This window comes from Pseudomonas sp. GB2N2, assembly GCF_054897705.1.
Genome location: NZ_CM142701.1, coordinates 4,242,607 through 4,297,346, shown reverse-complemented (window position 1 = coordinate 4,297,346; position 54,740 = coordinate 4,242,607). Strand labels below are relative to the sequence as shown.

The 54,740-nt window shown below is 59.2% G+C and carries 55 protein-coding genes, 2 tRNA genes and 1 pseudogene (1 of these 58 running past the window's edge); 24 read left to right on the top strand and 34 right to left on the bottom strand.

Translation table 11 applies throughout. From position 1 onward, the window contains the following. Positions 1 to 564: the 5' portion of a formate dehydrogenase accessory sulfurtransferase FdhD gene (gene fdhD, locus ACYZT4_RS19790; protein ID WP_461982479.1), read on the bottom strand. It extends 276 nt beyond the left edge of the window; only the first 564 of its 840 coding nucleotides appear in the window; the start codon lies at positions 562 to 564; its stop codon lies beyond the left edge, outside the window. Between the two features lie 94 nt (positions 565 to 658). After that, on the bottom strand, positions 659 to 1,546 hold the full coding sequence (locus ACYZT4_RS19785; RefSeq protein ID WP_461982477.1) for a LysR family transcriptional regulator: 888 nt from the start codon (positions 1,544 to 1,546) through the stop codon (positions 659 to 661). A 138-nt stretch (positions 1,547 to 1,684) separates the two neighbouring features. Between ACYZT4_RS19785 and lysM the strand changes: the two genes are divergently transcribed. Next, positions 1,685 to 2,134: a peptidoglycan-binding protein LysM gene (gene lysM / locus ACYZT4_RS19780; protein WP_150712480.1), complete on the top strand. Its 450-nt coding sequence runs from the start codon at positions 1,685 to 1,687 to the stop codon at positions 2,132 to 2,134. Between the two features lie 43 nt (positions 2,135 to 2,177). Here the strand turns inward: lysM and yrfG are convergent, their stop codons facing one another. After that, positions 2,178 to 2,840, bottom strand: coding sequence for a GMP/IMP nucleotidase (gene yrfG / locus ACYZT4_RS19775; RefSeq protein WP_461982475.1), 663 nt, complete (start codon positions 2,838 to 2,840; stop codon positions 2,178 to 2,180). A gap of 90 nt (positions 2,841 to 2,930) precedes the next feature. Here yrfG and nudE point away from each other — a divergent pair, with 90 nt between their 5' ends. Both nudE and cysQ read left to right on the top strand, forming a co-directional pair. Next, on the top strand, positions 2,931 to 3,497 hold the full coding sequence (gene nudE / locus ACYZT4_RS19770; protein ID WP_461982473.1) for an ADP compounds hydrolase NudE: 567 nt from the start codon (positions 2,931 to 2,933) through the stop codon (positions 3,495 to 3,497). Then, positions 3,494 to 4,339 (top strand): 3'(2'),5'-bisphosphate nucleotidase CysQ, encoded by an 846-nt coding sequence (gene cysQ / locus ACYZT4_RS19765; protein ID WP_461982471.1) that lies wholly within the window; start codon positions 3,494 to 3,496, stop codon positions 4,337 to 4,339. The genes nudE and cysQ overlap by 4 nt, the downstream gene beginning before the upstream one ends. Here cysQ and ACYZT4_RS19760 read toward each other — a convergent pair. From ACYZT4_RS19760 to rfbB, 7 genes are read right to left on the bottom strand one after another with little or no spacing between them, the layout of a single operon-like run. After that, the gene (locus ACYZT4_RS19760) at positions 4,330 to 4,785 is read right to left on the bottom strand and encodes a thioesterase domain-containing protein (RefSeq protein WP_461982469.1); all 456 of its coding nucleotides are present in this window, start codon (positions 4,783 to 4,785) and stop codon (positions 4,330 to 4,332) included. The genes cysQ and ACYZT4_RS19760 overlap by 10 nt on opposite strands. 40 nt (positions 4,786 to 4,825) lie before the next feature. Continuing rightward, the gene (locus tag ACYZT4_RS19755; protein WP_461982467.1) at positions 4,826 to 6,211 is read right to left on the bottom strand and encodes a sigma-54-dependent transcriptional regulator; all 1,386 of its coding nucleotides are present in this window, start codon (positions 6,209 to 6,211) and stop codon (positions 4,826 to 4,828) included. Continuing rightward, on the bottom strand, positions 6,208 to 8,016 hold the full coding sequence (locus tag ACYZT4_RS19750) for a sensor histidine kinase (RefSeq protein ID WP_461982465.1): 1,809 nt from the start codon (positions 8,014 to 8,016) through the stop codon (positions 6,208 to 6,210). The genes ACYZT4_RS19755 and ACYZT4_RS19750 overlap by 4 nt, the downstream gene beginning before the upstream one ends. 36 nt (positions 8,017 to 8,052) lie before the next feature. Then, complete coding sequence (gene rfbD, locus ACYZT4_RS19745; protein WP_461982463.1) at positions 8,053 to 8,919, bottom strand: dTDP-4-dehydrorhamnose reductase; 867 nt, start codon at positions 8,917 to 8,919, stop codon at positions 8,053 to 8,055. Beyond that, the gene (gene rfbC / locus ACYZT4_RS19740; RefSeq protein ID WP_461982461.1) at positions 8,916 to 9,461 is read right to left on the bottom strand and encodes a dTDP-4-dehydrorhamnose 3,5-epimerase; all 546 of its coding nucleotides are present in this window, start codon (positions 9,459 to 9,461) and stop codon (positions 8,916 to 8,918) included. Before rfbC ends, rfbD begins: the two co-directional genes overlap by 4 nt. Beyond that, a complete protein-coding gene (rfbA, locus tag ACYZT4_RS19735; protein WP_461982459.1) occupies positions 9,458 to 10,333 on the bottom strand; it encodes a glucose-1-phosphate thymidylyltransferase RfbA in 876 nt (291 codons plus the stop codon). Before rfbA ends, rfbC begins: the two co-directional genes overlap by 4 nt. Then, positions 10,330 to 11,412 carry a dTDP-glucose 4,6-dehydratase gene (gene rfbB / locus ACYZT4_RS19730; protein ID WP_461982457.1) on the bottom strand — a complete coding sequence of 361 codons (1,083 nt, stop codon included), beginning with the start codon at positions 11,410 to 11,412 and terminating at the stop codon, positions 10,330 to 10,332. The genes rfbA and rfbB overlap by 4 nt, the downstream gene beginning before the upstream one ends. Before the next feature lie 177 nt (positions 11,413 to 11,589). On the opposite strand from rfbB, the gene ACYZT4_RS19725 reads away from it, so the two are divergent. From ACYZT4_RS19725 to ACYZT4_RS19690, 8 genes and pseudogenes are all read left to right on the top strand, one after another. Next, entirely contained in the window at positions 11,590 to 14,502 is a 2,913-nt protein-coding gene (locus ACYZT4_RS19725) for an aminotransferase (RefSeq protein ID WP_461982455.1), read from the top strand. 300 nt (positions 14,503 to 14,802) lie between these two features. After that, positions 14,803 to 15,681, top strand: coding sequence for an N-carbamoylputrescine amidase (aguB, locus tag ACYZT4_RS19720; RefSeq protein ID WP_461982453.1), 879 nt, complete (start codon positions 14,803 to 14,805; stop codon positions 15,679 to 15,681). Positions 15,682 to 15,686: 5 nt separating this feature from the next. Further along, positions 15,687 to 16,793 (top strand): agmatine deiminase, encoded by a 1,107-nt coding sequence (aguA, locus tag ACYZT4_RS19715; protein WP_461982451.1) that lies wholly within the window; start codon positions 15,687 to 15,689, stop codon positions 16,791 to 16,793. Between the two features lie 245 nt (positions 16,794 to 17,038). Continuing rightward, entirely contained in the window at positions 17,039 to 17,251 is a 213-nt protein-coding gene (locus tag ACYZT4_RS19710; protein ID WP_461982449.1) for a hypothetical protein, read from the top strand. Positions 17,252 to 17,579: 328 nt separating this feature from the next. After that, the gene (locus ACYZT4_RS19705; RefSeq protein WP_461982447.1) at positions 17,580 to 18,866 is read left to right on the top strand and encodes an OprD family porin; all 1,287 of its coding nucleotides are present in this window, start codon (positions 17,580 to 17,582) and stop codon (positions 18,864 to 18,866) included. 447 nt (positions 18,867 to 19,313) lie between these two features. Beyond that, a complete protein-coding gene (locus ACYZT4_RS19700; protein WP_461982445.1) occupies positions 19,314 to 19,535 on the top strand; it encodes a tautomerase family protein in 222 nt (73 codons plus the stop codon). After that, positions 19,532 to 20,187, top strand: a pseudogene (locus tag ACYZT4_RS19695) (DsbA family oxidoreductase). Before ACYZT4_RS19700 ends, ACYZT4_RS19695 begins: the two are co-directional and overlap by 4 nt. A 43-nt stretch (positions 20,188 to 20,230) precedes the next feature. Beyond that, positions 20,231 to 20,941, top strand: a complete 711-nt coding sequence (locus ACYZT4_RS19690) for an SDR family NAD(P)-dependent oxidoreductase (RefSeq protein WP_461982443.1) — start codon at positions 20,231 to 20,233, stop codon at positions 20,939 to 20,941. A gap of 65 nt (positions 20,942 to 21,006) precedes the next feature. Here the strand turns inward: ACYZT4_RS19690 and ACYZT4_RS19685 are convergent. From ACYZT4_RS19685 to ACYZT4_RS19655, 7 genes are all read right to left on the bottom strand, one after another. Next, positions 21,007 to 21,082 (bottom strand) — tRNA-Thr (locus ACYZT4_RS19685). Positions 21,083 to 21,201: 119 nt separating this feature from the next. Then, on the bottom strand, positions 21,202 to 22,443 hold the full coding sequence (locus ACYZT4_RS19680; RefSeq protein WP_461982441.1) for a nucleoside deaminase: 1,242 nt from the start codon (positions 22,441 to 22,443) through the stop codon (positions 21,202 to 21,204). Between the two features lie 299 nt (positions 22,444 to 22,742). Continuing rightward, positions 22,743 to 23,972: a methyltransferase gene (locus ACYZT4_RS19675; RefSeq protein WP_461982439.1), complete on the bottom strand. Its 1,230-nt coding sequence runs from the start codon at positions 23,970 to 23,972 to the stop codon at positions 22,743 to 22,745. Then, positions 23,953 to 24,642: an ABC transporter permease gene (locus tag ACYZT4_RS19670; RefSeq protein ID WP_461982437.1), complete on the bottom strand. Its 690-nt coding sequence runs from the start codon at positions 24,640 to 24,642 to the stop codon at positions 23,953 to 23,955. The genes ACYZT4_RS19675 and ACYZT4_RS19670 overlap by 20 nt, the downstream gene beginning before the upstream one ends. Then, positions 24,639 to 25,334 (bottom strand): ABC transporter permease, encoded by a 696-nt coding sequence (locus tag ACYZT4_RS19665; protein ID WP_017336014.1) that lies wholly within the window; start codon positions 25,332 to 25,334, stop codon positions 24,639 to 24,641. The genes ACYZT4_RS19670 and ACYZT4_RS19665 overlap by 4 nt, the downstream gene beginning before the upstream one ends. A gap of 78 nt (positions 25,335 to 25,412) precedes the next feature. After that, positions 25,413 to 26,159, bottom strand: a complete 747-nt coding sequence (locus ACYZT4_RS19660; protein WP_461982435.1) for an ABC transporter substrate-binding protein — start codon at positions 26,157 to 26,159, stop codon at positions 25,413 to 25,415. A gap of 13 nt (positions 26,160 to 26,172) precedes the next feature. Then, positions 26,173 to 26,946 carry an ABC transporter ATP-binding protein gene (locus tag ACYZT4_RS19655; protein WP_427634466.1) on the bottom strand — a complete coding sequence of 258 codons (774 nt, stop codon included), beginning with the start codon at positions 26,944 to 26,946 and terminating at the stop codon, positions 26,173 to 26,175. A 585-nt stretch (positions 26,947 to 27,531) separates the two neighbouring features. Between ACYZT4_RS19655 and gabP the strand changes: the two genes are divergently transcribed. Next, positions 27,532 to 28,923, top strand: coding sequence for a GABA permease (gene gabP / locus ACYZT4_RS19650; RefSeq protein WP_461982433.1), 1,392 nt, complete (start codon positions 27,532 to 27,534; stop codon positions 28,921 to 28,923). Between the two features lie 81 nt (positions 28,924 to 29,004). Here the strand turns inward: gabP and ACYZT4_RS19645 are convergent, their stop codons facing one another. The 4 genes from ACYZT4_RS19645 to ACYZT4_RS19630 all read right to left on the bottom strand — a co-directional run bounded on the left by ACYZT4_RS19645 (position 29,005) and on the right by ACYZT4_RS19630 (position 31,997). Continuing rightward, positions 29,005 to 29,457 carry a hypothetical protein gene (locus ACYZT4_RS19645; RefSeq protein WP_461982431.1) on the bottom strand — a complete coding sequence of 151 codons (453 nt, stop codon included), beginning with the start codon at positions 29,455 to 29,457 and terminating at the stop codon, positions 29,005 to 29,007. Positions 29,458 to 29,463: 6 nt separating this feature from the next. Continuing rightward, positions 29,464 to 29,880 (bottom strand): hypothetical protein, encoded by a 417-nt coding sequence (locus ACYZT4_RS19640; RefSeq protein ID WP_461982429.1) that lies wholly within the window; start codon positions 29,878 to 29,880, stop codon positions 29,464 to 29,466. Between the two features lie 20 nt (positions 29,881 to 29,900). Further along, a complete protein-coding gene (locus tag ACYZT4_RS19635) occupies positions 29,901 to 30,869 on the bottom strand; it encodes an alpha/beta hydrolase family protein (RefSeq protein ID WP_461982427.1) in 969 nt (322 codons plus the stop codon). Between the two features lie 69 nt (positions 30,870 to 30,938). After that, a complete protein-coding gene (locus ACYZT4_RS19630) occupies positions 30,939 to 31,997 on the bottom strand; it encodes a PDDEXK nuclease domain-containing protein (RefSeq protein ID WP_461988745.1) in 1,059 nt (352 codons plus the stop codon). 261 nt (positions 31,998 to 32,258) lie between these two features. On the opposite strand from ACYZT4_RS19630, the gene ACYZT4_RS19625 reads away from it, so the two are divergent. Next, positions 32,259 to 32,708: a carboxypeptidase regulatory-like domain-containing protein gene (locus ACYZT4_RS19625; protein ID WP_461982425.1), complete on the top strand. Its 450-nt coding sequence runs from the start codon at positions 32,259 to 32,261 to the stop codon at positions 32,706 to 32,708. A gap of 29 nt (positions 32,709 to 32,737) precedes the next feature. Here the strand turns inward: ACYZT4_RS19625 and ACYZT4_RS19620 are convergent, their stop codons facing one another. The 7 genes from ACYZT4_RS19620 to ACYZT4_RS19590 all read right to left on the bottom strand — a co-directional run bounded on the left by ACYZT4_RS19620 (position 32,738) and on the right by ACYZT4_RS19590 (position 39,190). Next, positions 32,738 to 33,529, bottom strand: coding sequence for a TSUP family transporter (locus tag ACYZT4_RS19620; RefSeq protein WP_461982423.1), 792 nt, complete (start codon positions 33,527 to 33,529; stop codon positions 32,738 to 32,740). A 69-nt stretch (positions 33,530 to 33,598) separates the two neighbouring features. Next, positions 33,599 to 34,678 carry a hypothetical protein gene (locus tag ACYZT4_RS19615; protein WP_461982421.1) on the bottom strand — a complete coding sequence of 360 codons (1,080 nt, stop codon included), beginning with the start codon at positions 34,676 to 34,678 and terminating at the stop codon, positions 33,599 to 33,601. A gap of 295 nt (positions 34,679 to 34,973) precedes the next feature. Further along, a tRNA-Phe gene (locus ACYZT4_RS19610) sits at positions 34,974 to 35,049 on the bottom strand. 103 nt (positions 35,050 to 35,152) lie between these two features. After that, positions 35,153 to 35,425: an oxidative damage protection protein gene (locus ACYZT4_RS19605; RefSeq protein ID WP_010464608.1), complete on the bottom strand. Its 273-nt coding sequence runs from the start codon at positions 35,423 to 35,425 to the stop codon at positions 35,153 to 35,155. After that, positions 35,422 to 36,489 carry an A/G-specific adenine glycosylase gene (gene mutY, locus ACYZT4_RS19600; protein WP_461982419.1) on the bottom strand — a complete coding sequence of 356 codons (1,068 nt, stop codon included), beginning with the start codon at positions 36,487 to 36,489 and terminating at the stop codon, positions 35,422 to 35,424. The genes ACYZT4_RS19605 and mutY overlap by 4 nt, the downstream gene beginning before the upstream one ends. Next, positions 36,486 to 38,711, bottom strand: a complete 2,226-nt coding sequence (locus tag ACYZT4_RS19595) for an AsmA family protein (RefSeq protein ID WP_461982417.1) — start codon at positions 38,709 to 38,711, stop codon at positions 36,486 to 36,488. The genes mutY and ACYZT4_RS19595 overlap by 4 nt, the downstream gene beginning before the upstream one ends. A 68-nt stretch (positions 38,712 to 38,779) precedes the next feature. Next, the gene (locus tag ACYZT4_RS19590) at positions 38,780 to 39,190 is read right to left on the bottom strand and encodes an acetyl-CoA sensor PanZ family protein (RefSeq protein ID WP_461982415.1); all 411 of its coding nucleotides are present in this window, start codon (positions 39,188 to 39,190) and stop codon (positions 38,780 to 38,782) included. 223 nt (positions 39,191 to 39,413) lie between these two features. On the opposite strand from ACYZT4_RS19590, the gene ACYZT4_RS19585 reads away from it, so the two are divergent. From ACYZT4_RS19585 to ACYZT4_RS19555, 7 genes are all read left to right on the top strand, one after another. Next, positions 39,414 to 41,078: an OFA family MFS transporter gene (locus tag ACYZT4_RS19585; RefSeq protein WP_461982413.1), complete on the top strand. Its 1,665-nt coding sequence runs from the start codon at positions 39,414 to 39,416 to the stop codon at positions 41,076 to 41,078. Between the two features lie 262 nt (positions 41,079 to 41,340). After that, entirely contained in the window at positions 41,341 to 41,934 is a 594-nt protein-coding gene (hisB, locus tag ACYZT4_RS19580; RefSeq protein ID WP_003218037.1) for an imidazoleglycerol-phosphate dehydratase HisB, read from the top strand. Then, positions 41,934 to 42,572 (top strand): imidazole glycerol phosphate synthase subunit HisH, encoded by a 639-nt coding sequence (gene hisH / locus ACYZT4_RS19575; protein WP_461982410.1) that lies wholly within the window; start codon positions 41,934 to 41,936, stop codon positions 42,570 to 42,572. The genes hisB and hisH overlap by 1 nt, the downstream gene beginning before the upstream one ends. Beyond that, positions 42,573 to 42,830 carry a DUF2164 domain-containing protein gene (locus ACYZT4_RS19570; RefSeq protein WP_461982408.1) on the top strand — a complete coding sequence of 86 codons (258 nt, stop codon included), beginning with the start codon at positions 42,573 to 42,575 and terminating at the stop codon, positions 42,828 to 42,830. A 101-nt stretch (positions 42,831 to 42,931) separates the two neighbouring features. After that, entirely contained in the window at positions 42,932 to 43,681 is a 750-nt protein-coding gene (gene hisA, locus ACYZT4_RS19565; RefSeq protein ID WP_461982406.1) for a 1-(5-phosphoribosyl)-5-[(5-phosphoribosylamino)methylideneamino]imidazole-4-carboxamide isomerase, read from the top strand. Between the two features lie 91 nt (positions 43,682 to 43,772). Further along, positions 43,773 to 44,543, top strand: coding sequence for an imidazole glycerol phosphate synthase subunit HisF (gene hisF, locus ACYZT4_RS19560; protein ID WP_007897430.1), 771 nt, complete (start codon positions 43,773 to 43,775; stop codon positions 44,541 to 44,543). Positions 44,544 to 44,620: 77 nt separating this feature from the next. After that, complete coding sequence (locus ACYZT4_RS19555; RefSeq protein ID WP_461982404.1) at positions 44,621 to 45,376, top strand: substrate-binding periplasmic protein; 756 nt, start codon at positions 44,621 to 44,623, stop codon at positions 45,374 to 45,376. Here ACYZT4_RS19555 and ACYZT4_RS19550 read toward each other — a convergent pair. From ACYZT4_RS19550 to gpmI, 5 genes are all read right to left on the bottom strand, one after another. Then, positions 45,357 to 46,673, bottom strand: coding sequence for a Vps62-related protein (locus ACYZT4_RS19550; RefSeq protein WP_461982403.1), 1,317 nt, complete (start codon positions 46,671 to 46,673; stop codon positions 45,357 to 45,359). The two genes, ACYZT4_RS19555 and ACYZT4_RS19550, sit on opposite strands and share 20 nt — an antisense overlap. Before the next feature lie 113 nt (positions 46,674 to 46,786). Continuing rightward, positions 46,787 to 47,554 carry a divergent polysaccharide deacetylase family protein gene (locus ACYZT4_RS19545; RefSeq protein WP_461982401.1) on the bottom strand — a complete coding sequence of 256 codons (768 nt, stop codon included), beginning with the start codon at positions 47,552 to 47,554 and terminating at the stop codon, positions 46,787 to 46,789. A gap of 1 nt (position 47,555) precedes the next feature. Next, entirely contained in the window at positions 47,556 to 48,878 is a 1,323-nt protein-coding gene (locus ACYZT4_RS19540) for a S41 family peptidase (protein WP_461982399.1), read from the bottom strand. Positions 48,879 to 48,912: 34 nt separating this feature from the next. Next, entirely contained in the window at positions 48,913 to 50,205 is a 1,293-nt protein-coding gene (locus ACYZT4_RS19535) for a murein hydrolase activator EnvC family protein (protein ID WP_461982397.1), read from the bottom strand. 241 nt (positions 50,206 to 50,446) lie between these two features. Then, entirely contained in the window at positions 50,447 to 51,976 is a 1,530-nt protein-coding gene (gene gpmI / locus ACYZT4_RS19530; protein WP_461982395.1) for a 2,3-bisphosphoglycerate-independent phosphoglycerate mutase, read from the bottom strand. Positions 51,977 to 52,129: 153 nt separating this feature from the next. Here gpmI and ACYZT4_RS19525 point away from each other — a divergent pair, with 153 nt between their 5' ends. From ACYZT4_RS19525 to secB, 3 genes are read left to right on the top strand one after another with little or no spacing between them, the layout of a single operon-like run. After that, the gene (locus tag ACYZT4_RS19525) at positions 52,130 to 52,543 is read left to right on the top strand and encodes a rhodanese-like domain-containing protein (RefSeq protein WP_461982393.1); all 414 of its coding nucleotides are present in this window, start codon (positions 52,130 to 52,132) and stop codon (positions 52,541 to 52,543) included. Between the two features lies 1 nt (position 52,544). Beyond that, positions 52,545 to 52,799, top strand: a complete 255-nt coding sequence (gene grxC, locus ACYZT4_RS19520; RefSeq protein WP_010464569.1) for a glutaredoxin 3 — start codon at positions 52,545 to 52,547, stop codon at positions 52,797 to 52,799. A 41-nt stretch (positions 52,800 to 52,840) separates the two neighbouring features. Continuing rightward, entirely contained in the window at positions 52,841 to 53,332 is a 492-nt protein-coding gene (gene secB, locus ACYZT4_RS19515; RefSeq protein WP_461982391.1) for a protein-export chaperone SecB, read from the top strand. Between the two features lie 121 nt (positions 53,333 to 53,453). On the opposite strand, the gene ACYZT4_RS19510 is transcribed toward secB, so the two are convergent. Beyond that, entirely contained in the window at positions 53,454 to 53,909 is a 456-nt protein-coding gene (locus ACYZT4_RS19510; protein WP_101210009.1) for a tRNA (cytidine(34)-2'-O)-methyltransferase, read from the bottom strand. Between ACYZT4_RS19510 and ACYZT4_RS19505 the strand changes: the two genes are divergently transcribed. After that, on the top strand, positions 53,908 to 54,348 hold the full coding sequence (locus tag ACYZT4_RS19505) for a hypothetical protein (RefSeq protein ID WP_461982389.1): 441 nt from the start codon (positions 53,908 to 53,910) through the stop codon (positions 54,346 to 54,348). The two genes, ACYZT4_RS19510 and ACYZT4_RS19505, sit on opposite strands and share 2 nt — an antisense overlap. Positions 54,349 to 54,740: the final 392 nt, after the last annotated feature.

Here is a 54,740-nt window from a genome sequence, read left to right as displayed (position 1 = left end):
GCGACCCAGCAGCAATTCGCCCTGAGCGTTCATGAACACCGCTGCATGCACCGCGCCGCAGTGCTGGCCCAGCGGTTGAAACGCACCGATGCGCTGACGCAGGCCCTCTAGCCATTCGGCGGGCGGCAGCGGCGCACCGGGCAGCACTTTGAGGTCTGGCAACGCCTGCTCGACCGCTTCCACGCCGCAGAGCCCGCAACCGCTGGTGCCGGCCAGTTGCCGACGCTGCTGTTTGAGGTTCCAGAAGGCGCGGTTGGCGATGGTCACTTGCGCGTAGTGCGCCGAACCCGAACCGCTGAGTTGCAGGTCATAAATGTCGGAGGCGTCTTCGATGATGCCGCTGCCGAGGCTGAATCCGACGATGAAGTCTTCCAGGTCCGTCGGGGTCACCAGCATCACCGCCTGACTGATGCCGTTGTAGGCAATCGCCAACGCAACTTCCTCGGCCAGTGCGGTGCTGGCGGATTCAATGTATTGAAGATCGCTGTAACTGTAGGTCTGGCTGGCGGCGGGCGCGGGCGTTTCAAGGGCTGGCGCCGCGCTGACAGGACGCTTGGCGTTCATGAGGCATCACCGACGGATTGGTCAGCTTCAAGCCTATGCGCGTCAAGTTGTCGCGTCTAATCGCTATTACTGATCCGCCGATAGATGGCGTCGATCAAGAGTCTTTCATTGATTGCTGATAGATCGAAAAACACGCCTCCGCCAACGCTGAGCGCGGCGCGCTGCGACGCATGATCAGCCCTAGCCGGCCAAGGGTCTGCGCGTTTTCGATCGGTTGCAGGCGTAAATGATCGGTGAGGTTTTCCAGGCCGCCTTCCAGGGGCATCACGGCGCAACACAACCCGCCATGTACAGCCTGTAACAGTTGATGCACGGCATCGGTCTGCAACAACGGTTGCGGGGCGAGGCCGCGGCTGTGGAAGTTGTGGTCGATGGATTGGCGGAAATGCATGCCGCTGGTAAGCATGCCGAGCGGCAGTTCGATCAGCGACTCCCAGCTCAGCGGTGCCTCGCCGAACGTGAAGAAGCGCTGATCGTAGAGCAGGCCCATGCGGGTTTCGCTGAAGGCCAGGGAGTCGAAACGTTCGCCGTCCAGACGCTCCAGGTACGACACACCGAGGTCCAGACGATTGTTCGCCAGTTGCTCGAGGATCTGCTCGGAGCTCAGCGCCGAGAGTTCGAAACGCAAACTCGGGTGTTCGCCGTGCAAGCGTTGCAACAGCGGCAGCGGATCAAAACTGGACAACGGCACCACACCGAGGCGTAACGTACCGACGAGGTTGCCGCGGCAGGCGGCGGCTTCGGCCTGCAAGCCGTCGTAGGCCGCCAGCACGGTTCGCGCCCAGGCCAGCACCCGTTCGCCCGGCGCCGTGAAGCCTTCGAAGCGCTGGCCACGATTGACCAGTGGCAACTCCAGCTCTTCTTCGAGGCTGCGCAAGCGCATGGACAAGGTTGGCTGGGTGACGTGACAACGCGCAGCGGCCTGGCCGAAATGTCGGGTTTCGTCGAGGGCGATGAGGAATTTCAGCTGCTTGATGTCCATCTTCGCTCCAGGGTGCGGGTTGGCCGGGATTCTAGCGCCTGGCGGTGAGTGGCGTCATTGGTCGGGTGGAAAACGAGTGTGGCTACCTTGGTCTAGGCTTTCGCGTCTGGACAACTTTTAATCCATGGAGAGCACACGATGAGCCTTTTCAGTTTTCTTAAAGAAGCCGGTGAAAAAATTCTCGATGCGCTGACGCCGGACAAGGCCGAAGCCAATAGCGAGGCGCTGACCAAGCACGTGAAGGATGCGCTGACGGGCATCGACACGTCGAAGATTCAAGTAAAGGTCGAGGGCGATAAAGTCATCGCCAGTGGCGAGGCCGCGACCCAGGAAGAGAAAGAAAAAATCCTCCTGTCGCTGGGCAATGTGGCTGGCGTCAGTGGTGTTGAAGACCAGATCACCGTGACCGGGCCAGTGGTCGTTGCGGCAAAATTTGTCGTGGTCGAAAAGGGCGACACCCTCAGCGCGATTTCCTTGCGCGTGTATGGCGATGCCAACAAGTATCAAAAGATCTTCGAGGCGAACAAGCCGATGCTCAAGGATGTGAACAAGATCTATCCGGGGCAGTCGTTGCGGATTCCTGAATAATGTGAGGCCCGTAGGAGCTGCCGAAGGCTGCTCCTACGGGGAATCAAAGCCCTGCAATAAGCTCGCGGTAATCGACCACCGCCACAAACTCCGCCGTGTCCTTCGGTCCTTTGCGGCTGTCCGGTTCCTTCACCGCCAACAAATGCGCCACCCCGAAATCCCGCGCACTGCGCAGGATCGGCAACGTATCGTCGATAAACAGACTACGCGCCGGATCAAAGCCGATATCCGCCTGCAGCGCCTCCCAGAATTGCGGGTTCTCCTTGGGAAACCCGTAATCATGCGAGCTGATCATTCGCTCGAAGTAAGGTGCCAGTTCAATTCTTTCCAGTTTCAATGACAGCGAATCACGGTGCGCATTGGTGATCATCACCACCCGCTTGCCGGCCTGTTTGATCGCCGCCAGAAACGTATCCGCATCCGGGCGCAACGCGATCAGGTGCGCGGTTTCCAGTTTCAGTTCGCGCACCGGCAGCTTCAGCTCGGCACTCCAGAAATCCAGGCAATACCACTGCAACTGGCCAGCATTGCGTTCGAACAGCGGCTGCAATTCCATCTCGGCCATGGCCCGGCTCACCCCGTGCAATTCGGCGTACCGCTGGGGCAGATGTTCCAGCCAGAAATGGTTGTCGAAGTGCAGGTCCAGCAGCGTGCCGTCCATGTCCAGCAGAACGGTGTCGATGTCGCGCCACGGCAGCAGTGACATAAAAAACCTCTCCAACGGTAAAAAAGATATCCGGGATCAACAATCAGGATAGGCCGGGTATAGTAACCCGCTAACGCCAAGGAGCCGCTCATGCGCCAGAAACCCACCATCCTCGCCCGCGAGATCGTTGCCACCAGCCGTTTGTTCTGCGTCGAGGAGCTGAAGCTGCGCTTTTCCAATGGCGTGGAGCGCACTTATGAGCGGCTGGTCGGCAAGGGCACCGGGTATGGCGCGGTGATGATCGTGGCGATGCTCGATGCCGACCACGCGGTGCTGGTCGAGGAATATTGCGGCGGCACCGATGAATATGAGCTGTCGCTGCCTAAAGGCTTGATCGAGCCGGGTGAAGACGTGCTGGCGGCGGCAGAGCGCGAACTTAAGGAAGAAGCCGGTTATGGCGCGCGACAGCTGGAGCATCTGACCGAGTTGTCGTTGTCGCCCGGTTACATGAGCCAGAAGATCCAGGTGGTTCTCGCCACCGACCTCTATGAAGAAAGCCTGGAAGGTGACGAGCCCGAGCCGATGGGCGTGGACAAGGTCAATCTGCGCGAACTGTCGGCGCTGGCACAGAACCCGAAATTCACCGAGGGCCGCGCCTTGGCGGCGTTGTACCTGGCCCGTGACCTGCTGACTCAGCGTGGGGTGTTCCTGCCATGAATTTCCCGCATCCGTTGATGGCGCCAGTGGTTGAACTGGCGTTGAGGGCTGGCAACGCGATCCTGCCATTTTGGCGCACCGGCACTGCCGTGACCGCCAAGGCTGACGATTCCCCGGTGACCGCCGCCGACCTGGCCGCTCACCATTTGATACTGGCCGGATTGACGGCGCTGGACCCGAGCATTCCGGTGCTGTCTGAAGAAGACGCCAATATTCCCCTGAGCGTGCGTGCCGGCTGGCAGCGCTGGTGGCTGGTCGATCCGCTGGACGGCACCAAGGAATTCATCGCCGGCAGCGAAGAGTTCACCGTCAACATCGCGTTGATCGAGCACGGCCGTGTGGTATTTGGCGTGGTATCTATGCCGACTAACGAGCGCTTCTACGTCGGTGGCGCCGGGCTTGGCGCCTGGCGTGGTGATAAAGGCGCTGAGCCGTTGCCAATTCACGTGCGTGAAGTGCCGCCGCCCGGTGAGGCGTTCACCGTGGTTGCCAGTCGTCGACATTCGAGTCCCGAACAGGAAAGGTTGCTGGCCGGATTGAGTGACAGCCTCGGTCAACTGAAGCTGGCCAACATCGGCAGCTCTTTGAAGTTTTGCCTATTGGCTGAGGGCGCGGCGGATTGTTATCCGCGTCTGGCACCGACTTCGCAGTGGGACACGGCGGCGGCGCAGGGTGTACTGGAAGGGGCGGGCGGAGAAGTGCTGGATTTGCGCGGTGCGCCGTTCAGCTATCCGGCGCGGGAATCGTTGTTGAATGAGTTTTTCCTGGCGCTGCCGGCGAAAGCGGCGTGGCGCGAAAAACTGCTCAAGCTCGCAACCTTGCAGGTGCCTGCTCAGCGGTGAAGGACGTACTGCCCGGTGAACGTCACCGCATCCTCATCGCTGTCGGCGTTGACGATCCGTGAATGCAGCGCCAACCGCGCCCTTCCATAACGCTGATACATCGCCAAAAACTTCTTCCACACTGCTGCACTCGGCGGCTGGCAAATCGCCGTCGCGTCCATCGTCACCGGCAGCGGATAGCTGATCTGCCCCTCGTGAATCACGATATGCCCGTCCTCAATGCCTTCCTCGCGCAAGCGCAAATGCAGCCAGCCCCAGCCCGCCAGCACCGCGCCGCAATACAGGCTGCCGCCGAACATCGTGCTCTTGTGATTGACGTTGGCCTCCAGCGGCAAGAACAGCCGCAGTTGCTGGTCGTGCCAGTCGAGCACTTTGATACCCATGGCTTGCGTCAGGGGAATGTCGCGATGCAGGACTGATTCCAGATGACGACTGTCGCGGCTCATGACGGGGCCTTTTGTTGGCAGAGGAATGTTTTACGGTGGCTCAATCGAGTTCGTCCGCCGCAGAGTGATCGGCGAAGTTCAGCCCATGCTTGCGCAGCTTGTCGTGCAAGGTCTTGCGCGGAATGCCGAGCGCTTCGGCGAGGCTGCGAACCGAGTTGTGCGAACGCGCCAGCTCAGCGGCAATCAATGATTTCTCGAAGTTTTCCACCTGCTCGCTCAACCCGCCGCTGACCATTTCAATCGTGATGCCCGCGCCGCCCTCCGGCGCGCTGCTGTCCAGCGCCAGTTCCAGGCCCAAGGCAAACCGTTCGGCGGCGTTTTGCAGTTCCCGTACGTTGCCCGGCCAATTGTGGCGCAGCAGCAAGGCCCGTTGCCCCGGTTGCAGTTCATGGGGCGGCAAACCATGGCGGGCGCTGGCTTCATCGGCGAAGTGCTGGAACAGCATCAGCGCATCTTCACCGCGCTCGCGCAGCGGCGGAATGCGCAGCGGTGCGACGTTCAGGCGGTAATACAAGTCGGCGCGAAAGCGGCCCTGATCGGCAGACTGGCGCAAGTCTTCCTTGGTCGCGGCGATGATGCGGATGTCCAGCGGGATCAGTTGATTGCCGCCCAGACGCTCGACCACCCGCTCTTGCAGCAAGCGCAGTAGTTTCACCTGCACGTCGAGGCTCATGCTCTCGATTTCATCCAGGAACAGTGTGCCGCCATTGGCGAATTCGAATTTGCCGATGCGACGCTTTTGCGCACCGGTGAACGCGCCCGGCTCGTGACCGAACAGCTCACTTTCCACCACCGACTCGGCCAGCGCTCCGGCGTTGATCGCCACGAACGGGCCGTTACGCCGGCTCGACAAATCGTGCAGCGCTCGCGCCACGACCTCTTTGCCGGCGCCGGTTTCGCCGAGAATCAGCACGTCGGCCCGGGTCGCCGCCAGCGCGCCGATCTGCTCGCGCAGACGCAGCATCGGTGCGGATTGCCCGACCAGTCGGGTGCTCAGTTCGTTGCGATCACTCAGGGCCAGCCGCAGGCTACGGTTGTCCAGCACCAATCGGCGCAGGGCCAACGCGCGGCGCACGCTGTCGAGCAGAGCGTCGCTGGCGAAGGGTTTCTCGAGGAAGTCATACGCCCCGGCGCGCATCGCTTGCACCGCCAGCGGCACGTCGCCGTGACCGGTGATCAGCAGCACTGGCAGCTCCGGGTCCTGGGCGTGCAGTTCGGTCAGCAACTCAAGACCGTCCATGCCCGGCATGCGGATGTCGCTGACCACCACGCCCGGCCAGTCGCGTTCCAGTTGCCCGGCCAGGCCCTTGGCTTCGGCCAGCGGCAGGATTTTCAGGCCGGCCAGGTCCAATGTCTGGCTCAGGGCCTGGCGCAGGTGGGGATCATCGTCGATCAGCACGACCTGGATGCGGTTGTCGATGGTCATGCACTTCGGTCCTCAGACGGTTGCAGGCTCACGCCCGGTGCGCCAGCGCGCAGTTTCAGGGTAATCAGGGCGCCGCCCTCCTTGTGGTTGGAGAACGACAATTCACCGCCGAAGGCACGCATCAGCGTTTCGCAAATCGCCAGCCCCAGACCCAGCCCTTGCGTGCGGGTCTTGGTGGTGTAGAAAGGCTCGCTGGCGCGGCCAAGCGCTTCCATGCAAAACCCCGGGCCGTTGTCGCGAATGTACAGATTGACGCCATCAGCGGTGGATTGGGCACTCAGCCAGAGTTTACGCGGCGGGCCTTTTTCCGTCAGCGCGTCCAGGGCATTGGCCAGCAGGTTGCCAAGCACCTGACGCAGACGGGTTTCCCCGGCTTCGACCCACAGTGCCGCGGCGGGCAAATCGCGGATCAGCTCGACTTCCATGCTCCGTCGGCGCTTGGCCAGCAGCGCCAGTGCGTCATCCAGCGCCGGCTGCAGCGCCACGCTTTCCGGTGCGTGGCGATCACGTCGGGCAAACGCGCGCAGGTGCGCGATGATCGAGGCCATGCGCCCGGTCAGTTCGCTGATCAACTTGAGGTTGCCGCGCGCATCGTCGGTGCGCTGATGATCGAGCAGCACTTCGGCGTTTTCCGCGTAGCTGCGGATCGCCGCCAGCGGCTGGTTGAGTTCGTGGCTGATGCTCGCCGACATGGTCCCCAGCGCCGAGAGTTTGCCGGCCTGCACCAGGTCATCCTGGGCGCGCACCAGTTCCTGCTGCGCGTGTTCGCGCTCCAGCACTTCCTGTTTCAGTCGGCGGTTGAGGCCTTCCAGATCGCTGGTTCGCTCGGCAACGCGGCCTTCCAGTTCCCGCCGGGCCTTGGCTTCGAAGGCGATCCGTTCGAGGTAATGACGGCGGCGCTGCATCATCAGCCCGAGCAGCAGCATCAACACCAACAACGTCGCGCCGCCGATGGCGACGACCGTGCGCACCGGGCGATCAATCAGCGTACGCGGTGCGAGGATGCTGACGCTCCAGCCGGTTTCGTCGATTTGCCGGGTCTGGGTCAGCCAGGCGTCAGGGTTGAGATTCAACGGCTGGGGTTCGCGGGTCGGGTAGGGTTGAATCGCCGTGATCGCTGCGTGCTCGGCGTCGCTCAATGGCCGGGTCGAACCGAATCGCCACTCCGGCCGCGAAGTGAGGATGACCACGCCGTTGTGGTCGGTGACCAGCAGTTGTTCAGGGGTTTTACCCCAGAGGCTTTCGGTGTGGTCGAGGTCGACCTTGACCACCAGCACGCCGATGATTTTTTCCCGGTCTCGGACCGCTGCCGCGAAGAAATAGCCACGTTTGGCCGACGTGGTGCCCAGGCCGAAGAAACGCCCGAGGCGCCCGGCCATGGCTTCGCTGAAATACGGCCGAAAGGCGAAATTGCGCCCGACGAAACTGTCGTGTTTATCCCAGTTGGAGGCGGCGAGCGTCTTGCCCGTGGTGTCCATCAGGTACATGACTTCGGCGCCGGTCTGGGCGCTGATGTTCTTCAGCAACCGGTTGGCGTTGCCTTGCGCAACGCCGTCGTCCGGTGTCGACAGGTCCGCGCGCAGGGCCGGCAGGTCACCCAGAATCTGCGGCAACACCTCGTAGCGATGTAGGGTGCCCAGCAGGTTGGCGACGTACAGGTCGAGGGTCTGGCGGTTCTGCCCGGCCAGCTCACTGCGGTAATAACGCTCGGCCAGATGCTCGAGCGGCCATAGCAATGGCGCCAGGCACAGCGCGAGCAGGGCCAGGCTGCGCCAGCGGGGTCGACGGGGGAGGGTCGGATTCATGAGGATCAGGCGCCTGTGGGTACAGGCGCATTATGCCTAGGCTTGCCCGGCAAGACACTCGCGCAACGCGGTCTGCCAGTCAGGCTGACTGACACCCCATTCGCGGTGCAGGCGCGTGCAATCCAGACGCGAGTTGAGCGGGCGGGCGGCGGGCGTCGGATAGTCGCTGGACGGGATCGGCAGCAGGCTTGCGCAAGGCTTGCCCTGTTCGCGCAGCGCTTCGCCGATGGCCTGGGTGAAACCGAACCATGAGGTTTCACCCTGTGCGGTCAGGTGATAAGTGCCCCAGGCTCCCGCTTGTCCTGCTTGCCAGCGCTTGATCAGAGCGAGGGTGCTGCTGGCGATCGTGCCTGCCCAGGTCGGCGCGCCGATCTGATCGGCGACCACGCGCAGTTCCGGTTTTTCTTGCAACAGGCGTTGCATGGTCAGCAGGAAATTGCGGCCGTGGTTGGAGTAAACCCAACTTGTGCGCAAGATCAGGTGCTGGCCTTGTACCGCCGTGATCGCGTGTTCGCCGGCCAGTTTGCTCTGGCCGTAAACGCCCAGCGGGTTTGGCGTGTCGGCTTCGTTATACGGCGCGGTCTTGCTGCCATCGAACACGTAATCGGTGGAGTAGTGGATCAGCGCAATACCCAGCGCCGAGGCTTCCTCGGCGAAAATACCCGGGGCCTCGGCGTTGACGGCGAAAGCGGCGGCCGCATCGCCCTCAGCCTTGTCCACCGCGGTATACGCCGCAGCGTTGATGATCAGATCCGGACGAACACGCCGCACCTCGCGACGAATCTGCTCCGGTTGGGCCAGGTCCAGTTGATCGCGGCTCAGGACCACCAACTCTCCGAGAGTACCCAGTCGATTCTGCAACTCTGTTGAAACCTGACCCTGACCGCTGATGAGAATTCTCATGGAAACAGATCAATCTCCTGCAAGGTTTTACCCAGTTGGTCTTTGGCCGAAAGCTGGGGTGCTGCATCCAGTTGCCAATCGATGGCGAGCGTCGGATCGTCCCAGCGGATGCAGCGCTCGGCAGTCGGGTTGTAATAGTCCGTGGTCTTGTATAGGAACTCGGCAAAGTCGCTCAGCACCACGAAACCATGGGCAAAACCTTCCGGCACCCACATTTGACGACGGTTGTCTGCGGACAGGCGCACCGAGACCCACTTGCCGAAGTTCTTTGAGCTGCGTCGAACATCGACGGCGACATCAAGTACTTCGCCGGCCGTCACCCGCACCAGTTTTCCCTGGGTGTTTTCCAGTTGGTAGTGAAGACCACGCAGCACGCCTTTCTGCGAGCCGGAATGGTTGTCCTGAACGAACTGCCGCTTCAGACCGGTCGCGTCTTCGAATGCCTTGGCATTGAAGCTTTCGTAGAAAAAGCCGCGCTCGTCGCCGAAGACCTTGGGCTCAAGGATCAACACTTCCGGCAGCGCGGTTTCGATGACCTTCATTGTCCACCCTCAGCCAGTTTGAACAGGTACTGACCATAACCGGTCTTGCCAAAATACTGGGCGCGCTCGATCAAACGCTCGCGACTGATCCAGCCGTTCTGGTAAGCAATCTCTTCGAGGCAGGCGACTTTCAGCCCTTGGCGATGCTCGATGGTCTGCACGTACTGGGATGCTTCGAGCAGGCTGTCGTGAGTGCCGGTATCCAGCCAGGCGAAACCGCGTCCGAAACGCTCGACCTGCAAATCGCCGCGCTTGAGGTAGGCATTGTTGACGTCGGTGATTTCCAGCTCGCCGCGGGGTGAGGGCTTCACGGCTTTGGCGATCTCGATCACGCTGTTGTCATAGAAGTACAGGCCGGTTACTGCATAACTGGATTTTGGGGCTTTCGGTTTTTCTTCGATCGACAGGGCGCGGCCTTGGTCGTCGAAATCAATCACGCCGAAGCGCTCCGGGTCTTTGACCCAGTAACCGAACACGGTGGCGCCAGACGTGCGATCAACTGCATTAGCCAGCTGCTCGCTGAAACGCTGACCATGAAAGATGTTGTCGCCGAGAATCAGGCACACCGGATCTGTGCCAATGAATTGCTCACCGATCAGAAAGGCTTGGGCCAGGCCGTCCGGCGTCGGCTGTTCGGCGTAGCTGAAATGCACACCGAACTGACTGCCGTCACCCAACAGATTGCGGTACTGCGGTAAATCCTGCGGAGTGGAAATCACCAGGATTTCCTTGATGCCAGCCAGCATCAGAACCGAGATCGGGTAGTAGATCATCGGTTTATCGTAGACCGGCAACAGCTGTTTGGACACGCCCAGCGTGATCGGGTGCAGACGCGTGCCCGAACCACCGGCCAGAACAATTCCTTTCATCATGCGATCAACTCCTTGGTATTGATGGCGCCCAGTCGTTCACCCTGATAGCTGCCGTCCTGGACACGGCGGCACCACTCCAGGTTGTCCAGATACCACTGCACAGTTTTGCGCAGGCCGCTTTCGAACGTTTCTTCGGGCACCCAGCCGAGTTCGCGCTCGATCTTGCTGGCATCGATCGCGTAGCGCTGGTCATGGCCAGGACGGTCCTGGACGAAGGTAATCAGGTCGGCAAAATGAGCGACGCCTTCAGGCTTGTTCGGCGCCAGCTCTTCGAGCAGGGCGCAGATGCCGCGCACCACGTCGATATTCTTCTGTTCGTTGTGACCGCCGATGTTGTAGGTCTCGCCGACCACGCCTTCGGTCACCACTTTGAACAAGGCCCGGGCGTGATCCTCGACAAACAGCCAGTCACGAACCTGCAAGCCGTTACCGTAAACCGGCAGCGGTTTGCCGGCCAGGGCGTTGAGAATCACCAGCGGGATCAGTTTTTCGGGAAAGTGGAACGGCCCGTAATTGTTCGAGCAGTTGGTCAGCAGCACGGGCAGGCCGTACGTGCGTTGCCAGGCGCGGACCAAGTGATCGGAAGCGGCTTTGCTGGCGGAATACGGCGAGCTCGGCGCGTAGGGGGTGGTTTCCGTGAACAGGTCATCGACGCCGTGCAGGTCGCCGTACACTTCGTCGGTAGAGATGTGATGGAAGCGGAACGCGCTCTTCTCGGGCTCGGCCAGCGTCTGCCAGTAGGCGCGGGTGGCCTCCAGCAGGCTATAGGTGCCGACGATATTGGTTTGAATGAAATCCGATGGGCCATCGATGGAACGGTCGACGTGGGATTCCGCTGCCAAATGCATGATCGCGTGGGGCTGGAAACGTGCCAGCACCGCACTGACGGCGGCCTGATCAACGATATCGGCCTGAACGAATTCGTAGCGCGTATCACTGGCGATGCTGGTCAGCGATTCCAGATTGCCGGCGTAGGTCAGTTTGTCGAGATTGAGCACTTCGTGTTTGGTGTGCCGAATCAGCTGGCGCACCAGGGCAGAACCAATGAAACCGGCACCGCCGGTGATGAGAATACGCATGTAGGCCAGCCTTTATCTGTAAGACGATTGAAGCACATGAGCATAGCTTGTCGGCAGGCGCGGGGTGGCGCAATAGGGTTGTGACGGCTATTTGGATTTTCACGCATTAACAGGGGGTTGATTATCGAGTGGCGCGGTGGCGATATAAGCGCCTAATAACATTTCAGGGGTTGTTGTATGCCGCTTGCCACGTTGATTCATCGCGCCAGTTTGCCCAGCCCGCAGGTCTCTGCGGCGCAAGCGCTACAGCTGCTCGAGGGGCATTACCGGTTGAGTGGACGCTTACAGGCACTCGGCAGCCAGCAGGATCTCAACTACCGGGTCGACAGCAAGGAAGGACGTTTCGTCCTGAAAATCTGCCGCGGCGACTATTCGGCGCTGGAGCTGCAGGCCCAGCACGCAGGGCTAAAGCACTTGGCCGAGCACTCCGGCATGCCGGTGCCGCGGGTTATTGCCGCGCAGAACGGCGCCGATCTGCTGTCGCTTGAAGTCGCCGGGCAATCGGTTCACGTACGCCTGCTCGAATACATCGAGGGTCAATCGCTCACGCAACTGGACCATTTGCCCTCTGCAGTGGTGGCGGGCTTCGGTCGGCTGTGCGGTGAAATGGACCAGGCATTAGCCGGGTTCAACCATCCCGGTCTCGAGCGCACCCTTCAGTGGGATGCCCGCCACGCCAGCGCCCTGATCGCGCATTTGCTGCCGGTTGTTAAGGATGACGCACAGCGAGCGTTGATCGCCGAAGCAGCCGGACAGGCCGAGGGGCATCTGCGACCTTTAGTGGATAAATTGCCGGTGCAGGCCATTCACATGGACATCACCGATGACAATGTGGTCTGGCAGCGCGATGCACAAAGGCAGTGGCGCCTGCAGGGCGTGATCGATTTTGGCGACCTGATCCGCACCTGGCGCATCACCGACCTGTCGGTGACCTGCGCGGCGTTGCTGCACCATGCCGATGGCGACCCGTTCTACATTTTGCCGGCGGTACAGGCCTATCACGCGGTCAATCCGCTGCAACACGAAGAGCTGCTGGCGCTGTGGCCGCTGATCGTCGCGCGGGCGGCGGTGCTGGTACTCAGCGGCGAACAGCAGGTCAGCATCGATCCGGATAACCAATACAGTCGCGACAATCTGACCCACGAATGGGAAATTTTCCGCGTGGCCACTTCGGTGCCGCTGGCGTTGATGGAAGCGGCGATCCTGAGGTCTGTCGGACAACGCCTGCCAGACTTCGACAGCGAGGGCTTTGCGCCGCTGCTGCCAGGCCTGGTCGGGCGTGAGTTCGCCTTGATTGACCTGAGTGTACTCAGCCCGCATTTCGAGGCGGGTAACTGGGAGCAGGACGGGATCGATCAGCGTCTGTTGAGCGATGCGGCGGCGGCACACGGCTTGGCGGCGAGCCGTTACGGACAATACCGGTTGTCCCGTACGCGCCCCGACAGTGCCAGCGAACCGGACACCTGCCCGCTGCATGTCGAGTTGCGAGTGCCCCATGGCACGGCGGTCGAGTCGCCGTTCGCCGGGGTCGTCCACCAACCATCGCCGGGTGTGCTGCAACTGGACGGCCCGCAATTGAGCGTGCGGTTGTGGGGCGTCACGCCGTCGCTGCACACCGGTGCGGCGCTGGTCAAAGGCCAGGTGCTGGGGGTGGTCAGTGGGCCGTTACGGGTGCAATTGTGCCGCGGTGCTGCGCTGGATGCGCCGTTGTTCAGCACGCCCTCGCGCGCGAAAGCCTGGCAAGCGTTGTGTCCGTCGCCGGCGACACTGCTGGGGCTGGCGTGCGATGCCGAAGTGGAGCTTGATTCGCAGACCTTGCTGGCGCGTCGCGACGCAAGTTTCGCTCGGACCCAGAAACACTATTACGTCGATCCACCGCGTATTGAACGTGGCTGGCGCAACCACCTGATCGACATGCAGGGCCGCTCCTATCTCGACATGCTCAACAACGTCGCGGTGCTTGGCCACGGGCATCCGCGCATGGCCGCGGTGGCCAGCCGTCAGTGGTCGCTGCTCAATACCAACTCGCGGTTCAACTACGCGGCGGTTGCGGAGTTTTCCGAGCGTCTTTTGAAGTTGTCGCCCGATGGCATGGACCGGGTATTCCTGGTCAACAGCGGCAGCGAAGCCAACGACCTGGCGATCCGTCTGGCGTGGGCCTACAGCGGCGGTCGCGACATCGTCAGCGTGCTGGAGGCCTATCACGGCTGGACGGTGGGCGCGGACGCGGTATCGACCTCGATTGCCGACAACCCGAAGGCCCTGAGCAGCCGTCCCGACTGGGTTCATCCGGTGCTCGCGCCGAACACCTATCGCGGCGAATTCCGTGGCCCGGACAGCGCGGCGGACTATGTGCGCAGCGTCGAACACAACCTGGTGAAAATCGCCGCGCAAGGGCGCCCGCTGGCAGGTTTTATCTGCGAACCGGTGTACGGCAACGCCGGCGGCATCTCGCTGCCGCCGGGGTATTTAAAGCAGGTTTACGGCTTGGTTCGCGCTCAGGGCGGCGTGTGCATCGCCGACGAAGTGCAGGTCGGCTACGGCCGCATGGGCCGTTTCTTCTGGGGTTTCGAAGAGCAGGGCGTGGTGCCGGACATCATCACCATGGCCAAAGGCATGGGCAACGGCCAACCATTGGGCGCAGTGATCACTCGCCGGGAAATCGCCGAAGCGCTGGAGGCCGAGGGTTATTTCTTCTCGTCGGCGGGTGGCAGCCCGGTCAGTTGCCAGATCGGGATGGCGGTTCTGGATGTGATGGAAGAAGAAAAACTCTGGGAAAACGCTCAGGTCGTGGGCGGCTATTTCAAGGAGCGGCTGGAAGCGTTGATCGACAGTCATCCGCTGGTGGGGGCGGTGCACGGTTCCGGGTTTTACCTGGGCGTGGAATTGATACGCGACCGTGAAACCCTGGAACCGGCGACCGAAGAAACCACCGCATTGTGTGATCGTTTGCGGGAGTTGGGGATTTTCATGCAACCGACGGGGGATTATTTGAACGTGCTCAAAATCAAACCGCCGATGGTGACGTCCCGGGAGAGTGTGGATTTTTTTGTCGACATGTTGGCGAAGGTGTTGGAGGAGGGTCTGTAAACACATAACCCCCTGCAGGAGCCGGCTTGAAGGCGATAGCGGCAGGTCAGTCGACGTAAATGTTGAATGATAAGACGTCATTGCTTGCAAGCCAGCTTCTACAGGGGGATTGGTATAATCGATTATTATCTGGATTAAGCGGCATATATTTCGACGAAAGGCAGATTAGTTACTTTTAAAGTCGATTTTTATCGGCTATAAAGTTGTCGTTGCCGTGAGCGCTTCATTACGCCCGGCGCTTTCCTTTCTGTCATCGGTCGATGCCAAACTCGACCCACAGCACTTGCCCGGAGATGATTCATGAGCCGCACCGTTACCGTCGCCGCCACCCAGATGGCCTGTTCCTGGGACCTCGAAGCCAACCTCGAAACCGCTGAAAGGCTGGTCCGCGAGGCGGCGGCGAAAGGCGCGCAGATCATCCTGATCCAGGAACTGTTCGAGGCGCCGTACTTCTGCCAGAAGCCAAACGCGGAGTATCTTCAACTGGCCAACACAGTCGAAGACAACGTCGCCATCAAGCACTTCCAGAAAATCGCCAAGGAGCTGCAGGTGGTGCTGCCGATCAGCTTCTACGAGCTGGCTGGTCGCGCGCGTTTCAACAGCATCGCGATCATCGATGCCGACGGCTCGAACCTCGGGATTTATCGTAAAAGCCACATCCCGGATGGCCCTGGCTATCACGAAAAGTACTACTTCAACCCGGGCGATACCGGCTTCAAGGTGTGGAACACCCGTTACGCGAAAATCGGCGTGGGCATCTGCTGGGATCAGTGGTTCCCGGAGTGCGCGCGGAGCATGGTGCTGTTGGGCGCAGAAATCCTGTTTTACCCGACCGCCATCGGCAGCGAACCGCATGACAACACCCTCTCGTCCCGTGACCACTGGCAGCGTGTGCAGCAGGGCCATGCTGGTGCCAACCTGATGCCGCTGATCGCCAGCAACCGCATCGGCAACGAACAACAAGACGGGTACGACATCACCTTCTACGGCTCGTCGTTCATCGCCAACCAGTTCGGTGAAAAGGTCCAGGAACTCGATAAAACCGAAGAAGGCGTACTGGTCCAGAGCTTCGATCTTGATGAGCTGGAACACATTCGCAGCGCGTGGGGCTCGTTCCGCGATCGCCGCCCGAACCTATACAATGCGCTCAAAACCCTCGACGGTTCCCTGGAGTCCTGACTGCAATGACCACTTTAAACAGCACCCCGCGCGCCGACGGCTTCTACATGCCCGCCGAGTGGGCGGCGCAAACCCAGACGTGGATGATCTGGCCCGAACGCCCGGACAACTGGCGCCTGGGCGGCAAACCGGCACAAGCCGCGCACGTGGCAGTGGCCAAGGCCATCGCCCGTTTCGAACCGGTGACCGTGGCGGTGTCCGCCGGCCAGTACGAAAACGCTCGCGCCCGTCTCGATGTGCCGAATATTCGCGTCGTGGAAATGTCCAGCGATGACGCCTGGGTTCGTGACACCGGCCCGACCTTCGTCATCAATAACAGTGGCGAAGTCCGTGGTGTGAACTGGGACTTCAATGCCTGGGGCGGGTTTGACGGAGGCCTGTATTCGCCGTGGAACCGTGATTCGCAGGTCGGCGGCAAGATCCTCGAAATCGAGCGCAGCCAACGCTACCGCACGGAGGGCTTCGTGCTTGAGGGCGGTTCGATTCACGTCGACGGCGAAGGCACGTTGATCACCACTGAAGAGTGCCTGCTCAACCGCAATCGCAATCCGCACCTGAACCGTGCAGACATCGAAGCGGTGCTGAGTGCAAATCTGGCTGTGGATAAAATCATCTGGCTGCCCGACGGCTTGTTCAACGACGAAACCGACGGTCATGTGGATAACTTCTGCTGCTACGTGCGCCCGGGTGAAGTGCTGTTGGCCTGGACCGACGACCCGCAAAACCCGAACTACCCGCGTTGCCAGGCGGCCATGAAAGTACTGGAAAGCAGCACCGACGCCAAAGGGCGCTCTTTCACGGTGCACAAGATGCCGATTCCGGGGCCGCTTTACGCGACCGAAGAAGAGTGCGCCGGTGTTGATCCGGTGGATGGGACGCAAGAGCGAAATCCGACTGTGCGCCTAGCAGGCTCCTACGTGAATTTCCTGATCGTCAACGGTGGCATCATCGCGCCGAGCTTCGGCGATCCGCTGGATGGCCCGGCCAAGGAAATTTTGCAGAGCCTGTTCCCGCAACATGAAGTGGTCATGGTGCCGGGCCGCGAACTGTTACTGGGTGGCGGCAACATCCACTGCCTTACCCAACAACAGCCTGCGCCGCACAAAGAGTGAGTGCGGTTGTAACAGCATGAGTTGATTGCAAAATCACTCGGGCAAACGTTTTCCCCGCAACCTATGCATGAAGCCCGTAGCCCCTCAGGGCTGCGGGCGTTTTTGTATCCGCTTGTCGAGTGTTCGAACACATTGGCACAGCTCTTGTATCACTCGAGAGGTTATGCAAGGAGGGGGAGGACTTCGATGTTCTGTCATAAACCTTGGATAAGTTAGCCGCTCACAAACCGGGAGAGAGCGCGGAAATGAACGCCGAAATGAACGTAGTGAGCGAGCGGGCATTGCATCCCTTGGCAGTAAACAGCGAATCGCTCCATGTTTTGGCGCACTGGTTGAAATCCAATGGAACGCGTCAGGTCAGAGAACCTGACCCGCGCCGGATGATGATCGAGCGCTACCCCGCTGGTTTGTTCAGCGAAGCGGAACTGGATGCGTTGCGGGATGTGATGAAAGGATAAGAAGAAAAAACAACGGATTGATAAAAGCGCTGCCGGGATGGCGGCGCTTTTTTATGGGCGATGGTTTTACCTGGATGTACGCGGCTCCCAGCGCTTGGAAAAATTTTGTCTATCTTCAGTCGATTCATGAAATTGACACAGGGTTCTGGGCGCGACTAGGATTCGCCCCAACGCCTGTGGCTAACCGCCATGACTCAAAATAATAAGAAGGCCCGCCGCGATTTTTCGTGGGCGGGCCTTTTTGTTTCGGGGTGAAAAAAGAGCGCAATAGCGCCGATTCAGCCGTTCGACGCAGTGCGTATCAACCGGTAATAAGGAAAAGAATAAAATGTTGAACAAGCGAATCAGCCTGATCGCTCTGGGGATGTTGAGCGCTACACAGGCCATGGCAAACGACCAGGCCGAATCCAAGGGTTTTGTTGAAGACAGCAGCCTCAAAGTGCTGCTGCGCAACGCTTACATCAATCGTGACTACAAAGACGGTCGACCGGACAAAGCCGAGTGGGGCCAAGCGGCCATCGGTACGTTCTCGTCCGGCTTCACCCAAGGCACCGTGGGTGTGGGTGTGGACGCTTTCGGTCTGTACGCGCTGCGTCTGGACGGCGGCAAAGGTCGCACCGGCGCACAAGGCATCGACTTCTTCAAAAAGGGCGACAGCGGCAACGCGGCTGACGACCTGTCGAAGGGCGGTGCAGCGGTCAAATTCCGTCTCTCCAGCACCACGTTGACCTACGGCGACCAGATGCCGTCCCTGCCGGTGCTGAGCTACGACAACGTGCGCCTGCTGCCGGAAAGCTACACCGGCACCCTGATCACATCAAAGGAAATCAAAGGCCTGGAACTGAACGCCGGTCGCTTCACCGCCGAATCGCGCAAAAGCGCCGAAGGCCGTGACAGTGGTGGCTTGAAGTCGATCAACGTGTTGGGCGGTAGCTACCAGTTCACCGAGCAATTCAAGGCGGCGGTATACGCCTCCGACGTTGAAGATGTGTTGAAGAAGCAATACGTGAACGCCAACTACGTGTTCCCGATTGACAAGGATCAGTCCCTGACCCTCGATTTCAACGGCTACCGCACCAAACTGGACAACTCCTACGTCCGTGATAGCGGCGCTACCGGCGACGACAACAAGATCTGGAGCTTGGCAGCGACCTTCGCCACCGGCCCACACTCGTTCACCGTCGCTCACCAGCGCAGCACCGGCGACAGCAATCTGGGCTACGCCTACGGCGGCTACCAGAAAGATCAAGGTCGCGTCGGCGACGGTGGCAACAGTATCTACTTGGCGAACTCCTACTGGTCCGACTTCAACGCAGAAGACGAACGCAGCTGGCAGGTCGGCTACGGTCTGGACTTCAGCACCTTCGGCGTCCCGGGCCTGAGCTACAACGTGGCTTACGTGCGCGGCGACAACATCACCACCTCCACCAGCGAAGGCGGTACCGAGCGCGAAATCTTCAACCAGTTCAAGTACGTCGTACAAAGTGGCCCGGCCAAAGACCTCAGCGTGAAACTGCGCAGCTCGATCCTGCGCGTGGCGCAGAAGTCGAGCGAGTACAACGTCAGCGGTAACGAAGTGCGCGTGTTTGTGGATTACCCGATCAACATTTTCTGATGATGGGTTGCGGTATCGATGCCTGATTCAAGGCTGAGACACTGAGAAAAGAGAAGCCCCGACTGGTTCGGGGCTTTTTTGTGGACGGTGTCTCGTCCTTAAAATCGCCATCGCCGGCAAGGGGGTCTCCTACGGTTTTACGCTCATGTCGTCAAAACCCTATTTAGGTAACACGTATTGCCAATATGTCGTCCGCGGCGACATGTTCCCAAGACGTGTCGCAAAAAATGAAAAATTGCGACACGTTATTCCGTCATGTCTACGCGTTTCGTTGACGTGGAAGAAGAAGTGCCTGAGGCCGAACGTTTCAGTTCTTTGGAGTAGATCATTACACCACGTAACTAATGATGTTCCCGTCCCCACCTTTATCCCCCCTTCGCAAACTCCTACATTGAACTCCACCACCTGGCCATCATCCCGATGAGCAGGTCACTGGAGATCTTCCTCATGCCTTTCGTCAGCGTACGCATTACCCGCGATGGCGTTACCTCCGAGCAGAAAGCTCAGGTGATCGCCGAAATCACTGAAACACTGGAACGCGTCCTCAAAAAGGACCCGCACCTGACCCACATCGTCATCGAAGAAGTCGACACCGATAACTGGGGTTACGCCGGCATCACCACCACCCAGTACCGCAAGGAGCTGGCTGAAAAGGAGGGCAAGTCGTGACGGCATCGGTCTCCATCGATTTCATCTCCGACGTGGTGTGCCCGTGGTGTGCACTGGGTCCACCGCGCTGGAGCAGGCAATCGAGAACGTGGCCGGTGAAGTCTCGGTGGAGCTGACCTACAAGCCATTCGAGTTGAACCCGAACATGCCGCCTGAAGGCGAGAACGCCGTCGAGCATTTGATGCGCAAATACGGACGCACCGCCGAGGACATCGCGGCCGGTAAAGCCATGCAGATCGCTCGCGGCGAGGCCATCGGTTTCACCTTCGATCTGGAGAAGCGCAGCCATTTCTACAACACCTTTGATGCGCATCGACTGATGTTGTGGGCATTGCACGAAGGTCGGCAGGTGGCACTGAAAAAGATCCTGCTACGCGCTTATTTCACCGACGGCCAGAACCCCAGTGACCGCGAGACGTTGGTTCGACTGGCCACCGAAGCAGGATTGAATGCAGCGGCGGCTCGAGAGGTGTTGGCCTCCGACGCGTTCGCCGAGGAAGTGCGTGAGCTGGAAGCGTTTTATCAACAGCGCGGCATCAATTCGGTACCGGCCATGATCCTCAACGGTCGACACCTGGTCTCCGGTTCGCAATCGGTCGAGTACTACGAAGAGATGTTGCGACAAATGTCGAAGGCCCCTGCCGAAGCCTGATTATTTACTTTTTTAAACCATCATTTATGAGTAGAGGTTCATCATGAGCAATTCGAAAAAAGTCATCGTTATCACGGGCGCCTCTCAAGGTCTGGGCGCCGGCATGGTTAAAGCCTTCCGCGATCTGGACTACAAAGTTGTCGCCACATCGCGTTCGATCAAACCCTCCACCGATCCGGACATCCTCACCGTGGCCGGCGACATCGGTAACCCGGAAGTCGCTCAACAAGTCATCCGTGAAACCCTCGAACGTTTCGGCCGCATCGACACCCTGGTGAACAACGCCGGCATCTTCATCGCCAAACCGTTCACCGAGTACACCGCTGAAGACTACGCCAATGTGCTGTCGGTGAACGTGAACGGCTTCTTCTACATCACCCAACTCGCCATCGCCGAGATGGAAAAACAAGGCAAAGGTCACGTCGTCAACATCACCACCAGCCTGGTCGACCACGCGATTGACGGCGTGCCGTCGGTACTCGCCTCGCTGACCAAAGGCGGTTTAAACGCGGCGACCAAATCGTTGGCCATCGAATACGCCAAGCGCGGGATTCGGGTGAATGCGGTTTCTCCCGGCATTATCAAAACGCCAATGCATGGAGAGGAAACTCATGCGGCGCTGGGCTCTCTGCATCCAGTTGGGCACATGGGGGAAATCAGCGACATCGCTCAGGCGGTCGTTTACCTCGACAGCGCCAACTTCGTTACTGGCGAAATCCTGCACGTCGATGGTGGGCAGAGCGCGGGTCACTGAGACCGGTTTTTCCAAACAGCGGAAACAACAAAGCCCTCACATTTCTGTGAGGGCTTCGTTTTGTATGGTGCCGGCACCAGGAGTCGAACCCGGGACCTACTGATTACAAGTCAGTTGCTCTACCAACTGAGCTATACCGGCGTGTTAGGGCGACGATTATAGCGATTGGATAGCTTCTGTAAACCCCTGAATTCAGACTATTTTTGCGCACGCTTCAAGCCAGCCCCGCAGACGCATCTGCGGCGCTGGAAAGCGACGCATCACACGCCGTTTTTAACCGCGTTGATCAGGTCCTGACTCAGCACCTGCGCGGGCGCCACTTGCACGCTTTGCGTGTAGAACGGCGGCAGGTTCTGGGCCAGTTCCGACAATGCTTGCGCGGTGGTATTGCCCGGCAGCAGCACGTATTGCAGGTTGGACGGATAGCTCTGCGGCACGGGGCCTTCCATGGTCGAACCGTAGGCGCCGAAGGTCATTACGGCCTGGGGCGTCGTCGGGTCGGGGGCGTAGAGGAAGACGAAAGTACCGTACTTCGGATGCGTCAGGTATTGACCGGCTTCGGCGCGTACAGCCGGGTCGGGGTCGTTCATCAGGGTCCAGCGCATGACCGCGTAGTTGCGGGTGGTTTCCATGAACGCTGTACGAATCGGCGACTGGTTCTCGACGCCTCCCAGGCATACCAGCAGGTTGCCGAACGGATCGATTAGCGCCACTGAATTGAACACCGGGCTTTGCTGTGCTGTTTGCAGCAGCGGCGGGGCGAGTTCGGCGCCGGGATCGCGCGGGTTGGTCGATTGTACGGTCAGCGCGAACGGGCTGAGCGCCGTCAGGGCCTGGCGCACTTTGCTATTGGCCGGCAGGGTCGCCGGGTTTTTCAGTTGATCCGGTGGCAGGCCGCTGTTGTTGCTGGCGTTGCGCACCGTGTTGACGCTGGCGGAGAAGATTGAGCTGCACAGGAAGTAGGCCGCCGAATCGATAGTCTGCCCGCCGAACACCGGGCTGGTCGAACCTTGATAGGCTCGGCTGACCGGGGCCGCGATTGCGTAGTAAGCCCAAGTGTTCTGCGCCTGCTGGCGGATTTGCGGTGGCAGCGACGCAAAGGTGAACTGGCTGTTGTAGTTGATGCCGGCGTAGTCATCGATCGCACTGACGGCGACGTTGAATCCCGCAGTCAACAGCGAACCGGCGCACATGGCGCACGGGTCCAGTGTGGTGACGATGGTTAGTTGGTAAGGCGCTGGCAGATTCAGTGGTGCGACATTTTCGTAGTACCAGTCCACCAGTTGTCGTTCGCCGTGGGCGGTCGGGTCATGGGGGAGAAAGCAGGTTGTACCGCTGCCGGGAAAAGGCATCAGCACATTGTTGTGCAGTGCGGCGATGACTTCGCCCGTTGCGTTGTCGATGATGGCGCCGCCCACTGCGAAGGTCTGCTGCAGCGCAGCGTAAATGGCTTGGTTGGCGACGGTGTCGACGGCTTCCTGCGCACTGTTCAATGTGCTCATGTTATGCAGCTCCTTGCTGTCCCTGACATCAGAAAATTCTGACGCTTGGCAAAGATAGTCGAGGATTTCCAGGTCGTTTATGTTCTTTTGGCTTAACGCTTATGCACAACGGCGAGCTGGGATACTTACCGCCACTAGTGCAAATGTGGATCAGTTCTCATTTGTCCGCAAATGCCTGTTTTTTCCGTTTTTTTTACAGGTGTACGAAAATTGAACAGTTGAGTTTCAACCCTGAAACAGCCGCAGATATTGGATCCAGGATAATTTAATCAACAGAGTTATCCACAGGCTGAGCCCCTTTAAGTGCGCTCCGCCAGCAGTAAGAAATTACGCGGTGTCATTGGGGTTTCGCAGAAGGTTCCGAGGCGAACTTCGTAGCCTTGCTCAACAAGGAAAAGCGCCCGATCGAGGGTCAGCCAAAGCTCCAGCGGGCGTCGGAAAAGTCCGCGCAGCAACTCCAGATTGCGAACCTCTGTCAATCGCTGCCAACCGGCCGCTTCGAGCGCCGGCCAGTCTTGCGGACCGATTGTGGATAACTCTTTGAGTGCGGCCAAATCATTGCAGTAATCCGCGAAGGATTTGTCCAGCCATGCGCTCGGCAGAGAAGGCGTGGGCAGGTATTCATCAACACCGCGCAGCTGCCGTTGCAGCAGGTCGAATGCCAGGCGTCGAGCCATTGATGTGTCGCGCTGGCGTCGGACGCGAGCGCCGGCAGTAACCGTTTCGCTCGCGGGCAGCGCAAGATCATCGAGATTCAGTTGTAGGTCGGAGCGAGCAGCCATTGAGGAAACCGGCTGATATTCGCTCAGACTGATCCGGTTATAGCAACACGGTGCAACAGCCAGTTGTCTGCACCCGGCGGCGCTGGCGAGTTGCATCAGCCGCACATGCAGATCGCCACAGGCATGCAGCGCGACGGGCGTGTGGTCGGCGTTCAACAAAGAGGCCGCGCCAGGCGCCAGCACATCCTGCTCGACATGCAGTGCATGCAACTGATGGCGCTGGCTGAGTGCCTGTCCGCTAACGACCAGCGCGGGATCGTGTTCAAGGCACGTGAGCTGCTGACCAGCGTGCAACAACCGTCGCCCCAGATGGCCTTTACCTGAACACCAATCCAGCCAATGCTTCGGCGCATCAGCAAACGACAACCGACTGGCAAACGCCTCGATCTGCTGCCACTTGCGCCCCGGTACATCGACATTCAAGCGATGCCCGGCGGTGTCCATTGTGTGAGCGGGTAGTTCGCCGACCGAGCCCAGCTCGAGGGATAACGCCGCCAGCGAAGCAAACGGCTCCGGCGCATCCAGCAGGTGAGGTTGGTTATGACTGTTTTCTGCGTCTTCCAGCGACCTTCCGCGTAGCCACGAAGCCAACTCGGAGTAGGAAGTTTCCCAGGGAAGTTCCAGACAGGTGAAGGGTCGCGGTTTCCACAGCGCCTGATGCTCGATCAAAAAAGCATCCAGCGCCACGAACCGGGCGAGCAGGTCCCCGCCCGTCAGCACGCGGGAATCAGCGACCCTGGCAGGCATCGACGCGCAACCAGCGCTCCAGCAGCTTGAAGCCGCTGACCAGCACGTAAGCCATCAGCAGGTAGAACATGCCAGCCGCAAAGAAGATCTCCACCGGTAAATAGGTCCGGGCAATGATGGTGCGCGCCATGCCGGTCAATTCCAGCAATGTCACGGTACTGGCCAGGGCGCTGGCCTTGAGCATCAGGATCACTTCGTTGCTGTACGCCGGCAGGCCGATGCGCGCCGCTCGCGGCAAGATGATATAGAACAGCGCTTTCGGCCGGGACATGCCCAAGGCACGCGCCGCCTCGATCTCGCCCGGTGGAATCGCCTGAATCGCGCCACGCAGGATTTCGGCGATGTAGGCCGCCGTGTGCAAGGTCATGGTCGCGGTCGCGCACCAGAACGGATCGCGCAGGTACGGCCACATCGAGCTGGTACGCACTGCGTCGAACTGCGCGAGGCCGTAGTAGACCAGGAACAGCTGAACCAGTAACGGCGTGCCACGGAAAAAGAAGATGTAGCCGTAGGGAAAAGCCCGCACCCACCACAGACGTGATGAACGCGCGATGCCCAGCGGGATGGCCAGTAACAGACCCGCAATCACGGCGATGGCCACCAGTTCCAGGGTCAGCGTCGCGCCTTGGGCCAGTCTCGGCAGCCATTTAATGATGACTTCCCAGTTCATTGGGTACTCCTCGCGAAGCCGCGAGCGGCGCGTTTTTCCATGAAGTGCATGCCGGTCATCGCCAGAATGGTCAGGCCCAGGTACATGAACGCCGCCACCATATAGAAGGTGAATGGCTGTTTGGACACTGTCACGCCGATTTGCGCGTGACGCATGATTTCTTCCAGGCCGATCACCGACACCAGCGCCGTGTCCTTCATCAGGATCATGAACAGGTTGCCCAGGCCAGGCAGGGCGATGCGCCACATCTGCGGCATGATCAGCCGGGTAAAGATGCGAAATTTCGACAAGCCCAGCGCCACACCCGCCTCTCGGTGACCTTTGGGGATCGCCAGAATCGCACCGCGGAATACTTCCGTGGCGTAAGCGCCGAAGCACAGCCCCAGCGCAATCACGCCGGCGGCAAAGGCATTGAGCTCGAGGTCGGGGTTGCCGAAAAATTCGCCCAAGGCACGCATCAAGTTGACCGTGCCGAAGTAGATCAACAGCACCCAGAGCAATTCCGGGATGCCACGAACCAGCGTCGAATAGGTGCCGCCAAGCCATTGCAACGGCTTGTACGGGGACGTCTTGGCCAAGGCGCCGAGCAAACCGAGCACCAGCCCGAGACACAGGGCCGAGAGTGCCAGTTTCACAGTCATCAGCGCGCCGGCAGCGAGCGCCGGGCCGAATCCGTAGAGGTCGATAATCATGAATGTATTTTCAAATCGCGGCAGGCAAGGCCGGGGACCGGCGCCGTCGTTAAACGACACCGGTCCGGCAGGTCAGAATCAATAGATGCTGAACGGGAAGTACTTGTCGTTGATCTTTTTGTAGGTGCCGTCAGCAACGATTTCTTTGAGTGCGACGTTCAGCTTCTCGCGTATCGGGTCGCCTTTACGCACGGCGATACCGATCTTGTCGCTTTCTTCCACCGGGTCGCCTTTGAATTCGTAAGGCTTGCCGGCATCGCTTTTCAGCCACTCGTAGTTGACGTATTTGTCCGCGAGGATGCCGTCCAGGCGACCGGAAGTCAGGTCGAGATAAGCGTTTTCCTGGGTGTCGTAGAGTTTGGTTTCAACGCCGGGCATGTTGTCTTCAAGCCAGGTGCCGGCCAATGTCGCGCGTTGGGCGCCGATCACTTTGCCTTGCAGCGAGTCTTTGTCGGTCTTGAAGTCAGCGTCTTTCTTGGCGATGAACTGCAGCTTGTTCGAGTAGTACGGGTCGGTGAAATCGACCGCTTGCTTGCGCTCCTCGGTGATCGACATCGACGAGATCAGGAAGTCGAACTTCTTGGCGGTCAGGGCCGGGATGATGCCGTCCCAGTCGGACGTGACCACGGTGCACTCGACTTTCATCTTGGCGCACAGGGCGTCGCCGATTTCCTTGTCGAAGCCGACGACATTGCCACTGGCATCTTTGTTGTTGAACGGCGGGTAGGCCGCTTCGATGCCCATCTTCAAGGTTTCGGCCATGGCACCGGCGCTGAACGCCAGGGAGACGGCGGCAGCCAGGAAGACCTTTTTGTAGTTCTGCATGCGGGTAGCTCCGTTAGCGGTTGCTGGACATGAATTGTTTGCAGCGCGCCGAAAGCGGGTTGTCGAACACCTGCTGTGGCGATCCTTGCTCTTCTACCAGGCCCTGGTGGAGGAACACCACTTCGCTGGACACCTGACGGGCGAAACCCATTTCGTGGGTGACCAGCAGCATGGTGCGACCTTCTTCGGCCAATGCACGGATGACATTAAGTACTTCCTGGACCATTTCCGGGTCAAGGGCGGAAGTGGGTTCGTCGAACAGGATGACCTTCGGTTGCATCGCCAACGTGCGGGCGATGGCCGCGCGTTGCTGCTGGCCGCCGGACAGTTGCGCCGGGTAGGCGTGGCGCTTGTCGGCGATGCCGACCTTGGCCAGCAAGGCTTCGGCGACCTCAGTGGCTTCGGCCTTGCTCTGGCCGAGCACGCGGCGCGGGGCTTCAATGATGTTGTCGAGCACGCTCATGTGCGGCCACAGATTAAAGTTTTGAAACACAAAACCAATCTCGCTGCGCAGGCGATTGATCTGCTTGCCGTCGGCCGCGACCAGTTCGCCGTTCTTCGCGGCTTTGAGTTTGAGTTCTTCGCCTGCCACCAAAATCTGACCCTGATGCGGATTTTCCAGCAAGTTGATGCATCGCAGGAACGTGGACTTGCCGGAACCGGAGGAACCCAGGATCGAGATCACATCGCCGTCGCGGGCGGTCAGCGAGATGCCTTTGAGCACCTCCAGCTGTCCGTAGCGTTTATGCAAGTTGCGGATTTCAAGCGCGGGCGTGGCCTCAGCCATGTGCGTTCCTCATAGATGTTTCGCTCCTGCTGTTGGCGGGCCTTCCTGGCGAGGCGGCCAACCTAGCATAGCGTCTGAATGGCAGCCAACAGCGCTACGGGCGCTAAAGGGGCGGTGCGCGGCAGGTTGTCGCATCGGTACAGCAGACTGTCGCGCTGCTATCAACCGAACAGCCGTTTGAACCCCCCAGTCCACACGAATGGCTCCGATGGAAAGCGTCGGCTTCCGCAAAAAGCGCGCGATGGTGCCAGCTTTGGCGGGGTGTTGGAAGCGTTGACCGGAAAAACGTTGCTGATCTGCACTATTTTTGGGCGTTTGTTGTGCGTTTAGCGTAATCGGGTGTGTTTCCGGTGCACGGTTTCGTCTTTGAAGTGAGTCGCAGGGTAACGCTCTGGCAAAGTGCCATTGCTTTCAATGACTTGCGATGACTGTCCGGTCATGTCGAGATCGCCGGATTAGAAGGTTATGAAACATTTTGGCGCAATTATTGCGTGCAGATTCCGGAACGCCCCGTTGGTTTCTTTTTACAGAAGGGATTTCCAAGCGGGATGCACGCATTCGCTTTTCCTTACAAAGGTAGTTTCAATGAGCAATACCCAAAGCTCTAACGGCCTCGAACAGGGGCTTAAACCGCGTCATGTGACCATGCTGTCGATTGCCGGTGTTATCGGCGCCGGCCTGTTCGTTGGCTCGGGCCACGCCATCGCTGCAGCAGGCCCGGCCGTGCTGTTGGCCTATGCCGCCGCCGGTATGTTGGTGGTGTTGGTGATGCGCATGCTCGGTGAAATGGCGGTTGCTTCGCCGGACACGGGCTCCTTCTCGACGTACGCCGATCGCGCGATCGGTCACTGGGCCGGTTTTACCATCGGCTGGTTGTACTGGTGGTTCTGGGTTTTGGTGATCCCGCTGGAGGCCAACGCCGCCGCGACCATCCTGCACGCCTGGTTCCCTGGCGTCGGCATCTGGGCATTCGCGTTGATCATCACGATGCTGCTGACGGTGACTAACCTGTTCAGCGTGAAGAACTACGGCGAATTCGAGTTCTGGTTCGCCCTGATCAAAGTCGTGGCGATCATCGGTTTCATCGGCCTTGGCCTTATGGCTATTTTCGGTTTCCTGCCAAACAGTCAGGTCAGCGGTGTGTCGCATCTGTTCGACACCCAAGGCTTCCTGCCTAACGGGATGGGTGCTGTGCTCGGCGCGATCCTGACCACCATGTTCTCCTTCATGGGCACCGAGATCGTGACCATTGCGGCCGCGGAATCGAAGGACCCTGGCAAGCAGATCTCCAAGGCCACCAACTCGGTGATCTGGCGGATTGGTTTGTTCTACCTCGTTTCGATCTTCATCGTCGTGGCCCTGGTGCCATGGAACGACCCGGTCCTGGCCAGCCTCGGCTCCTACCAGACGGTGCTTGAGCGCATGGGCATTCCAAACGCCAAGATGATCGTCGACATCGTGGTACTGGTCGCCGTGACCAGCTGCCTGAACTCGGCGCTCTACACCTCGTCGCGCATGATGTTTTCGTTGGGCAAGCGCGGTGATGCGCCGGCCGTGTCCACGCGCACCAACAAAAGTGGCACGCCATATTGGGCGGTGATGTTGTCCACCGGCGCAGCGTTCCTCGCGACCTTCGCCAACTACGTGGCCCCGGCTGCCGTGTTCGAATTCCTGCTGGCCAGCTCCGGCGCCATTGCGTTGCTGGTGTACCTGGTGATCGCGTTCTCGCAACTGCGCATGCGCAAACAGCGCATGGCCCGCGGTGAAAAAATCGCCTTCAGCATGTGGCTGTTTCCGGGCCTGACCTACGCAGTGATCGTGTTCATCGTTGCGGCCTTGACCATCATGCTGTTCCAGGACGCCCATCGCGTGGAAATCCTCGCAACCGGTTTTCTGAGCCTTTGTGTAGTGGCTGCCGGTCTGTTTGTGGCGCGCCGTCGTCGCCATGAGCAACTGGTTGGCGCAGTGGCACGCTGAGTTTTGCGTACACTTTCGATGTAACGAAAACGGCCGCTGTCAGTGATGACAAGCGGCCGTTTTTGTTTCTCGAGGCAATGCTTACTCGCCTTTTTCTTCCTGCGCTTCCAGCAACTGGCGATAGCTGTCCAGCGCATTGCCGAAGTCCGTGATGAACTGCGGATCGGTCAGCCAGGCCTGGGCGGTTTCGCGGTCCATGCCATCGGCCCACATGCGGTAGTCGATCAGCATGTCGGCAGCCAGGTGAGTGGCGGCCATGTCTTCGTTGTCGGCGTTTTCCATGTCCAGCAGGTCTGGATGGTCGCTGATGATTTCGGCGAGGTCCGACAGTAACGCCGCCAGCATATCGCTGCGGCTGGTGGCTTCCGCGTCGCGCATTTTGCTGAACATCGCCAGGGTGTATTCCGGGATTGGCTCGCCGACTTCACCCAGGTCGTCATCCAGCGCGGCGGGTTTTCTGCCGTGGATGTTGATCTGTTTGGCTTTGATCTTTGCGCGTTTGGCGCGTTTCTGTTGTTTGTTCAGGGATGCCATGAGAACTCAGTTCGGTGTCTGTTGGGTTTGGGCTGCGATGGCTTCGGAAGCCGCCACATAGTCAACCTGGAAGGCTGGGGATTCGATCCAGGCCAAGGCTTCGGCTTCGTCAACTTCAGTGGACCATTGGCGATATTCGAGCAGCGCGCCAATGATGAAATCTGTCGCGGTTTCTTCGCCTTCCTGCTGCAGCACCAGGGCGAGCAATGGATGTTCGAGGAAGGCCATGCACATGGCTTGTTGGCTGATTTTTGCTGCGTCGATCATTTCTTTGAACAGCTCGGTCAGGTCAACCGAGTCGAAGTCGATGCGATCATCGTTCGGGTCCAGTTCCACCGGTGCAGCCGCTCGTTGTGTGCGGTTCTGCTTGGCCTTGGTTTTGGCGCGGGTGGCGCGTTTTTGCTGTTTGTTGGCGGAGGCCATGGCGGTTGATCCATCGTGCGTTAAAAGGACTCGCTGCGCGGGACTGTCCGCCCGGGTGTACCGGGGGCCAACTCGCCGTTTTGCAGCCAGGACAATGCAATGGGCCATAGTGTGGCTTGGTATGCGCTGCGAAAAAAGGCGAAATGTCCGACTTCTTCTTCGCCGATGTCTTCGGGGGCGATTCGCAGATGGGTGGTCGTACCGCCGCTGATGTAGCCGAGCAGGCGTTCGATGGCCGGGATCGTGCCGTAAGGATCGTCGGTGATGCTGATGGCCAGTGTATTCGCTGTCATCGTCGCGAAGGGTAGCGAACCCAGCGCGCGTCCGCTGGGACGTGTTTCGAATCGAGCAGTAGGCGTGCTCCAGTCGCGAACGACGCCCGCGGGCGTGTCTTCCAGCCAGCCGAGGCGCTTGCCGGGGAAGTAGCCGTAGATCATGGTTATCAGCGGCATCACCACATGCCACTTGCCGAACATCCTCCAGCGATGAGCAGGCGCATAGTCGCGCCAGTATGCGAATTGCGCACCGACCGTCACCAGACGCCGGATGACCGGCCCAGAGGCCGCCAGGCCCGCCGCACAGCCTCCAAAGCTGTGGCCGACAACGTCGATGGGCTGGTGGGGGAATTCGCGCTGGGCGCGCTTGAGCATCGCCTCGAAATCCAGTGCGCCCCAGTCGGACCATGACGCCTGGAATCCTTTCAGCGATTCAGGGCGCGACTCGCCAACGCCGCGGTAGTCGTAGGCGATGACGTCGAAGCCGTTGGCGAACAGGTAATCGGCGAAGCGCGAATAGTGCCGGCAGCGCACGGAGGTGGCGGCGTTGATGATGACGACCGGGCGCGCGATGTCCGCAGAAGCGTGCCGCCAGGTGAAACCGCCGAGCAGGAGGCCGTCTGCGGCGGGCTCCCTGAACGGTTCGCCAGAAGCGGAGGCTGGCAGTGGCAACTCGATTTGAGTGGGTGCCAGTGACACGTCCTGCACATTCATCGACTTCGGACCTTTGTGGGGAGTTGCCAACGATAGTCTTCACGCGACGGGTGAACAATCCGTCGGTGACTAAAGAGGGATTTGGTCGAGCAATCGCTCTTCGATTGCAGCCTGTTCCCGTTCCAGTTCTGCGCGGAGTTCCTCTTCGCTGGGCAGCACGGTTTTGTATTTGCTGGCGAAGAGTTGTTCGTTGTCTTTCAACACCGAGTAGCGCACCACTGACTCATCTTTTTTCGCGCACAGAATGATGCCGACGGTTGGTCCATCTTCAGGTCCGCGTTTGAGGTCGTCATACATGCGCACGTACATGTCCATCTGGCCGACATCCTGGTGGGTCAGCTCGCCGCGCTTCAGATCGAAGATGACGAAGCACTTGAGCACGTAGTTGTAAAACACCAGATCGATGTAGAAGTCTTTGCTCTCGGTACTGATGCGTTGCTGGCGCGCAATGAAGGCAAAGCCTTTACCCAGTTCCAGCAGGAAGGCTTGAAGCTGATGGATCAATGCCTGCTCCAGATTGGTTTCCTGCGTTAAACCGGCGGTGGTCGAGCCAAGAAACTCCAGCATCACCGGATCCCTGATGAAATCCCGGGGCTGCGCTTTCATTTTCGCGATGTTGGCGGCGGCTTCCTGTGCGACGGCAGGTCGGTCGCGACTTGTGAGCAAGCGTTCGTAGTAGAGCGTGTTTATCTGGCGTTCCAGTGCGCGGGATGACCAGTTTTGAATGGCTGATTCGTTCATGTACCAGTGGCGAGCGTGGTCGTTATCTACACGCAGCAATCGTCGATAGTGGGTCCAACTCAATTCGAGACGCAGTGCGTCTCGAATTGGAAACGCCTGATAAAAAAGGCGCATTTTTCTCAAATTGGTTTCGTCGAAGCCCTTCCCGAACTCATTGGTCAGTATTTTTGCCAACGTAGTCAGCAGGTGTTTGCCATAACCCGCCCGCCGAGCCCCTTCCTGCTCGAACTCCACAATATGCCTCCCGATCTGCCAGCACGTTTGCACCTGGACGGTATCGACCGCGCGCAGCACTTTCTGCCGAGCATCACGAATCAGCTCTCCAAGGTTGCCGAGCAGCGAGGCGAGTTTTGCGTCTTGAGTGTTATCGGGTGCGAGTGAGTTCATGAAGTCTTCCACGAGTGAATGAACAGGCAGAAGAGGATGGCAAAGGAGGTTGGGGTGGCGATGCCGGGCACGGCTGGTAAACCGGAAGGAAAACCCGATTGTTTTTGCGGGATCGCTCCGACGGTCGTTGGCGCCTGAGGAATACAACGTGTAGTCCGATTCGCAGCGGTCCCGAGCACTAATCGATCTAAAACTTGGGCGGCCTGGCTGAAATCCAAAGGGAGTAACGATTGGGTTTTGTCGAGCCCGGGAGTCACCCCTATGAAACACGTCCATGCGTTTCTTCTACCCATCGCCGCCGTGGGCCTGCTGATGTTCCCGCTGATGGTGCAGGCCGCCAGCCTCGAATCCATCGATAGTTCAGGCGTGCAGATTCAGCGGCAGGACCAGAACGGCGTGGCCTACCTATCCGGTGGCATCGGTGAGGATGAAGCAAAGGCGATCCAGCAGGCGACCGGCTACAACCTGCACATGACCTTTTCCGTCGGGCCTGAGGGCAAATACGTGCCCGACGTCGATGTGGTCATTCAAAAGGTCCAAGGACAAACAGTCCTGACGTTAAGTCAGGCCGGCCCGCTGGTTTACGTGCAGTTGCCGCCCGGTAAATACACGGTGGTTGCAACGCGTAACGGCGAGGCCCGACGTGACACGACGGATGTTGGAACCGGCGCCCCGCGAAATCTGGTTTTTAATTGGAAAAGTGATCAATAGCCTTTGCGCATACGAATGAGTTGCGAGATTCATAACGAAGCCAACGACTGCATCACCGCAACGCGCAAAGGATTGGTTTCTACGCTTAGCAGCTTAATGGCCAAGGCGCAGCAGACCACGATCAGCATGGGCTTAATCAACCGTGGGCCGACCCTGACGGCTGCTCGTGCACCCAATTGAGCGCCGATGAAGGCAGCCAAAGCCATGGCTATGGCAATCGGCCAGATAATCACGCCCTTGGTGATGAAGACTGACAAGGAGCCCAGGTTGCAAGAGGCATTGGCGAGTTTGGTAAAGCTCATGGCCCGCATCATGCCCAGTCCGCAGAGAAGTACAAACCCGACGATAAAGAAGGAGCCCACTCCGGGGCCAAATATGCCGTCGTAAAATCCGAGGATCGGCGCCACGGTAAATGAGAAAAGCATAATCCCCATTCTGTTGCGCCGACTCTCATTGGCCATTTTTGGTGATAACGCAAAATAGGCGGCCACCAGAATCAGCATGATAGGCACGCAAACTTCCAGATAGCGCTTATCAACTGAGCTGACTAGCAAGGCTCCACTGGCACCGCCGATAAATCCGCAGATAACCAGGAACCGACCTTCGCGCCACTCGATCAACCCTTTGCGCGCGAAGGTTACAGTTGCCGAGATAGTCGCCGAAGCGGCCTGGAACTTGTTCGTAGCGATTGCGCTGATCGGATCTACCCCGGCCAAAAACAATGCAGGCAAGGTGATCAATCCACCGCCACCGGCAATCGCATCAAAAAAACCTGCGCAAAAAGCGACAAGCGCCAAGATCCCAATTACGTCCCACGACATTGCATTTCTTCCTTGTAGTTGTCGGCCGGGCATCAAACCGCTAGTCCTTCAACAGCCTTGCTTGAATAATCAACCCTGCAACAACAACGGGTCTTCTGATAACACGATCGGGCGAGAAAATTTCGATAGTCCAAAAATGCGAACCAGGACCCGCTTGTTGTCTTTGATAACATCGCGACAGTGCAGGGCCCGGATGTTGTTGATGACCATGGCCGATTCCTGGGTCAGCGTGTATTCAGCGGGTTTTGCTTTGCCTACTCCATCGCAAAGGGCGTCGTAAGCGGCTTTGATGAAGGGCGACACATTGTCTTTCACCGAAAAGCGATATGAGTTAAATCGGGCTGCGAAGCCAACCTTGTCGTCGAACTCCAGAATCGAAACGTTCCGGCCACCTTCCCCTTTGCCGCTGACGAAGGAGTCACTGCGAGTGAACTGGAAGTTATTCGTTGTCAGAGCGAGGCAGTGGGTGAAGCCGATTTTTTCGAGTATGGGAGGTAGTGGAATGACTCGCGTAGGTTCCAGGCTTGGGTTCCACAAAGCGGAAAGTATGAGCGAGGACGGGGAGGGCGAGTGCCCATTTTTTGCGTTCACGGCGCACCAATAAGGCGCCTCTGTATGAGGGCCAAGCGCGAGGCCGGAATGGGAACTCAGTTCTTTGATTTCCGGCTCGGAATTGATTTTGATGAGTCCGCCACCTTTGAAATTGGCGACCAATCGAATCAGTTTTCCCTCGTTGTCCATGTCATAGGCAAAAGCACTGTTATCGACGAGGCTCAACAGGATCTGGTTGCGGGACCCCAGGCAAAGGACATCATATCGAGTCTCCAACGACAGCAGGTCTACCTGTTCATCTGGAGGGCTGGCATCGGTGATTTTTTGCAGCCCTTCAAAGATCAACGCGCAAACGAGGCCATCGGAGTAGGCCCCCAGCAGTTCGCATTGGTCCTTTGAAAACGAGAGGTTTAGTACAGTGGCTGCTCGTGAGGCGATGGGTTTGGCTCCGGAGGCTTGCGGCCCACCAATAGCGGCCAGTTCCTCGGTGAAGGTGTGGAGCAATGCTGACTGTCGACTATCAAAGTTGAAAGTTCTGATTTCCTGCTCACGCAAAAACTCAGCGGTTTCGACGTCCTGTTTCATGGCGCCCGGCATTGTGTACATCCCTGTTGTGCATCTGCTCCCGGTTATGCGGCAGCTCCTCCTCCGATTCTGCTCAATCCAACGATCAGCGTATGTCGTCCCTTTCCGTTAAGGCATACGGAGCGTTCCGACAGGTCTGAGAGATTGCGAAGAAATGGCAATCACCCGCGCCTGGCGGTCTTTCTGGACTCTGCCCCGGCAGTCGCAGCGGGCGCTTGCTAGCGTGCCGATGGAGCCTGGAACGGTACTTCACCAAATCCCAGACATAAAAAAACCCCGAATCTTGCGATTCAGGGTTTTCGGTATTTGGTGCCCAGAGACGGAATCGAACCGCCGACACGGGGATTTTCAATCCCCTGCTCTACCGACTGAGCTATCTGGGCAACGGGGCGCATTAAACTGGTTTTTCAGGGGGTCGTCAAGCAAGTTTTCAAAAAAAATTTAACTATTACCGTCGCTTACGTTCCGACCCCCGATAAAACGGGATTATTCTGCCGGCGGAACGTAGCCGTCAGCCTTGGCGTATTCCTCGCCGGAGAAGTACTTGTCCATCTCGCCCTGAAGATATTTGCGGTCTTCGGCGTTCATCATGTTCAGGCGTTTTTCGTTGATCAGCAGGGTCTGGTGTTTCTGCCAGTCGGCCCAGGCCTTGGCCGAGACGTGATCAAAAATGTCCTGGCCTTTTGCGCCAGGGAACGGAGCGCGCTCCAGGGCGGGCAATTCTTCTTTGTACTTGCGGCACATGATGGTGCGGGTCATGACGACTCTCCTGCGTTCAATACGGCGGCCGCGCGTTCGAGCAAAGTTTTGACCGGGGCGGCAAGGCCCAGGCGCGGCGGGGTGGCGAGGTTATACCAGAGCCAGTCGGCCTCGGCCACGTGATGGCCGGTCTCCTGGACCTGAACCAGCCAGGGTTCGATGGACAGTTGGAAATGGCTGAAGGTGTGCACCAAACTCGGCAATGCCTGTTGCGTGCCCAGTTCCAGCGAGTGTTGCGTGGCCAGATGTTGCAGGTCGTCGAGGTCGTCGAGTTCCGGCAGGCTCCAGAGACCGCCCCACAAGCCCGTGGAAGGGCGACGGTAAAGCAGAATCGCGCCTTCGCCGTTGGCGAGCATCGGCATCAGCGTGCGCTTCTGCGGCACGGGTTTGCGTGGCTTGGGGATCGGGTAGCGGGTTTCCAGGCCGAGCATGTGCGCTTCGCAGCCTTTTTCCAGCGGGCAGAGCAGGCAACTTGGTTTGCTCCGCGTGCAGAGCGTGGCGCCCAGATCCATCATCGCCTGGGTGTAGGCGTTGACTCGATCATGGGGCGTGAAGCGCTCGGCGTTGGCCCACAGCTGTTTTGCGACCTTAGGCTCGCCCGGGTAGCCTTCCTGCGCCGTAAACCGCGCCAGCACCCGTTTGACATTGCCGTCGAGGATTGGCGCCCGCAGGCCCATGCTCAGGCTGGCGATCGCACCAGCGGTGGACAGGCCGATCCCCGGCAGCTCAACCAGTTTTTCCACGTCGTGCGGAAATTCGGCGCCGTACTCGGCGACGACGATTTTCGCGGTTTTCTGCAAATTGCGCGCGCGGGTGTAGTAGCCGAGTCCGGTCCACAGGTGCAGCACTTCGTCTTCCGGCGCAGCGGCCAGCACTTCGACCGTCGGTAACGAGGCCATGAACCGGTCGAAGTAATTCAGCACGGTGCTGACCTGGGTTTGCTGCAGCATGATTTCCGACACCCATACCCGATACGGCGTGATGCCCTGCTGCCAGGGCAGGTCGTGGCGACCATGGCGGTCGTACCAGTCCAGCACCGCTGATGAAAACTGCTCGGCTTTCATCGCTTGAACAGTCCCTTCAACGCGTTTTTCAATTCAGGACTGACCTTGTCGCCAAGCTTCTCGTCGATTTTCTCGCTGAGCTTGTCGCCGGCCAGTTTGCTGGCGACCTGGCCCATGCGCTCGTTGTCGAGGCGACAAGCCTTGGCACCGAGTTCCAGCGGCCCGCGGCAGCGCAACGGCCATTCGATGCCGACGAACTTGTCACCGACCTGACAGGCCGGATCGGGCATGGCGCCGGTATCGCCTTCAACGACAATGCCGACACGGTAATCCATGCCCAGCACCCGCAGGTCCACGTCGCCGTCACCGTTGACGATCATGCCCGGGATGCGCACTTTCAGGTCCGGGTTGGTGGCGACGCCGTTACGGAAGGTCAGGTTGCCTTTGAGCTCCTGGAACGGTGTGTCCTTGCCCCGCGGCTCGCCGCTGAGAGTTTTGCGGTTGAGCGTGGCGATGCCTTTGCACAACTGTTGTTCGAGGTTGGCATTAAGCAACACGCCGTTGTTGATGACGAAACTGGTGGTGCCGTTGAGGGTTTCGATCAGCGCTTTCTGGCTGTTGCCGCTGCCGGTCAGGCTGCTGTTGAGTGTCACCAGACCTTTGACCGGCGGATTTTTACCCTGGCTTTCGAGGATCTTTTCCACAGGCACTCTGCTGATGCCGGTCTGCATGCTCAGCGTCGGTGTCTGTTGACGTACGTCGAGGGTTCCCTTGGCGTCGAAGTTGCCGCCGTACAGATCGCCGCGCAGATTTTCCAGGGTCAGCAAACCGTCCTTGCCGTTGGCCTTGAGCGCTGCATTCTGGATCGGCAATTTATCCAGGGTCAGCAAACCGAAGGTCAGGTCGGCGTCGACGTCGAGTGTACTCAGGCGTTCCACCGGTAGCAGGCGTTCGGTGCTCCACGCGCCTTTGGTGGGTTTGTCCGGCAACGGTGTGCTGCCGGCGCCGGCCATGGCATCGGCTTCGGTGCTGGCGACTTCGGCCTGGCGCACTTGTGTCGCGCTGTTGGCTTCGGCGGATTTTGGTGGCAGGTAACGGTCGACGTTGAAGGTGTCGGCCTTGAGGACGGCGCGCAGCGACTGCCTGGCGAAATCCTCGACGGCGATGCGGCCGCTGAAGGAGCTGTCATCGATTTTCAGATTGATGTTGTCGAACGACACGCTGGTCGGCGTGCCGGCGACGCGGCTGACCAGTTCGACGTTGCTCAGGCTGCCTTCGGCCATGGCCGGTAGTGTCTGGCCGATGCTGTCGACGAACTTCGCCAGGTCGAATTGTGCAATCGAAATGCCGCCGTTGATTTGCGGTGTCTTGTCGAGATCGTTGACCTTCAATTCGCCCAAGGCGCGCAGCTGGTTTGCAGAGACCTTGATTCCTGTCCATTCGGCGACGTTAGCCGCTTTATCCAGCAGTAATTGCCCTTGGGCGGCGAAAGTCACGGTCTTGCCTTGCAGCGGATCGCCGGCGACTTCGCCGGAGAGCTTCATGTCTTCGAACTTATAGCGTTGCAGGGCGCGTTCGAAACGCAGCACGCCATTGAGTTCGGTACGCACCCGCAAAACCGGTTGATTGGTGCCGAGGAATGCGGTGAGTTTCACCGGGATGTTGGTGGAGTCGTGGACCGGACCGGTACTCAGCTGGATGCTTTCGGCGCTGAACTGCTTGCCGGTTTTCTCGTCGTTGTATTCAACCCGGGCGTTGTTGACGGTCAGGCTGTCGATGTCCAGGCGGATCGGCTGTGGCGGTTTTTCCACTTGAACGATGGTGGACGGTGCAGGTTCGCCAGGCGTCGCCACTGGTGCGGTCGGGTCGGCCTTCGCCGGCACCTTGCCGATGTCTTCCCAGTTGCCGTGGCCATCCTTGTCGCGGTTCAGGCGCAGGTTCAGTCCTTCGACGCGCACATCGCTCATCTGCACTTCACGGCGCAGCAGTGGCAGCACGCGCACTGACAGGCCGAGCATCTGCAAGTCTGCGAACGGTTCGGTGGGCTTGGCCAGGGTCGCAACACTGGCTTCGTGCAGTTCCAGGCCCAGCCATGGGAACAGGCTCCAGCCGATGTCGCCATTGAGCGTCAGCTCGATGTGGGCTTTGTCGCGGGCAATCTGGCGGATCTCGTCTTTATAGTCGTTGGGATCGAAGAGGTGGGTCAGGGCAAAGCCCAAGGCCACAATGATCAGCAACAGCCCGAGAAGTACCAGACCCAGGATTTTGCCGAACGCTTTCATGGGCGAGTCCTTGTAGTTAGTCGAATTTGAATTTGGCGGGAGTATAGCGCTCCGAAGCGGACGACCGGTCAGCGATCAACCGGCAGTGCATCCAGCGACAGGTTCAGTTTGACAGCCAGAGCCTGGGCTTCAAGGTGCCCGGCGGGTGCCAGCAGGCGCAATGTCGCACCGGATTGCGACGCCATATGTCGAGCTTCGTTCACCAACCTTTCGGCAACCCCACGGCGCCGGGTAATTTTTCGTACGCATAGTTGGGACAGATGCCAGACGTCCTCGTGCCGTTGCAAGCGTGCCGCACCCAACAGGCGATCGTTGAAGCGCCCGCCGATCAGTGAGCCGTCCCGCAGACAGCCTTCGATCAACTGCACGTCACCGGCGAACGGAGCGAACAGCCAGTCCGGCGCGTCGCGGTAGATCTTTTGCAGATCCTGTTGATCCTGATAGGTGGCTTCGTTCAACAACTCGACAACGACAGGCATGGTGATTCCTTCAGTGGTACGAGAACAGATGACTTTGAAAAAGTGATATCAGTTTGGTTTTTCTGTCACGTGCAAATGGTAACCTCTGCCAGTTCGTGCGTCCTTCTGCGACGTGATGTCACACCAAAATGGAGCTTTACTCTACAAGACAGTCATGCGTGCGCATAAAGGCTGGGGGTAGTCCAGTGGCTGGCGAACCATACTAATAATTGGGGGATACACAATGACCATGAGTACCACGGCGGGCGGCATTCACGCCGACCAGCCCTCGTTCCTGTCCAAGGAGCGGATCATCGCCAAGCCCGGTTTCAACCGTTGGCTGGTTCCACCGGCCGCGCTGGCCATCCATCTTTGCATCGGCATGGCGTACGGTTTCTCAGTGTTCTGGCTGCCGCTGTCCAAAGCTCTGGGCGTGACCAAGGCTGTGGCGTGCGCACCAGACATGAGCTTCATTTCGCAGGTTTTCTCGTCTGAATGCGACTGGCCGATCTCGATGCTCGGCTGGATCTACACCCTGTTCTTCATCTTCCTCGGCTGCTCGGCAGCGATCTGGGGTGGCTGGCTGGAACGCGCCGGGCCACGTAAGGCTGGCGTTGTCTCGGCATTGTGCTGGTGTGGCGGTCTGCTGATTTCGGCGCTGGGGATTTATACCCACCAGATCTGGCTGATGTGGCTGGGCTCCGGGGTCATCGGCGGTATCGGCCTGGGCCTGGGTTACATTTCGCCGGTCTCGACCCTGATCAAATGGTTTCCGGATCGTCGCGGCATGGCGACCGGCATGGCAATCATGGGTTTCGGTGGTGGCGCGATGGTCGGTGCTCCGCTGGCCGCAGCCCTGATGGGCCACTTCGCATCGCCGACCAGCGTCGGCGTATGGCAGAGCTTCCTGGTGATGGCCGCGATCTACTTCGTGTTCATGATCGGTGGCGCCTTGTCCTACCGCGTTCCGCCAACCGGCTGGAAGCCCGAAGGCTGGACCGCTCCGGCGAAAAAAGCCTCGAATGCGATGATTACCCACCGCCACGTCCACGTGAACGTGGCCTGGAAAACCCCGCAATTCCGCCTGGTATGGCTGGTGCTGTGCCTGAACGTATCGGCAGGTATCGGCATTCTCGGCATGGCTTCGCCACTGTTGCAGGAAGTGTTCGGCGGCAAACTGATTGGTGTTGACTTGCCATTTGGTCAGCTGGACGCCGGACAACTGGCGTCGATCGCTGCGATTGCTGCCGGTTTCACCGGTTTGCTGAGCCTGTTCAATATCGGCGGGCGTTTCTTCTGGGCTTCGTTCTCCGATTACCTGGGCCGTAAAAACACCTACTTTGTGTTCTTCGCGCTGGGTTTTGCGCTGTATGCGCTGATCCCGAACCTTGGTCACCTGGGCAACATTGCGCTGTTTGTGGCGGCGTTCTGCATCATCCTGTCGATGTACGGCGGTGGTTTTGCGACGGTTCCGGCTTACCTGGCGGACCTGTTCGGTACGCAAATGGTCGGCGCGATCCACGGTCGTCTGTTGACTGCCTGGGCTGCTGCGGGCGTGTTGGGTCCGGTGTTAGTGAACTACCTGCGTGAATATCAGCTGAGCATCGGCGTTGAACGCGCCGCCGCTTACGACATCACCTTGTACATCCTCTCGGGCCTGCTGGTGCTGGGCTTCCTGTGCAACTTGCTGGTGCGTCCGGTGGCTGACAAGTACTTCATGACCGACGCTGAACTGGCCGCCGAACAGGCGCTGGGCCACGACAAGGGCGCAGACAGCAGCACGGTGCTGGAGTGGAAAGCCGCGCCGGGCAGCAAGCCGTTGGCGGTTGCTGCGTGGCTGGTGGTGGGGATTCCGTTGGCGTGGGGTGTTTGGGTGACCCTGCAGAAGACGGCGGTTCTGTTCCACTAAGTAAAACGTAGTACCCCTGTAGGAGCGAGCCTGCTCGCGATAGCGGTCCGACAGTCACAGACATGTTGACTGTGAGGCCTTCATCGCGAGCAGGCTCACTCCTACAGTTGTTTTGGGACATCTATAAAAGCTTGTATGGACATGTCTACCCGCACCACCCGTGAATTCACTCCGTCAGCGATATCACCTCTCGTGTTTCTGTTTCCCGCCCGCGCCCCTATAATGGCTGCCTTTTTCGCCCAATGATTTTGCGGAGCTGGTGATGGCCGAACGTAAGGCGTCAGTCGAGCGCGACACTCTGGAAACCCAGATCAAAGCCTCGATCAACCTGGATGGCACCGGAAAGGCCCGATTTGATATCGGTGTTCCTTTTCTTGAGCACATGCTGGACCAGATCGCCCGTCACGGGCTGATCGACCTGGATATTGTCAGCAAGGGCGACCTGCATATCGACGACCACCACACCGTGGAAGACGTCGGTATCACGCTGGGTCAGGCTTTTGCGAAAGCCATCGGCGACAAGAAAGGCATCCGCCGCTACGGCCACGCCTACGTGCCGCTCGATGAAGCGCTGTCGCGCGTGGTGATCGACTTCTCCGGACGCCCGGGCCTGCAGATGCATGTTCCCTACACCCGCGCCACCGTTGGCGGTTTCGACGTTGACCTGTTCCAGGAGTTCTTCCAGGGATTCGTCAACCACGCGCTGGTCAGCCTGCACATCGACAACCTGCGTGGCACCAACACCCACCACCAGATCGAAACCGTGTTCAAGGCATTCGGCCGCGCCCTGCGCATGGCCGTTGAGCTCGATGACCGCATGGCCGGTCAGATGCCGTCGACCAAAGGCGTTCTGTAATGCAGACGGTTGCGGTTATCGATTACGGCATGGGCAACCTGCACTCGGTGGCCAAGGCGCTCGAGCACGTGGGTGCCGGCAAGGTCTTGATCACCAGCGATGCCGACGTGATTCGTGAAGCCGATCGCGTGGTGTTCCCCGGCGTCGGCGCGATTCGCGATTGCATGGCGGAAATCCGTCGCCTGGGCTTCGACTCGCTGGTGCGTGAAGTCAGCCAGGATCGGCCGTTCCTCGGCATCTGCGTCGGCATGCAAGCCTTGCTAGACAGCAGTGAAGAGAACGACGGCGTTGACTGCATCGGCCTGTTTCCGGGCGCGGTAAAGTTCTTCGGCAAAGGTTTGCATGAAGACGGCGAACACCTGAAAGTCCCGCACATGGGCTGGAACGAAGTGAAGCAGACGGTGAGTCATCCGCTGTGGCACAACATTCCGGACCTGGCGCGTTTCTACTTCGTGCACAGCTACTACATCGCCGCCGGCAACGTGCGGCAGGTCGTGGGTGGCGGTCACTACGGTGTCGATTTCGCCGCGGCGCTGGCCGATGGCTCGCGTTTCGCCGTGCAGTTCCACCCGGAGAAAAGCCATACCCATGGGCTGCAGCTCTTGCAGAACTTCGCCGCGTGGGATGGTCGCTGGTAAATGGCCGCCAAGAAGAAGCCGCCGATCCTGACCCTCACTCCCGAACAGGAAAACGAGGCCAATCAGAAGATCAAACGCTTTATGGAGGATCGCTTCGAACTGACCCTGGGTTCGTTCGAAGCGGCCGAAATCCTTGAGCTGTTTACCCGCGAAATTGCTCCGCACTATTACAACAGGGCGATTTTCGATGTGCAGACGCACCTTAAAGAAAGGTTCGAAAGCATCGAAAGCGACTTGTGGGCGCTCGAGAAAGAATAGAAGCAGCAGCAAGCTTAAAGCTGCAAGCTGCAAGAAATAGACACGCGTGCGCGCTTGCAGCTTATGGCTTGCAGCTTGCAGCTCTTTGACGAAGGAAAAGCATGCTAATTATTCCCGCTATCGATCTCAAGGACGGTGCCTGTGTGCGTCTGCGCCAGGGCCGCATGGAAGATTCCACGGTGTTCTCCGATGACCCGGTGAGCATGGCTGCCAAGTGGGTGGAGGGCGGTTGCCGTCGTCTGCATCTGGTCGACCTGAATGGCGCCTTCGAAGGCCAGCCGGTCAACGGCGAAGTGGTCACCGCCATTGCCAAGCGCTACCCGAACCTGCCGATCCAGATCGGCGGCGGTATCCGCTCCCTGGAAACCATCGAGCACTACGTGAAAGCGGGCGTGAGTTACGTGATCATCGGCACCAAAGCCGTGAAAGATCCGGCCTTCGTCGCCGAAGCCTGCCGCGCGTTCCCGGGCAAGGTGATCGTTGGTCTCGACGCTAAAGACGGTTTTGTTGCCACCGACGGCTGGGCTGAAATCAGCACCATTCAGGTGATCGATCTGGCCAAACAGTTCGAAGCCGATGGCGTCTCCGCGATCGTTTATACCGACATCGCCAAAGACGGCATGATGCAGGGCTGCAACGTGCCGTTCACCGCGGCGCTGGCTGCCGCGACGAAGATTCCGGTCATCGCTTCCGGCGGTATCCACAATCTGGGCGACATCAAGTCGCTGCTCGACGCCAAGGCGCCGGGCATCATCGGCGCGATTACCGGCCGCGCGATTTATGAGGGCACTTTGGATGTTGCCGAGGCTCAAGCTTTTTGTGATGGCTACGCGGCCAGCTCCAAGCTGTAAGCTGCAAGCTACAAGTTAGAAGCGCGACTGCGATCCGCTTGTACTTGCAGCTTGAAGCTTGACGCTTGCAACTCTTAATCGGAGATTAAGTATGGCTCTGGCCAAACGCATCATCCCTTGCCTGGACGTGGACAACGGCCGGGTCGTCAAAGGTGTGAAGTTCGAAAACATCCGCGACGCCGGTGATCCGGTGGAAATCGCCCGTCGTTACGACGAGCAGGGTGCCGACGAGATTACCTTTCTCGACATCACCGCCAGCGTCGACGGTCGCGACACCACGCTGCATACCGTCGAGCGCATGGCCAGCCAGGTGTTCATCCCGCTGACCGTGGGCGGTGGCGTACGTACCGTGCAGGACATTCGCAACCTGCTGAATGCCGGTGCGGACAAGGTCTCGATCAACACGGCCGCGGTGTTTAATCCGGAGTTCGTCGGCGAGGCTGCGCAGCATTTCGGTTCGCAGTGCATCGTCGTCGCCATCGACGCCAAGAAGGTTTCCGGCCCGGGCGAAACCCCGCGCTGGGAAATCTTCACTCACGGCGGACGCAAGCCAACCGGTCTCGACGCCGTCGAGTGGGCGAAGAAAATGGAAGGCCTGGGTGCCGGCGAAATCCTCCTGACCAGCATGGACCAGGACGGCATGAAAAACGGCTTCGACCTGGGCGTTACCCGCGCCATCAGCGATGCCCTGGGCATTCCGGTGATCGCGTCTGGCGGTGTCGGCAACCTTCAGCATCTGGCTGACGGCATTCTCGAAGGTCACGCGAGCGCGGTATTGGCGGCGAGTATTTTCCACTTCGGCGAATACACGGTGCAGGAAGCCAAGGCTTACATGGCTCATCGCGGAATCGTGATGCGCTAAATATCCAATGCAGGCCAGTGGACATCATGGCGGGCTCAAGGCACTCTTGGGCACGCCATGGATTTCGGTAGCCAGACATGATCAAACGCCTTCTTCTCATTCTCGCCAGCGCTTCCCTGTTGTTGATCAACGGAGTGCACGCTGAAGACAGTCCCGATACCGACATGGTGTTGCTGACGGAAAACTTCCCGCCGTACAACATGGCGAAGAACGGCAAGAATTTCGCGCAGGACGAGAACATCAGTGGCATCGCCACCGACATCGTCCGCGAGATTTTCAAACGCGCCGAAATTACTTACAGCCTGACGCTGCGGTTCCCTTGGGAGCGGATCTACAAACTCACCCTGGAAAAGCCCGGCTACGGCGTATTTGTCATGGCTCGCCTGCCTGACCGCGAAAAGCTCTTCAAGTGGGTCGGCCCGATCGGTCCGGACGACTGGATCATGCTGGCCAATGCCGACAGCAAGATCAGCCTTGAAACCCTGGATGATGCGCGCAAGTACAAGATCGGCGCGTACAAGGGCGATGCGATTGCCGAGACACTGGCCAAGCAGGGGCTCAATCCGATTGTTGTACTGCGCGATCAGGACAACGCGAAAAAACTGGTCAGCGGCCAGATCGACCTGTGGGCCACCGGCGACCCCGCCGGACGCTATCTGGCACGCCAGGACGGCGTGACCGGGCTCAAAACAGTGCTGCGCTTCAACAGTGCCGAACTGTATCTGGCGCTGAACAAGGACGTCCCGGACGAAACCGTTGCCAAGTTGCAGGCTGCGCTGGATCAGCTGCGCAAGGAAGGCGTGGTCGACAACATCATGGCGAAGTATCTGTAACGACGGGCGGTTCTGTTACAGGCTCGGGAATGAAGACTTCGCTGTCTTGTTCTGGCGGATATTCCATCCACAGCAAACTGTCTTCATCGGTGTAGGCGAAGCTGATTGCCATTTGTGTGCCATCTTCGCTCAGCACGTTGTAGTGACTTTCTAATTGATAAACCGCCAGCAGCTTGTTCTTCGGAACGATGGCAGCAATTACCACGGTATTTGAGGCTGACCATCCGTTAGGTAAAGTTTCCGTGCGAGTGAACGCCGGGCTTAATTTCGCCGAAAACTGAATGGGGTAGTCATCATCCGAGGTATCGGCTCGCCATTCTGTGTCGAACTTGATAGAGGTGATGCTGCTGAATATCTGCGCTTCCTCGTGAAGTACAGCGCCGGGCGTTTTCCATTTGAATAGTCTGCTCTTGTCTTCATCGTTATGGCCATGTCCGACAAGTTTGTAACGGTCTCTCCTTTCCAGACGGAAATATGTGGTTCCGCTTAAAGCCTCGGAATTTGAGGCGGGGTAGGTGTCCACCGCAAACCAGGGAATCAAGGCGACTTGCGTGGCTTCGCAAGCTTGCGGCGCTATCGGGGCCTCGAAGGCTGAAATGACTGGAGCTTCAGGTGCGGTATTAGTTTGGACCTGGATGTTCATCCGTAAGGCATAGGTGAGATTATCCGCAGGTTTTCTGCCGCTCCCATCACTGACAAACGTACCAGGCGCAAAGTAGATCTCACCTGCTTCTGCGGGCGGAAGTGTGATGCCCCAGGCGCTGAAGTTACGCGTGAAGCCGCGGCCCTCGCGCCAGATCGAGTCGCCGACATAGGATGCGATCACCAGATCTGCCCGAATGCAACGTACCGCGTGGACTGAAGGTTTTTCCTGGCCCGTAGCGCACACCAGTCCAAGTGCAACATAGCCATCGGGAGGAATCGGCCGCCATAACGTGCAGCTTTTTGTGGCCCCGGAGCCTGAATCGTTCCAGACCTGCACATAGTCACTGGGGCGGCTGAGCGCTTTACCTCGCGCAGGATCTTCGCTCGGAAAATCTGCCTCTCGCACAACAGCCACGACTTTAATTCCATTGATATCTTCATATCCAGGGACAGCCACGTCTCCCACAGGGAAATAGCCCGGCAGCAAATCAAGAGGAGGGGTTGGATGCCAAAAGGCTGCGGGTTCTGAATGGGAGGAGCCAGTGGAATCCCAGATCTGCTGGAACTCCGTCGTAAAGTTGATCAGCAGGTTATCGAGTTTGATCGATTCCATTTGCCTCGGGGGCGTTGAGACGTTGTTTTCGGTGGTCATAGTCAGTCCAGATAGTGAAAGGCGACTCGGCAGAGTCGCGACCTGTGGAGGTCTCACTATCAGGAAACGCGCAGAGTATCTGGCGGTAACTATGTATAGGGCGTTGCAGGTTATTACCGATATGCGCCGTTTTGGCCGTGGGCGGCCGTAGCGCGATTACTGCGCACACTGATCATCTGCCGGATATCGATCCACTCAATTCCCTGAGCCTTGAGCTTGGGCAATTCCCGCTCAAGCACCGCCAGTGTTTGCGGATACGGATGGCCGATCATCACCGCTGAGCCCTGCTTGCGCGCCAGGCTGATCGCAGTCTGCAATTGAGCGAAAATGGCCGCCTCGGTACGTTCGTCATCGAGAAACACATCCCGCGAAACGCTCGCCAGATCAATCTTCTGCGCTTGCTGGGCCGCAACGGTCTGCGCGCTGGTGCGGCTGTCGACAAAGAATTTGTGACGCCGCTGCAACTCGGCCATCAACCACGCCATTGCCACCGGTTGCGCGGTCATGCGGCTGCCCATGTGGTTGTTGATGCCAGCGGTGTACGGCACCATTTTGAACGCAGCGTTCAGGCGTTTCTCAAGCTCTTCGATGGGCAAATCGGGATGCCAGGCGAAAGGTCCCGTGGCCGGGTCCATCGGCATGTGCAGGATGACGATCTTGCCCGCGCGATGGGCTTCGCGGGCGAATTCGGTGGCGTGGGGCGTGTCGGGCATGATCGCCGTGGTGACCGGGCCGGGCAGGGCCAGCACGCGGCGATCCCGGGGCAGGTTTTGCCCAAGGTCATCGATGATCAGGCTGATGTAGGCTTTTTGCTGCGCGGGTGCCGCGTGAACGACACCCGCCAGACAGCACAGCAGGCCGAGAACCAACCGCAGGCGCATCTCAGCGGCCGGAGGTGATGCTCAACCCTTTGAGCAGGCTCAGGGCCTGGGCCAATTGGTAGTCATCATCCTGCGGCATCGCTTTCGGCTTGGCGCCGGAACCGGTCGGTTTGTCGGCACCGCCGTTGCCATTGCCCAAGTGACCCTGCAGATCGGCTTCCTTGAAGTATTCACCGTCCTGCTCGCTGGTGATCTTGGCCTTGCGCACTTCGATGTCCGGGACGATGCCTTGGGCCTGGATCGAGCGGCCGTTCGGCGTGTAGTACAGCGCCGTGGTGATTTTCAGTGCGCGGTCGTTGTTCAGTGGCAGCACGGTTTGCACCGAACCTTTGCCGAAACTGGTGGTGCCCATGACCACTGCGCGTTTCTGGTCCTGCAGGGCGCCGGCGACGATTTCCGAGGCCGAGGCACTGCCGCCGTTGATCAGCACCACCATCGGCACGGCTTCGCTTTCGTCCTTGCCGGTGGCGGAGAAGCGCAACTCGGAATTGGCGATCCGGCCCTTGGTATAAACGATCAGCCCTTTGGTGATGAAGTGGTCGACCACTTCCACCGCTGCCTGCAGCACGCCGCCTGGGTTGTTACGCAGGTCGAGGACGATACCGTTGAGCTTCTTGCCGTTCTCTTTGCGCAACTTGGCGAGCGCCTTGGAGACTTCTTCGCCGGTCTTGACCTGGAACTGGGTGATCCGGAGGTAGGCGTAGCCCGATTCCAGCAACTGCGCCTTGACGCTTTTCACCTGAATGATGGCGCGGGCCAGGGTCACATCGAACGGCGTGCCGCCATCGCGGACCAGGGTCAGGGTAATTTTCTGGCCGATCTTGCCGCGCATCTTGTCCACGGCTTCGGTCATGGTCTGGCCGCGAGTCGGTGCGCCGTTGATCTTGACGATGAAGTCGCCGGCCTGAATGCCGGCCTTCGAGGCTGGGGTGTCGTCGATCGGCGACACCACTTTGATGAAGCCGTCTTCGGCGCCGACTTCGATGCCCAGGCCGCCGAATTCACCGCTGGTGCTTTCCTGCAGTTCAGCGAAGTCTTCCGGGCCGAGGTAGGCGGAGTGAGGGTCGAGGTTGCTGAGCATGCCCTTGATGGCATTTTCCAGCAGAGTCTTGTCGTCCACCGGTTCGACATAGGCCGCCTTGATCCGGTCCATGACCTCGGCAAAGGTGCGCAACTCTTCCAGCGGCAACGGCGCCTTGGTCGTTGCAGCCGTGCCCGCAGGCGCGACCGCCGGAGCCGCCGGTTGGGCAGCGAACGCCAGCGGCGCGCCGATCACCAGGGCGATCGTCAGGGCCAGCGAGGTAAGACGGGACAAATGCAGCATGTCGAACGAACTCCTAATGTAGGTGACTCAACGCCTATCCTTGCGCGTGGCACCATTGCGCCGGATCACTCGGGTGACCCTGCTGACGAATTGCGAAATACAGTGCTGGTGTGTCCTGCCCGCCGCTGTTACCGACAGTGGAGATGGACTCACCGGCTTTCACCACGTCACCCGCAGACTTGAGCAGCGTCTGGTTGTGACCGTAAAGACTCAAAAAACCGTTGCCGTGATCCAGGATCACCAGCAAACCGGCGCCACGCAGCCAGTCGGCGAACACCACGCGACCGCCGTGAACGGCATGCACCTGGCTTCCGGCGGACGCACTGATCATCACGCCGTCCCACTTGGTACGGGCATCGTCGCCACGGGTTTCACCAAAGCGCGCAAGCAATCGACCATCAACCGGCCATGGAAGTTTGCCGCGAGTTGAAGCGAAAGGTCCGCCGAAGGTTTCGCCGGAACTGGAAACCAGTGCACCGGGTGTCGATTTGACAGGTTTGCGTGGGGCGTCAGTGGCCTCTGCTTCAGCCTGAGCCTCACGTAAACGCTTTTTTTCGGCTTCCTCCTGGGCAATCAGCGCTTTTTGCCGCGCTTCTTCTGCCTCACGTGCCTGGCGGGCCAGGGTTTCTTCGATGGTTTTAAGGACTTTAGACAGGTCTGCCTGATCCTGCTCGCGCGCCACCAGTTTCTGGTCGCGCGCCTTCACGTCGTCGTTGAGCTTGGAGAGGGCTTGCTGGCGTTGCTGGCGGACTTTGTCGAGCTCGTCGCGCTGGCTGTCGAGGCTGCTCTTCTGCACCAGCAATTGCGCCTGCTGCAGGCCGATGTCTTTTTCGACATTGGCCAGTTGGCGCAGGGTTTCGTTGAAATTCTTCAACTGCTCCAGGCGGGCCTGGCTCAGGTAATCGTAATAGGTGAGGGTGCGGGCGAATTTTTCCGGGTTCTGCTGGTTGAGCAGCAGCTTCAGATACTCCTGACGGCCGTTCTGATAGGCCGCGCGGGCCTGGATGGCAATCAGTCGTTGCTGTTCAGTTCGCGCGCTCTGGAGTTTTTTTTTCTCTGCATCGAGTCGTTGCAACTCGGATTCGCTTTTCTTCAGCTCTTTTTGCAGGGCTTCGACCTGCTTCTCGAGCTTGCCCATCTCGGTCTCGGTGCCCTTGAGTTCTTTCTGCACACCAGATCGTTCTTCCTGAATCTTGCCCAGCAGTTTTTTCAGCTCGGCGATGTCCTGACGCGTGGCGTCCAACTGTTGTTGGGTTTGCGCGCGCTCGTCAGCGAAAGCCGGTTGGAGCAGGCAAGTCAGGGCAAGGGCTATCAGGACGCGAAGCATAGAGGCGGGCGACACCAGGGAAAGGGACGGCCTAGTATGCCCGCCAAGCGCCGCAAAAAAAACGCCCAATTGGGGCTGTGTGATAACTGGAGCCACGTTGCATTTGAAAACACCCTGAAACCCTTGTAGGAGTGAGCCTGCTCGCGATAACAACCTCACATTCAATAAAGATGTTGAATGTAAGGTTGCTATCGCGAGCAGGCTCACTCCTACAGGGTTTTGCGGTGTTTGGGAGTGCGGATTACACCAAAATCGATGTGCCGGTCATTTCCGTCGGTTTTTCCAGGCCCAACAGCATCAGCATTGTCGGCGCCACATCCGCCAGCACGCCGCCGTGGCGAACCTTCAGGTCGCGCTTGCCAACGTAAATGAACGGCACCGGCTCGGTGGTGTGGGCGGTGTGAGCCTGGTGAGTTTCTTCGTCGGACATTTTCTCGACGTTGCCATGGTCGGCGGTGATCAACGCCTCGCCGCCGACTATGTCCAGCGCATCGACGATGCGGCCGACGCACAAATCCAGGCATTCCACGGCTTTCACGGCGGCATCGAACACACCGCTGTGACCGACCATGTCGCCGTTGGCGTAGTTGACCACGATCACGTCGAAACGCTGGTTTTCGATGGCATCGACGATGCGGTCGGTGACTTCGGGCGCGCTCATTTCCGGTTGCAAGTCATACGTGGCGACTTTTGGCGACGGGATCAGGATGCGCTCTTCGCCCGGGAACGGTTCTTCACGGCCACCGGAGAAGAAGAAGGTCACGTGGGCGTACTTCTCGGTTTCGGCGATGCGCAGTTGGGTCTTGCCGTTTTTCGCCAGGTAATCGCCCAGCACGTTTTCCAGGCTGCCGGCAGCAAAGGCCGATGGCGCCGGGATGCTGGCGGCGTATTGAGTGAGCATGACGAACCCGGCCAGTTTTGGCTGACGGGCGCGTTCGAACTCCTTGAAACCGTCTTCGACGAACACGCGGGTCAGCTCGCGGGCGCGGTCGGCGCGGAAGTTCATGAACACCACGGCGTCGCCGTCTTCGACTTTCACCGGCTCGCCGATGGAAGTGGCTTTGACGAATTCGTCGCTTTCGCCACGTTCGTAAGCGGCTTGCAGGCCTTCCTGAGCGGTGGCGGCGTTGAATTGGCCGTTGCCATCGACGATCAGGTTGTAGGCCTGAGCCACACGGTCCCAACGGTTGTCACGGTCCATGGCGAAGTAACGGCCGACAATGCTGGCGATCCGGCCTTTTCCGAGCGCCTGGAAGGTCGCGTCGAGCAGTTCAATGGAGGACTGGGCGCTTTTCGGCGGCGTGTCGCGGCCATCGAGGAAAGCGTGCAGGTAGATTTTTTCTGCGCCGCGCTTGTAGGCCAGTTCGGCCATGGCGACCAAGTGATCCTGGTGGCTGTGGACGCCGCCATCGGACAGCAGGCCCATGAAGTGCACCGCTTTGCCGGCAGCCACGGCTTTATCCACAGCGGCGCAGATGGTCGGGTTCTCGAAGAACTCGCCGTCACGGATCGATTTGGTCACGCGAGTAAAGTCTTGATACACCACGCGGCCGGCGCCAAGGTTCATGTGGCCGACTTCGGAGTTGCCCATCTGGCCGTCCGGCAGACCGACGTCCATGCCGCTGCCCGAGATCAATCCGTTCGGCACGGTAGCGGTGAGGCGGTCCAGTACGGGCTTGCTGGCCGAGTACACGGCGTTGGCTTCGTGGCTCTCACTGTGACCGAAGCCGTCGAGAATAATCAGGACCAAAGGTTTAGGCGTGGTAGTCATGGATTCCACTCGTGGCTGAATTAAAAGAGGGCAATGGAAAAGGGAGTGGCAGTTTAAAGCGAAGTTCCGGCCACGTCACCGCCGGACGGGGTTTGGCCCACCATAGTGGCTGTGTATACTGGCCGACATTTTAACGCCCTGGAACCTCCTTCGATGGTTGCTCACCTGATTGAATTTGCCACTAACCACTATCTGCTCGTCGGTATCTTCGTCGTACTGCTGGCGTTGCTGATCGCTTATCAGATGCAAGGCGGCGGACGCAGCCTGAGCACCGGTGAACTGACCGGCCTGGTCAACAAGGACGCGGGCGTTGTGGTTGACATCCGTCCGGTCAAGGATTTCGCCGCCGGTCACATTGTCGGCGCGTTGAACATTCCTCACGACAAACTGGCTGCGCGCGTCGGCGAACTGGAAAAGCACAAGGCCAAGACCATTATCCTGGTCGACGCCGTGGGCCAGACCGCCGGCACTCATGCCCGCGAACTGATGAAATCCGGCTTCACCGCCGCCAAGCTGTCCGGCGGGATCTCCAGCTGGAAAGGCGACAACCTGCCGCTGGTGAAGTGATATGAGCAACGTCGTCGTCTATTCCAGCGATTACTGCCCTTACTGTTCGCGAGCCAAGTACCTGCTCGAGAACAAAGGCGTGGCCTTCGAAGAGATCAAGGTCGATGGCAAGCCGCAGGTGCGCGCCGCCATGGCTCAGAAGGCTGGACGTACGTCCGTGCCGCAGATCTGGATTGGCGAGCGCCACATTGGTGGCTGTGATGATTTGTTTGCCCTGGAGCGCGCCGGCAAGCTCGACGCCATGCTCAAGGCCTGAATGCCTTCCCTATAAGACCCCAAGATCAGAAAGGATCTGAGATGACTGACCAACAGAACACTGCAGCTAGCGAAGAAGAAAACGCACCGCAATTCTCCTTGCAGCGCATCTACGTACGTGACTTGTCGTTCGAAGCCCCGAAAAGCCCGGCGATCTTCCGCCAGCAGTGGGAACCGAGCGTCGGTCTGGATCTCAATACCCGTCAAAAGGCCCTGGAAGGCGACTTCCACGAAGTCGTGCTGACCCTGTCGGTCACCGTTAAAAACGGCGAGAACGGCGAAGTGGCGTTCATTGCTGAAGTGCAACAGGCCGGGATCTTCCTGATCGCAAACCTGGACGACGCTTCGATGAGCCACACCCTCGGCGCGTTCTGCCCGAACATCCTGTTCCCTTACGCTCGCGAAACCCTGGACAGCCTGGTCACCCGCGGTTCGTTCCCGGCCCTGATGCTGGCTCCGGTGAACTTCGACGCGCTGTACGCCCAGGAACTGCAACGCATGCAGGCGGCTGGCGAGACTCCGACCGTTCAGTAAGCGGCGCAGCGACACCCGTGTGGGAGTGAGCCTGCTCGCGATGAGGGAGTGTCAGAGGACATCAATGTCCGCTGACACACCGCTATCGCGAGCAGGCTCACTCCCACATTTGTTATGGGTGTTACTTGAAACCGAGCTGACGCCAGCCTTCGTAGACGGCGACGGCCACGGTGTTCGACAGGTTCAGGCTGCGGCAACCTTCGCGCATTGGCAGACGCAGACGTTGGTCGCCGGGCAGTGCATCCAGCACTTCGGCGGGCAAGCCACGGCTTTCCGGTCCGAACAGGAACGCGTCGCCCTCGGCGAAACTGGCATCGTGGAACGGTCGCGAGCCCTTGGTGGTGAACGCGAACAACCGCGGATGGCCGAGGCTTTCCAGGCAACTGGCGAGGTCGGCGTGGCGTTGCAGAGTGGCGTACTCATGATAATCGAGGCCGGCCCGGCGCAGTCGCTTGTCGTCCATCTCGAACCCCAGCGGCTCGATCAAATGCAGGTGGCAGCCACTGTTGGCGCACAGCCTGATAACGTTGCCGGTATTCGGCGGAATTTCTGGTTGGAAGAGGATGACGTGAAACATGCACGGCTCCGAAGGTAGTGATGGCGGGCATTCTACGCCGTCAAAGGATCCTCGTTCGAAACTATTCCCGCGGGTGATGGGTTCGCTGGCGATCGTCGGGATGATGGTGGGGCTGATGATCGGTCGCCTGACCACGCCTGACCCCAGCGAACTGCAGCAGGTCGACGTGACGAGCGACGGGTTGGTGGTGTGGTTCAACAACGAACCCAAGGTCCATGGCGAGTTCGTCGACGGCAGCCTCGCGTTGCTCTTCGAAGCGCATGGCAAGACGCAGAAAGGTCAGCTCAAGCTCAGCGAAAAGAGCGTGAACTGGCGGGTGCGTTTGAGTGATGGGGGGTTGTTGCTGTCGGTGGTGGCGGCCCGGCCGCTGCAGGGCGAGTGGGCCGGTAGCGAGGTCGGTGACCGCTGGCGGCTGGAGATCCATCTCCGAGAGCAATAAAAGAGGGAATCCCCGGCCTGCCTGTACCAAGGTTCCCAAAACGAGAGGGCTCGCGCGTTGCGTCGTGAGACCGGTGTAAAGAAGGAACCCCTGACCTGCCTGTATCAAGGGCCCCAAAACTGCTTGGGCTCGTCGCTTATGCGGTGTGAGCCCGATGTAAAGAGGGGAATCCCCGGCCTGCCTGTACCAAGGTCCCCGAAACCGGGTGGTGAACTGAATCACTGAAGGGACTATTGCAGGGGGCGTGCCAGGTTTTAACAAGTTGAAACAGAAAGGCGCCTTTAAACGTCGAAAGCCCCGTAATACGGGGCTTTCGTGTTTTTTCGGTAGGGGTTCGATTGTGAACGCTGACAGGATTTCGGATCAGTTAGCGTGCGCGATTGCGGTTCACG

What these genes read in the sequence shown, in the direction of transcription:
- nudE (WP_461982473.1), top strand. Translation starts at nt 2,931, where the DNA reads ATGCGCCAGAAACCCACCATCCTCGCCCGCGAGATCGTTGCCACCAGC.
- ACYZT4_RS19785 (WP_461982477.1), bottom strand. Translation starts at nt 1,546, where the DNA reads ATGGACATCAAGCAGCTGAAATTCCTCATCGCCCTCGACGAAACCCGA.
- gabP (WP_461982433.1), top strand. Translation starts at nt 27,532, where the DNA reads ATGAGCAATACCCAAAGCTCTAACGGCCTCGAACAGGGGCTTAAACCG.
- aguB (WP_461982453.1), top strand. Translation starts at nt 14,803, where the DNA reads ATGAGCCGCACCGTTACCGTCGCCGCCACCCAGATGGCCTGTTCCTGG.
- ACYZT4_RS19540 (WP_461982399.1), bottom strand. Translation starts at nt 48,878, where the DNA reads ATGCTGCATTTGTCCCGTCTTACCTCGCTGGCCCTGACGATCGCCCTG.
- ACYZT4_RS19710 (WP_461982449.1), top strand. Translation starts at nt 17,039, where the DNA reads ATGAACGCCGAAATGAACGTAGTGAGCGAGCGGGCATTGCATCCCTTG.
- ACYZT4_RS19755 (WP_461982467.1), bottom strand. Translation starts at nt 6,211, where the DNA reads ATGACCATCGACAACCGCATCCAGGTCGTGCTGATCGACGATGATCCC.
- aguA (WP_461982451.1), top strand. Translation starts at nt 15,687, where the DNA reads ATGACCACTTTAAACAGCACCCCGCGCGCCGACGGCTTCTACATGCCC.
- ACYZT4_RS19590 (WP_461982415.1), bottom strand. Translation starts at nt 39,190, where the DNA reads ATGCCTGTCGTTGTCGAGTTGTTGAACGAAGCCACCTATCAGGATCAA.
- rfbD (WP_461982463.1), bottom strand. Translation starts at nt 8,919, where the DNA reads ATGAGAATTCTCATCAGCGGTCAGGGTCAGGTTTCAACAGAGTTGCAG.
- ACYZT4_RS19510 (WP_101210009.1), bottom strand. Translation starts at nt 53,909, where the DNA reads ATGTTTCACGTCATCCTCTTCCAACCAGAAATTCCGCCGAATACCGGC.
- grxC (WP_010464569.1), top strand. Translation starts at nt 52,545, where the DNA reads ATGAGCAACGTCGTCGTCTATTCCAGCGATTACTGCCCTTACTGTTCG.
- ACYZT4_RS19675 (WP_461982439.1), bottom strand. Translation starts at nt 23,972, where the DNA reads ATGCCTGCCAGGGTCGCTGATTCCCGCGTGCTGACGGGCGGGGACCTG.
- ACYZT4_RS19545 (WP_461982401.1), bottom strand. Translation starts at nt 47,554, where the DNA reads ATGCGCCTGCGGTTGGTTCTCGGCCTGCTGTGCTGTCTGGCGGGTGTC.
- ACYZT4_RS19655 (WP_427634466.1), bottom strand. Translation starts at nt 26,946, where the DNA reads ATGGCTGAGGCCACGCCCGCGCTTGAAATCCGCAACTTGCATAAACGC.
- hisH (WP_461982410.1), top strand. Translation starts at nt 41,934, where the DNA reads ATGCAGACGGTTGCGGTTATCGATTACGGCATGGGCAACCTGCACTCG.
- ACYZT4_RS19670 (WP_461982437.1), bottom strand. Translation starts at nt 24,642, where the DNA reads ATGAACTGGGAAGTCATCATTAAATGGCTGCCGAGACTGGCCCAAGGC.
- ACYZT4_RS19595 (WP_461982417.1), bottom strand. Translation starts at nt 38,711, where the DNA reads ATGAAAGCGTTCGGCAAAATCCTGGGTCTGGTACTTCTCGGGCTGTTG.
- rfbC (WP_461982461.1), bottom strand. Translation starts at nt 9,461, where the DNA reads ATGAAGGTCATCGAAACCGCGCTGCCGGAAGTGTTGATCCTTGAGCCC.
- cysQ (WP_461982471.1), top strand. Translation starts at nt 3,494, where the DNA reads ATGAATTTCCCGCATCCGTTGATGGCGCCAGTGGTTGAACTGGCGTTG.
- secB (WP_461982391.1), top strand. Translation starts at nt 52,841, where the DNA reads ATGACTGACCAACAGAACACTGCAGCTAGCGAAGAAGAAAACGCACCG.
- ACYZT4_RS19570 (WP_461982408.1), top strand. Translation starts at nt 42,573, where the DNA reads ATGGCCGCCAAGAAGAAGCCGCCGATCCTGACCCTCACTCCCGAACAG.
- ACYZT4_RS19605 (WP_010464608.1), bottom strand. Translation starts at nt 35,425, where the DNA reads ATGACCCGCACCATCATGTGCCGCAAGTACAAAGAAGAATTGCCCGCC.
- ACYZT4_RS19585 (WP_461982413.1), top strand. Translation starts at nt 39,414, where the DNA reads ATGACCATGAGTACCACGGCGGGCGGCATTCACGCCGACCAGCCCTCG.
- ACYZT4_RS19535 (WP_461982397.1), bottom strand. Translation starts at nt 50,205, where the DNA reads ATGCTTCGCGTCCTGATAGCCCTTGCCCTGACTTGCCTGCTCCAACCG.
- ACYZT4_RS19725 (WP_461982455.1), top strand. Translation starts at nt 11,590, where the DNA reads ATGCCGCTTGCCACGTTGATTCATCGCGCCAGTTTGCCCAGCCCGCAG.
- rfbB (WP_461982457.1), bottom strand. Translation starts at nt 11,412, where the DNA reads ATGCGTATTCTCATCACCGGCGGTGCCGGTTTCATTGGTTCTGCCCTG.
- ACYZT4_RS19640 (WP_461982429.1), bottom strand. Translation starts at nt 29,880, where the DNA reads ATGGCCTCCGCCAACAAACAGCAAAAACGCGCCACCCGCGCCAAAACC.
- ACYZT4_RS19680 (WP_461982441.1), bottom strand. Translation starts at nt 22,443, where the DNA reads ATGAGCACATTGAACAGTGCGCAGGAAGCCGTCGACACCGTCGCCAAC.
- ACYZT4_RS19615 (WP_461982421.1), bottom strand. Translation starts at nt 34,678, where the DNA reads ATGCCGGGCGCCATGAAACAGGACGTCGAAACCGCTGAGTTTTTGCGT.
- gpmI (WP_461982395.1), bottom strand. Translation starts at nt 51,976, where the DNA reads ATGACTACCACGCCTAAACCTTTGGTCCTGATTATTCTCGACGGCTTC.
- ACYZT4_RS19630 (WP_461988745.1), bottom strand. Translation starts at nt 31,997, where the DNA reads ATGAACTCACTCGCACCCGATAACACTCAAGACGCAAAACTCGCCTCG.
- ACYZT4_RS19665 (WP_017336014.1), bottom strand. Translation starts at nt 25,334, where the DNA reads ATGATTATCGACCTCTACGGATTCGGCCCGGCGCTCGCTGCCGGCGCG.
- ACYZT4_RS19555 (WP_461982404.1), top strand. Translation starts at nt 44,621, where the DNA reads ATGATCAAACGCCTTCTTCTCATTCTCGCCAGCGCTTCCCTGTTGTTG.
- ACYZT4_RS19700 (WP_461982445.1), top strand. Translation starts at nt 19,314, where the DNA reads ATGCCTTTCGTCAGCGTACGCATTACCCGCGATGGCGTTACCTCCGAG.
- ACYZT4_RS19645 (WP_461982431.1), bottom strand. Translation starts at nt 29,457, where the DNA reads ATGGCATCCCTGAACAAACAACAGAAACGCGCCAAACGCGCAAAGATC.
- mutY (WP_461982419.1), bottom strand. Translation starts at nt 36,489, where the DNA reads ATGAAAGCCGAGCAGTTTTCATCAGCGGTGCTGGACTGGTACGACCGC.
- hisF (WP_007897430.1), top strand. Translation starts at nt 43,773, where the DNA reads ATGGCTCTGGCCAAACGCATCATCCCTTGCCTGGACGTGGACAACGGC.
- ACYZT4_RS19625 (WP_461982425.1), top strand. Translation starts at nt 32,259, where the DNA reads ATGAAACACGTCCATGCGTTTCTTCTACCCATCGCCGCCGTGGGCCTG.
- ACYZT4_RS19690 (WP_461982443.1), top strand. Translation starts at nt 20,231, where the DNA reads ATGAGCAATTCGAAAAAAGTCATCGTTATCACGGGCGCCTCTCAAGGT.
- ACYZT4_RS19750 (WP_461982465.1), bottom strand. Translation starts at nt 8,016, where the DNA reads ATGAATCCGACCCTCCCCCGTCGACCCCGCTGGCGCAGCCTGGCCCTG.
- hisB (WP_003218037.1), top strand. Translation starts at nt 41,341, where the DNA reads ATGGCCGAACGTAAGGCGTCAGTCGAGCGCGACACTCTGGAAACCCAG.
- ACYZT4_RS19760 (WP_461982469.1), bottom strand. Translation starts at nt 4,785, where the DNA reads ATGAGCCGCGACAGTCGTCATCTGGAATCAGTCCTGCATCGCGACATT.
- ACYZT4_RS19635 (WP_461982427.1), bottom strand. Translation starts at nt 30,869, where the DNA reads ATGAATGTGCAGGACGTGTCACTGGCACCCACTCAAATCGAGTTGCCA.
- ACYZT4_RS19620 (WP_461982423.1), bottom strand. Translation starts at nt 33,529, where the DNA reads ATGTCGTGGGACGTAATTGGGATCTTGGCGCTTGTCGCTTTTTGCGCA.
- ACYZT4_RS19705 (WP_461982447.1), top strand. Translation starts at nt 17,580, where the DNA reads ATGTTGAACAAGCGAATCAGCCTGATCGCTCTGGGGATGTTGAGCGCT.
- ACYZT4_RS19550 (WP_461982403.1), bottom strand. Translation starts at nt 46,673, where the DNA reads ATGACCACCGAAAACAACGTCTCAACGCCCCCGAGGCAAATGGAATCG.
- yrfG (WP_461982475.1), bottom strand. Translation starts at nt 2,840, where the DNA reads ATGTCACTGCTGCCGTGGCGCGACATCGACACCGTTCTGCTGGACATG.
- ACYZT4_RS19660 (WP_461982435.1), bottom strand. Translation starts at nt 26,159, where the DNA reads ATGCAGAACTACAAAAAGGTCTTCCTGGCTGCCGCCGTCTCCCTGGCG.
- lysM (WP_150712480.1), top strand. Translation starts at nt 1,685, where the DNA reads ATGAGCCTTTTCAGTTTTCTTAAAGAAGCCGGTGAAAAAATTCTCGAT.
- ACYZT4_RS19525 (WP_461982393.1), top strand. Translation starts at nt 52,130, where the DNA reads ATGGTTGCTCACCTGATTGAATTTGCCACTAACCACTATCTGCTCGTC.
- rfbA (WP_461982459.1), bottom strand. Translation starts at nt 10,333, where the DNA reads ATGATGAAAGGAATTGTTCTGGCCGGTGGTTCGGGCACGCGTCTGCAC.
- ACYZT4_RS19505 (WP_461982389.1), top strand. Translation starts at nt 53,908, where the DNA reads ATGCACGGCTCCGAAGGTAGTGATGGCGGGCATTCTACGCCGTCAAAG.
- hisA (WP_461982406.1), top strand. Translation starts at nt 42,932, where the DNA reads ATGCTAATTATTCCCGCTATCGATCTCAAGGACGGTGCCTGTGTGCGT.